Annotated in this window: 43 protein-coding genes and 1 pseudogene; 38 read left to right on the top strand and 6 right to left on the bottom strand. The window is 49.2% G+C overall.

From position 1 onward, the window contains the following. Window positions 1-638 precede the first annotated feature (638 nt). The 3 genes from ACFQNG_RS17030 (at window position 639) to ACFQNG_RS17020 (ending at window position 3,918) form a co-directional block, all read left to right on the top strand. Entirely contained in the window at window positions 639-2,291 is a 1,653-nt protein-coding gene (locus tag ACFQNG_RS17030; RefSeq protein ID WP_379866883.1) for a cellulase family glycosylhydrolase, read from the top strand. A 251-nt stretch (window positions 2,292-2,542) separates the two neighbouring features. Next, complete coding sequence (locus tag ACFQNG_RS17025; RefSeq protein ID WP_379866881.1) at window positions 2,543-3,517, top strand: LacI family DNA-binding transcriptional regulator; 975 nt, start codon at window positions 2,543-2,545, stop codon at window positions 3,515-3,517. Window positions 3,518-3,672: 155 nt separating this feature from the next. After that, window positions 3,673-3,918, top strand: coding sequence for a hypothetical protein (locus tag ACFQNG_RS17020; RefSeq protein ID WP_379866879.1), 246 nt, complete (start codon window positions 3,673-3,675; stop codon window positions 3,916-3,918). Here the strand turns inward: ACFQNG_RS17020 and ACFQNG_RS17015 are convergent. Then, window positions 3,908-6,298 (bottom strand): penicillin acylase family protein, encoded by a 2,391-nt coding sequence (locus tag ACFQNG_RS17015; protein WP_379866877.1) that lies wholly within the window; start codon window positions 6,296-6,298, stop codon window positions 3,908-3,910. The two genes, ACFQNG_RS17020 and ACFQNG_RS17015, sit on opposite strands and share 11 nt — an antisense overlap. 311 nt (window positions 6,299-6,609) lie before the next feature. On the opposite strand from ACFQNG_RS17015, the pseudogene msrB reads away from it, so the two are divergent. Next, window positions 6,610-7,029 (top strand): annotated as a pseudogene (gene msrB / locus ACFQNG_RS17010) (peptide-methionine (R)-S-oxide reductase MsrB); the annotation flags it as partial. Window positions 7,030-7,079: 50 nt separating this feature from the next. Here msrB and pepF read toward each other — a convergent pair. After that, complete coding sequence (pepF, locus tag ACFQNG_RS17005) at window positions 7,080-8,897, bottom strand: oligoendopeptidase F (RefSeq protein ID WP_379866875.1); 1,818 nt, start codon at window positions 8,895-8,897, stop codon at window positions 7,080-7,082. Between the two features lie 225 nt (window positions 8,898-9,122). After that, entirely contained in the window at window positions 9,123-10,031 is a 909-nt protein-coding gene (locus ACFQNG_RS17000) for an EamA family transporter (protein ID WP_379866873.1), read from the bottom strand. 407 nt (window positions 10,032-10,438) lie between these two features. Between ACFQNG_RS17000 and rimP the strand changes: the two genes are divergently transcribed. The 27 genes from rimP (at window position 10,439) to ACFQNG_RS16865 (ending at window position 34,172) form a co-directional block, all read left to right on the top strand. After that, window positions 10,439-10,900, top strand: a complete 462-nt coding sequence (gene rimP / locus ACFQNG_RS16995) for a ribosome maturation factor RimP (protein ID WP_379866871.1) — start codon at window positions 10,439-10,441, stop codon at window positions 10,898-10,900. Window positions 10,901-10,923: 23 nt separating this feature from the next. Further along, window positions 10,924-12,048 (top strand): transcription termination factor NusA, encoded by a 1,125-nt coding sequence (gene nusA / locus ACFQNG_RS16990; RefSeq protein WP_379866869.1) that lies wholly within the window; start codon window positions 10,924-10,926, stop codon window positions 12,046-12,048. Window positions 12,049-12,069: 21 nt separating this feature from the next. Continuing rightward, window positions 12,070-12,348 (top strand): RNase P modulator RnpM, encoded by a 279-nt coding sequence (rnpM, locus tag ACFQNG_RS16985; protein WP_379866868.1) that lies wholly within the window; start codon window positions 12,070-12,072, stop codon window positions 12,346-12,348. Continuing rightward, complete coding sequence (locus tag ACFQNG_RS16980) at window positions 12,341-12,640, top strand: YlxQ family RNA-binding protein (protein ID WP_379866867.1); 300 nt, start codon at window positions 12,341-12,343, stop codon at window positions 12,638-12,640. The genes rnpM and ACFQNG_RS16980 overlap by 8 nt, the downstream gene beginning before the upstream one ends. 50 nt (window positions 12,641-12,690) lie before the next feature. Further along, a complete protein-coding gene (gene infB / locus ACFQNG_RS16975; protein ID WP_379866886.1) occupies window positions 12,691-14,949 on the top strand; it encodes a translation initiation factor IF-2 in 2,259 nt (752 codons plus the stop codon). A gap of 1 nt (window position 14,950) precedes the next feature. After that, window positions 14,951-15,232, top strand: coding sequence for a DUF503 domain-containing protein (locus tag ACFQNG_RS16970; RefSeq protein ID WP_379866866.1), 282 nt, complete (start codon window positions 14,951-14,953; stop codon window positions 15,230-15,232). A gap of 28 nt (window positions 15,233-15,260) precedes the next feature. Beyond that, complete coding sequence (rbfA, locus tag ACFQNG_RS16965; protein ID WP_379866864.1) at window positions 15,261-15,614, top strand: 30S ribosome-binding factor RbfA; 354 nt, start codon at window positions 15,261-15,263, stop codon at window positions 15,612-15,614. A 1-nt stretch (window position 15,615) separates the two neighbouring features. Continuing rightward, window positions 15,616-16,590, top strand: a complete 975-nt coding sequence (locus tag ACFQNG_RS16960) for a DHH family phosphoesterase (RefSeq protein WP_379866863.1) — start codon at window positions 15,616-15,618, stop codon at window positions 16,588-16,590. Then, complete coding sequence (gene truB / locus ACFQNG_RS16955; RefSeq protein ID WP_379866862.1) at window positions 16,587-17,498, top strand: tRNA pseudouridine(55) synthase TruB; 912 nt, start codon at window positions 16,587-16,589, stop codon at window positions 17,496-17,498. The genes ACFQNG_RS16960 and truB overlap by 4 nt, the downstream gene beginning before the upstream one ends. Further along, the gene (locus ACFQNG_RS16950; protein ID WP_379866861.1) at window positions 17,498-18,439 is read left to right on the top strand and encodes a bifunctional riboflavin kinase/FAD synthetase; all 942 of its coding nucleotides are present in this window, start codon (window positions 17,498-17,500) and stop codon (window positions 18,437-18,439) included. Before truB ends, ACFQNG_RS16950 begins: the two co-directional genes overlap by 1 nt. A gap of 142 nt (window positions 18,440-18,581) precedes the next feature. Continuing rightward, complete coding sequence (gene rpsO, locus ACFQNG_RS16945; RefSeq protein ID WP_379866859.1) at window positions 18,582-18,851, top strand: 30S ribosomal protein S15; 270 nt, start codon at window positions 18,582-18,584, stop codon at window positions 18,849-18,851. 137 nt (window positions 18,852-18,988) lie between these two features. After that, window positions 18,989-21,115, top strand: coding sequence for a polyribonucleotide nucleotidyltransferase (gene pnp / locus ACFQNG_RS16940; RefSeq protein WP_379866858.1), 2,127 nt, complete (start codon window positions 18,989-18,991; stop codon window positions 21,113-21,115). Between the two features lie 113 nt (window positions 21,116-21,228). After that, window positions 21,229-22,206: a polysaccharide deacetylase family protein gene (locus ACFQNG_RS16935; protein WP_379866856.1), complete on the top strand. Its 978-nt coding sequence runs from the start codon at window positions 21,229-21,231 to the stop codon at window positions 22,204-22,206. A 55-nt stretch (window positions 22,207-22,261) separates the two neighbouring features. Further along, window positions 22,262-23,506, top strand: coding sequence for a M16 family metallopeptidase (locus ACFQNG_RS16930; protein WP_379866855.1), 1,245 nt, complete (start codon window positions 22,262-22,264; stop codon window positions 23,504-23,506). Window position 23,507: 1 nt separating this feature from the next. Next, window positions 23,508-23,951 (top strand): dUTP diphosphatase, encoded by a 444-nt coding sequence (gene dut / locus ACFQNG_RS16925; protein ID WP_379866854.1) that lies wholly within the window; start codon window positions 23,508-23,510, stop codon window positions 23,949-23,951. A 17-nt stretch (window positions 23,952-23,968) separates the two neighbouring features. Beyond that, window positions 23,969-24,148, top strand: coding sequence for an aspartyl-phosphate phosphatase Spo0E family protein (locus ACFQNG_RS16920; RefSeq protein WP_379866852.1), 180 nt, complete (start codon window positions 23,969-23,971; stop codon window positions 24,146-24,148). A gap of 112 nt (window positions 24,149-24,260) precedes the next feature. Further along, entirely contained in the window at window positions 24,261-24,506 is a 246-nt protein-coding gene (locus ACFQNG_RS16915; RefSeq protein ID WP_379866851.1) for a YlmC/YmxH family sporulation protein, read from the top strand. A 100-nt stretch (window positions 24,507-24,606) separates the two neighbouring features. Beyond that, window positions 24,607-25,506: a dipicolinate synthase subunit DpsA gene (gene dpsA / locus ACFQNG_RS16910; RefSeq protein ID WP_379866850.1), complete on the top strand. Its 900-nt coding sequence runs from the start codon at window positions 24,607-24,609 to the stop codon at window positions 25,504-25,506. Continuing rightward, the gene (locus ACFQNG_RS16905) at window positions 25,506-26,108 is read left to right on the top strand and encodes a dipicolinate synthase subunit B (RefSeq protein ID WP_379866849.1); all 603 of its coding nucleotides are present in this window, start codon (window positions 25,506-25,508) and stop codon (window positions 26,106-26,108) included. Before dpsA ends, ACFQNG_RS16905 begins: the two co-directional genes overlap by 1 nt. A gap of 103 nt (window positions 26,109-26,211) precedes the next feature. Next, entirely contained in the window at window positions 26,212-27,246 is a 1,035-nt protein-coding gene (locus ACFQNG_RS16900; RefSeq protein ID WP_379866848.1) for an aspartate-semialdehyde dehydrogenase, read from the top strand. Between the two features lie 20 nt (window positions 27,247-27,266). Beyond that, window positions 27,267-28,496: an aspartate kinase gene (dapG, locus tag ACFQNG_RS16895; RefSeq protein WP_379866847.1), complete on the top strand. Its 1,230-nt coding sequence runs from the start codon at window positions 27,267-27,269 to the stop codon at window positions 28,494-28,496. 20 nt (window positions 28,497-28,516) lie between these two features. Further along, complete coding sequence (gene dapA / locus ACFQNG_RS16890) at window positions 28,517-29,395, top strand: 4-hydroxy-tetrahydrodipicolinate synthase (protein WP_379866846.1); 879 nt, start codon at window positions 28,517-28,519, stop codon at window positions 29,393-29,395. A gap of 244 nt (window positions 29,396-29,639) precedes the next feature. Beyond that, complete coding sequence (locus tag ACFQNG_RS16885; RefSeq protein ID WP_379866845.1) at window positions 29,640-31,316, top strand: ribonuclease J; 1,677 nt, start codon at window positions 29,640-29,642, stop codon at window positions 31,314-31,316. Between the two features lie 130 nt (window positions 31,317-31,446). Continuing rightward, window positions 31,447-31,968: a hypothetical protein gene (locus tag ACFQNG_RS16880; protein ID WP_379866843.1), complete on the top strand. Its 522-nt coding sequence runs from the start codon at window positions 31,447-31,449 to the stop codon at window positions 31,966-31,968. A gap of 858 nt (window positions 31,969-32,826) precedes the next feature. Beyond that, a complete protein-coding gene (locus ACFQNG_RS16875) occupies window positions 32,827-33,144 on the top strand; it encodes a luciferase domain-containing protein (protein WP_379866841.1) in 318 nt (105 codons plus the stop codon). A gap of 213 nt (window positions 33,145-33,357) precedes the next feature. After that, window positions 33,358-33,792 carry an SRPBCC family protein gene (locus ACFQNG_RS16870; RefSeq protein WP_379866884.1) on the top strand — a complete coding sequence of 145 codons (435 nt, stop codon included), beginning with the start codon at window positions 33,358-33,360 and terminating at the stop codon, window positions 33,790-33,792. A 2-nt stretch (window positions 33,793-33,794) separates the two neighbouring features. Continuing rightward, on the top strand, window positions 33,795-34,172 hold the full coding sequence (locus ACFQNG_RS16865; RefSeq protein WP_379866840.1) for an ArsR/SmtB family transcription factor: 378 nt from the start codon (window positions 33,795-33,797) through the stop codon (window positions 34,170-34,172). Between the two features lie 353 nt (window positions 34,173-34,525). Here the strand turns inward: ACFQNG_RS16865 and ACFQNG_RS16860 are convergent, their stop codons facing one another. Beyond that, window positions 34,526-34,711 carry a hypothetical protein gene (locus ACFQNG_RS16860; protein WP_379866838.1) on the bottom strand — a complete coding sequence of 62 codons (186 nt, stop codon included), beginning with the start codon at window positions 34,709-34,711 and terminating at the stop codon, window positions 34,526-34,528. A gap of 320 nt (window positions 34,712-35,031) precedes the next feature. Between ACFQNG_RS16860 and lepB the strand changes: the two genes are divergently transcribed. The 4 genes from lepB to ACFQNG_RS16840 all read left to right on the top strand — a co-directional run bounded on the left by lepB (window position 35,032) and on the right by ACFQNG_RS16840 (window position 37,698). Then, window positions 35,032-35,490 carry a signal peptidase I gene (gene lepB, locus ACFQNG_RS16855; protein ID WP_379866837.1) on the top strand — a complete coding sequence of 153 codons (459 nt, stop codon included), beginning with the start codon at window positions 35,032-35,034 and terminating at the stop codon, window positions 35,488-35,490. A 59-nt stretch (window positions 35,491-35,549) separates the two neighbouring features. After that, entirely contained in the window at window positions 35,550-35,696 is a 147-nt protein-coding gene (locus ACFQNG_RS16850; RefSeq protein WP_379866834.1) for a hypothetical protein, read from the top strand. Between the two features lie 24 nt (window positions 35,697-35,720). Next, complete coding sequence (locus tag ACFQNG_RS16845) at window positions 35,721-36,539, top strand: ABC transporter ATP-binding protein (RefSeq protein ID WP_379866832.1); 819 nt, start codon at window positions 35,721-35,723, stop codon at window positions 36,537-36,539. 226 nt (window positions 36,540-36,765) lie between these two features. Further along, on the top strand, window positions 36,766-37,698 hold the full coding sequence (locus ACFQNG_RS16840) for a S66 peptidase family protein (RefSeq protein ID WP_379866830.1): 933 nt from the start codon (window positions 36,766-36,768) through the stop codon (window positions 37,696-37,698). A gap of 67 nt (window positions 37,699-37,765) precedes the next feature. Here the strand turns inward: ACFQNG_RS16840 and aceA are convergent, their stop codons facing one another. Beyond that, window positions 37,766-39,046, bottom strand: coding sequence for an isocitrate lyase (aceA, locus tag ACFQNG_RS16835; protein WP_379866828.1), 1,281 nt, complete (start codon window positions 39,044-39,046; stop codon window positions 37,766-37,768). Window positions 39,047-39,071: 25 nt separating this feature from the next. After that, entirely contained in the window at window positions 39,072-40,661 is a 1,590-nt protein-coding gene (aceB, locus tag ACFQNG_RS16830; RefSeq protein ID WP_379866826.1) for a malate synthase A, read from the bottom strand. Between the two features lie 403 nt (window positions 40,662-41,064). Here aceB and ACFQNG_RS16825 point away from each other — a divergent pair, with 403 nt between their 5' ends. Genes ACFQNG_RS16825 through ACFQNG_RS16815 form a run of 3 tightly spaced genes read left to right on the top strand, consistent with a single transcriptional unit; the run spans window position 41,065 to window position 44,695 of the window. Then, the gene (locus tag ACFQNG_RS16825; RefSeq protein ID WP_379866824.1) at window positions 41,065-43,134 is read left to right on the top strand and encodes a BglG family transcription antiterminator; all 2,070 of its coding nucleotides are present in this window, start codon (window positions 41,065-41,067) and stop codon (window positions 43,132-43,134) included. Then, the gene (locus ACFQNG_RS16820) at window positions 43,131-43,397 is read left to right on the top strand and encodes a PTS sugar transporter subunit IIB (RefSeq protein WP_379866822.1); all 267 of its coding nucleotides are present in this window, start codon (window positions 43,131-43,133) and stop codon (window positions 43,395-43,397) included. The genes ACFQNG_RS16825 and ACFQNG_RS16820 overlap by 4 nt, the downstream gene beginning before the upstream one ends. 32 nt (window positions 43,398-43,429) lie before the next feature. Next, window positions 43,430-44,695 (top strand): PTS ascorbate transporter subunit IIC, encoded by a 1,266-nt coding sequence (locus ACFQNG_RS16815; protein ID WP_379866821.1) that lies wholly within the window; start codon window positions 43,430-43,432, stop codon window positions 44,693-44,695. Window positions 44,696-44,870 lie beyond the last annotated feature (175 nt).

Genomic DNA, 44,870 nt, shown 5'->3' with positions numbered 1-44,870 from the left:
AGGAGCTCTTACGAGCTAAATGAACGAACACTTTCTCAGGTCACGCTTACTCACTCTTTAGTTTTCAGGGAATGCCAGTCAGGGCATTGATCCGATATGCGGACAATGCTCTTTTTTGATTGTTTCAGAATTTCAATATGGATAATTTATAATCTTCTATATATAATCAATATAAAGACAAGGATGATAACAATGATAACGTAAATATATGAAAGAAGTTTTGATTTGTAACGGCCTGATTAAAAATGATAACGTTTCCATTTTCCCTGTGGTTTATTTTTCCCATAAGATGCTTAATCGCAGAGAAGAAGCAGATAACCATAAAAGCGGGTGGGGCCAAGTTGGCGGCGTTGATTTCCGACAATTGTCAATGATTCGATTTTAGGGGCGGCTTGCTGCGGGATTGGCGGATAGCGGAGTTTAGTTGAGTTCTGAAATCCGAAATCCAGATGAGCGGACAAGCAGCATTCGACTCGCAATAGGGAGTAACCATAGGGAGGGTCTTATGGTGTAGGGACGATAATCATGTCATTACGCTGCATAAGTAGTCATCATGGAAAGGGGGTGAATGGAGGAGGCAAGACCGAGCAAAATGAAGGCTCTTCAAATCAATTAAATCCTAACGGGAGGGATGACAGTTGTTGAAGAAATCCCTATTAAGCGCTCTTTGTTTTGTGTTATTGATTGGATTGTTCCTTGGCCTGCCCTCTGCATCCAAAGTAAACGCCGCAATCAATTCCGATGACTTCTTGAAAACAAATGGTAAAGTGATTCGAGACCATTTCGGTACGGGTGCAATTGTCAATCTTCGGGGGACAAATCTTGGAGGCTGGTTGCTCCAGGAAAATTGGATGTCTCCTGCGGGCGCGGCTGACGAGTATACAGTGCGGCAGACGTTAACCAGCCGATTCGGCGAGTCTGGCGCTCAATCGCTGTTAAACAGCTACCAAGATACATGGATACAGGCCAGCGATCTTGACAATATCAAAAACTTGGGAATGAATGCCGTTCGCGTGCCGTTGTATTGGGAAGATTTCATGTATTCGAACGGTACAATGAAGCCGGATAACATTACATTCAGAAAACTTGACTGGCTTGTTGCCGAAGCTGGCAGTCGTGACATTTATGTCATATTAGACCTTCATGGCGCACCCGGTGCCGCGTGTCCATGGCAATCTTGTGGTCGTGAAAACTTCAACCAGCTATGGACGAATGCGACTTATCAGAACTGGACCGTTCAAATTTGGGAACGTCTTGCAACGCACTATAAAGGCAATCCAACGGTTGCCGCTTATGATTTGCTCAACGAACCCCTGGTTACGATGGGCGGCGCAGAGAACGCGGCACAAATTCAACAGAAAATGCAATTCTATAACCGCATGTATCAAGCTGTTCGTGCCAAAGACCCTGATCACATCATCATAATTGCCGCATTCTTCGATTGGTATGCGGCTTATCCGCCATCTACCTACGGCTGGACCAATGTGGTATACCAGACGCATCACTATAACTTCACAGATTATGACAACTGGGATTTAACCAATTCTGAAATTAACAGATGGTTAGCGGACTTGTCCAATTTTCAACTGAAATGGAATGTTCCAGTATATGCGGGTGAATTCTCTTTTGGTCAAAATGACTTGTATGAGAAGTGGCTTGCTGGTTTGAATGCTCTCAATGCTTCTTGGACGAATTGGAGTTATAAAGTGAAGGGTGGAGGAAACTGGGGTTATTATCACAATAACAACAACCCGACTCCCAATCTGAGCAGCGATAGCGCAGCCGTGATATTGGACAAATGGAGCAAATTCAGCACAGCCTTTTTCACTCCCAATACGACGTTCCAGAACTTAGTTAAGAAGCATACGAACACCCCTCCCGTCACAGACACATGGTATAGTATCAAAGCAAGTGCAAACAATCAGTATGTAAGCGCCGACAATTACGGGAACAATCCGCTGACCGCGAATCGGAATTCAGTGCAGGCATGGGAGAAATTCAAGATCATCAACAATTCGGATGGTACAATCTCCCTTCTGTCAATGGCCAATAATAAATATGTGAAAGCAGATTTGAATCAGCAAGGCAAGCTGATCGTATCCGCGACCGATATTCAACAGTGGGAAAAATTCAATTTAGTGGATCTGGGCAACGGTACCTTTGCACTTCGGGCATTAGCTAATAATTTGTATGTGTGTGTGGACTTAAACGCAGGATCACCGGAATTAATCGCCAATCGGACTTCGGTCGGGGGAGCTTGGGAAGCGTTCACGATAGCGGTAGCGCCGTAAGCCACTGATAACAAATAATCCAAATCATCCTCATAAGGTATAAAGAGACGTCACTCTCTCTTTCTACGATGAGGAATGATCCTCAGGCCCGGTTTTGTCTTGTTGACAAAATATATTTATATAATGACCTGTGTTTGAATAGATGATTGATTGGGAATGTTGATTCAATTAGAAGAGAACGTCAACACCGCGGTTGCCGATGAAAGTGACCGAGGGTCAAGCGGGGACAGCGCATTTAAAGGAGCATGGCAATGGCAACGATGAAAGATGTGGCCAAGTTGGCTGGGGTATCCATAATTACTGTATCGCGGGTGATCAACTCGCCCCAACTAGTGAAAGAGTCAACTCGGCAAAAAGTGAAGCGAGTGATGGAAGAAACGGGGTTTATCCCCAATCAGACAGCAAAAGCGCTGGTGAGTAACCAGACGAGAACGATCCATATCATGATCCCCGAAAGCCATGATATTTCGGATCCGTTCATCATGACGTTGGTGTCGGGTGTTGCCAGTCAGTTGAGCAAGGAGTACTATTCATTTTTAATCCGCAGGGATTGGGAATTCCCATATCGATGTGATGGCGTGATCATCATGGGCCTAAATCTGGGACAGGAACAAGAGATCAAACAAAAGTTGCCTCACACCCCTTGTGTTCTGTTTGGACAGACGGAGGCCGAATTGGATTGGGTGGATATTGATAACCGGAAGGGCGGATATCTGGCAACCAAGCATCTGATTGAACAGGGACATCGTGAGATCGGGTTTTTGAAAATTGATGAACCGAAGCGTTTTCCCATCGACCGTTATCAAGGGTATCTCGATGCGTTGACTGAAGCGGGCATCCCATTGGATGAGTCACTTGTCTGCACAGTGAAGAATTCAGAGGAGGACGGATTTCAGAAGTCGCTTGCGTTTATAGAGCAGCGACGGATGACCGCCATCTTCGCGTCAAACGATGCCACCGCCTTGGGTGTGTTGCGGGCGGCGCGGAAATGTAACCGCAAGGTGCCGGAAGAGTTGTCTGTCGTCGGGTTTGACGGATTATTCCTTGATCAAATCGCCGATCCCCGCTTAACCACGATTCATCAGCCCATTTTTGAAGTGGGCGAGCATTTGGCGGCACAGATGGTGAGACGAATTGAACTACCCGATCATGAATTGCTTCAGCGATTGGTAGAACCGAAGTTGGTAGAAAGAGAAACGGTGCAGAAAAAGAATGTCGGCCAATAAACTTATTTTTTTATCAGAAAGCCGGACACATTGGATGACATCATCGTGAGATATGAAAAAGAGAAAGGCATCGATGTCAAAGTTACCTATGTTCGCCCCACTGATTATGAAGCGAAGCTGAACAGTGCGGTCTCCCTAAACGTGATTTCATAGACTTGCCGGCGATAGGGTGTGCGATCGTCACCTTGGAAGGGGATCAGATTCACTCTTGTCTGGTGAAAGGCGTAAATGATTACGACCGTTCCACAGTTGTGCCGTATGTGCAAGTGTGCGGCTCGGTTGTCCGGGGCGATCAGCCGGGGGACCTGTATAATTCCCAAGGGAAGATGCCTATGAATGAAAAAGAAGCTGCTGGAGAGGAACAATGGTTCTCCGGCAGCTTTTCTTTGTTTAAGGAATAAGCTGCAAACGATGGTTGGCGCCGGCTTCGGATGGGGCTTGCAACATGGTGCGGTGATAACGGTTCGTCGCCCAGCTTTCCGCTTGGTCATCATACCAGTCGCTGCTGAACTGTCCCGATTGGCCGGGTCCCAATAGGTGTTCCGCTTGGCGCAAGTTGCCCACATCGATGACGATACGCCATGGCGCGCCGTGATCCACTTTTCCCGTCTCTTTGTCCCAACCCATGGCACGAACGGTATGTTCACTGCCGCCAACGGGATAAGAAGAAGAATTGAGCAATAAATCAAGCGGTTTCTTCACACTGAGCGGGTGGGTGAATTCGATTTGATGGAACTCGCCCCAACGCCAGGAGGCTGGATGGGCTCCCTGCAAATCACTGGCTCGTTTGACCGCTCGTTTGAATGCGTCTGTGCTCAGTTTTTTGATGCCTCCCGCCCGGTTGATCCACGTGCCCGCTTCGCCACGGGCCGCTTGGGATAACAAAGTATCAGTGACGATGTCCTTTTCTTCGAACAATTCGGCCGTCTTTTTGTTTAACGGCCGGTATAATTGTTGTTTGATTTCTTCCATCCACAAATGGTACACCAAGGGCGCTCCCGCATCGGCATGATCATAGTGATTCCACTTTTCCAGCAAACGGACGGCTTCCCGCTCAGTGGCCGTTAATTTGGCTTTGTCCAATTGATGCAGGAGCGGTTGGGTCATTCTTGCCGCTTGCAGGTTTTTCTCGTCGCTTTGCAAGTTCTTCATGTCAGCGACCGTCAGTCCGTTTTTGCTTGACAGCACTTCATGAATCCGTTTGGTCCGATAAGGGGGGGCCCAAGTGCTGGCAATATGGTGGGGATAGGTTTGGGCGAAAACGCGATGGTTCGCTGTGGCGATAAACCCGGATGGCGGGTTGATGATCGTCGGCAATTCTTCCCACGGGATGTAGTTCTTCCACTCATATTTATCGGTCCAACCGGGAACAGGCAAGGCGCGGTTTCCTTTGCGCACCGGAATCTTGCCGTTGGCGCGATAGGCGATGGTGCCATCGAGGCTCGCAAAGACGAAATTTTGGGCGGGGGCGTTAAAATGGGTTAGCGCCTGCTTAAATTCATCCCAATTGCGTGATTGATTTAACCGCAACACCGCTTCCAGTTCGGTGGTCGCGTCCAAAGCGGTCCAACGCAAAGCGAATGCGGTATCTGCTTGCAGCTTTTTGTCTGGATCAGCCCATTCGGAAATCACCGGACCATGACGGGTGATCAGAACTTGGTGTTGAAGGGGCTTTTCCCCTTTCACAAGGATGGTTTCCATTATCACTTGCGCCTTTTCCCATTTGCCCTTGTACAAGAATCGGGTGGGTTGCTCTGGATTCCGTTTTTCAATATAGAGATCTTCCACATCCGGCCCCAAGTTGGTCACACCCCAGGCGATGGTTTCGTTGTGTCCCAGGATAATGCCAGGGATCCCGGCAAAAATGACGCCGCTTACATGGGTGTCGGGGCTGGTCAATGTGGTTTGGTACCAAATGGCGGGCAGATTGATGCCCAAGTGGGGGTCGTTGGCCAAAAGGGGTTTGCCCGTGGCCGTTTTGCTGCCGGAGACGACCCAGTTGTTGCTGCCGTTATGTTCAGAGGGAAAAGGGACTTTCGCCAAGCTGTCGGCCAATTGGGAGAGAGCGGTTTTCGATGGGAATCCCAATTGACGGGGATCGATGGCGCGGTCCGCTTCCGGCGGAAACAATTCCAACGCTTCCGCTTGCGGCAGTTGTTGCAGCGCCAGGTAGCGAAACGCTTGTCCCTTCCATTTGCCACCCAAGTCATAAGCCATATATTTGCCGATGGTTAAGGAATCGATGGGCGTCCATGGACGCGGTTCATAACCGATGAAGGTAAACTCGATCGGCAATCGATGATGCTGTTTGGCTTCGTTCATATAGGCGTTGACCCCTTTGGCATAGGCGGACAACACATGTTTGGCTTCAGGGGAGTAGGCGTTATAAGAGAGTTCGGCCGCCCGTCGCAGCCCCAATGTTCGGAAGAATCTGTCCTTTTTCAAGGCCGCTTTTCCCAATACTTCACTTAATTGGCCTGATGCCATGCGCCGGGACAAATCCATTTGAAAGAGGCGATCTTGCGCGGTGACATAGCCTTGCGCCATATACAAGTCATGTTGGTTGGTCGCTTCAATATGCGGAACCCCTTGTGAATCGCGGGTCACAGTGACAGGGAACCGCAGTCCCGGCAACTTCACTTCTCCCTGGGTCAGCGGGAGCGGATAGTGAATCCATACATGACCGATACTAACCAATAACAGGAGGAAAAAAAGGAGTGAGATGAGAAGGGTGCGCCAGATCGCAAAACGGGCCTTTTTTTTTACGGCGGGTGCTGTCATGGCATGATCAGCTCCTTTGAATGGGATTGATAATGTTATTATTACAATAATAAATGTTTTTGTAAAATAAAAAAATTTGCATAACTGAGAGCCCGTCTGGGTTCTAGGTTGCCGTGATTGGCTCATCGCTTATTGGGGACAGGGGGTGCAGATGGCAGTTTAAAAGAGTTAAGATGGGAGGGGGAATCATTTCAAATCCCCATCCAGCGCATCATTTCAAAAGTGAGACTTACCGATGGGAATCCGCTGAACCGATGAAGGAGGAGAACAACATGCAAAAGAAACGAGCGCGTCACCCGATTCCGACACAAGCGGAGTTGAAAAAACGTTTAACCCCCATGCAGTATCGGGTGACACAAGAAAATGGAACAGAGCCCCCGTTTCGCAATGAGTTTTGGGATCATGAAGAAGAGGGGCTTTATGTAGATATTGTGTCTGGTGAACCGCTGTTCAGTTCGCTGGATAAGTTTGATGCCGGTTGTGGTTGGCCCAGTTTCACCAAGCCGGTGGTTGAAGGGCATATCGTTGAGAAGTTGGATACCAGCCATGGGATGATACGCACTGAAGTCAGAAGCAAGGAAGGAGATTCGCACTTGGGCCATGTATTTGACGATGGTCCCGGTCCGACTCGCCTTCGCTATTGCATTAATTCCGCGGCGTTGCGCTTTATTCCAAAACACGAGTTGGAGAAAGAGGGATATGGCGAGTTCTTGCAGTTATTTGAAAAATAGGATGGCAGGCATACAAACCTGGCGCACAAAGATCGCGCCAGGTTTGTTCATCAGGAAAAGAGAAGTTGTTCCAATTCATTTAGCTTCTCTTCAAAGTCTTTTAAGGCCAAACGAATGGGTTCGGCGGTAGTCATGTCAACGCCCGCTTTCTTCAGCACTTCAATTGGATAATCGGAGTTGCCCGCTTTGAGGAAATGGGTATAGCGTTCCACGGCGGGTTTGCCCTCGCTTAGGATCTGTTTGGACAATGCCGTTGCGGCACTGAAGCCGGTGGCGTACTGGTAGACGTAGTAGTTGTAATAGAAATGCGGAATGCGGGACCACTCCAAGCCGATCTCCTTATCGCTGACCATCGTTTCCCCATAGTATTTTTTGTTGAGCCCATAGTAGAGCGATGTGAGCAGATCAGGCGTTAACGCTTCACCCGCTTGGGCTTTTTGGTAGATGGCATGCTCAAATTCGGCAAACATCGTCTGTCTGAAGACGGTGGCCCGGAACGAGTCGACATAATGGTTAAGGAGATAGAGCTTTTGTTGCCTGTCGGTGGTTTGTTTCATCAAGTAATCATTTAATAAGGCTTCATTGCAGGTCGAAGCGACTTCAGCGACAAAGATGGTGTAATCGCCATACACATAAGGTTGGTGTTTGCGGCTGTAGTAACTGTGCACGGAGTGGCCAAACTCATGCGCCAAGGTGAACAAGTTGTCAATGGTGTCTTGCCAGTTCATCAAGATATACGGATTGGTGCTGTAAGAGCCGGAAGAGTATGCGCCGCTCCGTTTTCCTTTGTTTTCCATCACGTCGACCCAGCGGTTTTTATAGGCTTCCTTGAGGATGGAGACATACTCATCCCCCAAGACTGCCAAGCCTTCCAACAATTTTTGCTGCGCCTCGGGATAGGTGATTTTCATCTTCGCATCGGGTACCAGCGGATTGTAGATGTCATACATGTGAAGCTCTTCATATCCCAAGGCGCGTTTGCGAATATCCACATAGCGGTGCAAGAGCGGCAAGTGTTCATTCACGGTGTTGACGAGTTGGTCATACACGGCTTCCGGAATGTGATTGCTGCTCAGGGCCGCGTGGCGGGCCGAGTCATAACCGCGAACCTTGGCATAGAAGTTGTTTTTCTTTACAGACCCGCTCAATGTGCTGGCAAAGGTGTTTTTATATTTGTCATAGGTGCGGTACACGCCTTCAAACGCTTCTTTGCGAATGCGACGGTCACTGCTCTCCATCAATTTGATGTAACGACCATGCGTGATTTGAACGGTGTCGCCGTCCTCATCCACGATGGTTGGAAACTCAAGATCGGCGTTGTTAAGCATGCCGAAGGTGGTGCTGGAAGCGTTTAACGCGTCAGCCGCTTGGGCCAAAATTGCTTCTTCTTTTTCAGATAAAACGTGCGGGCGTTTTTTATTCAATCTCTCCAAGGCATGGCCATAGAGACGCAGCTCTTCGTTTTCAGCGAGAAACTTTTCAATGGTTTCCTCGCTGATGGAGAGAAGTTCGGGCGTGATAAATGAAAGCGCACTGCTCGCTTCTGCGTACAAGCTTTTCGCGCGCGCGTCCAGCGCTTGATAGAATGAATTGCCGGTATCTTGGTCGTAACGCATGTGAGCGTATGTATACAGTTGTTCGAGGCGCAAGTACAATTCATCTTTAAACCGCAGTGCGCGCAGAAGAGACTGTGCGGATTGCCCCAAGGTTCCTTTTAAGCCGGCCGCTTTGGGGATCAAGGCTTTCACTTTGTCGAATTCTTCGTTCCATAGGTCGTCATTGGCGAAAATATCTTCCAATCGCCAGGTGTATTCCACCGGCACTTCGGAGCGATGTGGCAGTTGCTTGCTGTTTTGTTGCTTGGACATAATAAGCCCCCTTATCTCTTTTTTATCATTATACTCGAAGCGGTTATAAAATTCGATCAACGAACGATTCATGGGCCCTGTTTGGACATGGATCAAGGACGCAAAGACGCTCCTTCCCCGGTTTCAGGGCCTTTGTTTTTTTAATCGCCAGAATGGAATCCCTTTTTGCTGCCAGCCCATTGGAACAGAATCGAAAAAAGGCTTCAGATGCCCTGGGAGCCTTTTTCACCGCGGCGATGACTCTTCTTTGAACGGCCGCCGTTGAAAGATCGTTTTGTTCTCGGAGAGAAAAATGCCGATTAAGATGAGCCATACCCCGGTCCATTGGAGCGTTGTTGTCCGTTCGTGCAAAAAGACCGCTGCCGCGACAATCACGACCGGCAACTCGACAGAACCCAAAATGGAGGCCAAGCCTGTGCCGATATGAGGAATTCCCTTCATGAATAAGACGGTGGGGATGATGGATCCGAACAAAGCGATCAAAAGTCCCCAAAACCATAAGCCATCCAAAAGCTTTCCCTCGATGAGAAAGGCGGGGGAGAAGATGATGAGATTGGTGAACAATCCACCGGTAACAAAGCTGGCGCTTCGGATCAGCGAATGGATTTCCGTGGCGACCCTGCCGCTAAAATGGATGAACAACGCATAAGTGAGTGCGGAGAGCAAGCCGAAGACCAATCCCATGAGATGGAGGGAATCGCCTTCCAACTGGGTGGCGCTGGCCAATAAAGAGCCGCACAAGATGATGAGGGTGGCCATCCAGTGATTCCATTTGGGCTTGTTTCGCGTTTGCCGCCACTCCAATAAGAGACCAATCCAAGTGAACTGAAACATAAGAATGATGGCGAGAGAAGCGGACAAGGTTTTGAGGGACAAATAATAGAAAATTCCCGTCAAGCCGGATACCATCCCACATAAAAGCAGGGAAATGAGATGTTTGCGTGAAATGGTTTTTTTCTTGAAACAGGATGGCAAGGCGATCAACCACAAGAAGAGGCTTCCGAACAAAACTTGGCTTCCCGTGATTTCTTGGGTGGCAAACCCATGTTGATAAGCCATTTTGATCAAAGTGGATACCACACCATAAGATGCCGCGCCTAGTAACACATATATGCTCGCTTTCATGCGATTCATCGGGCATATCTCCTCATTTGATTATAAGTGGATAAAAAAATAGAAAAACACATGGCCTGGTCAGGTGGTTTCGCTGAAGAACCAAGTGATTTCAGCGCATGTTCTGTTTATCATGATGAATAATATAATCATAGATTTTTATATTCTCATTGGATTTTAACATGTATAAGCGTTTAGGACATCGATTCATGTCATTTGTTTTTTTGCACATGATAAATAGAAACAAAAGCTCCCACCCCATGCTTTTCCGTGAAAGGAATTGCACGCATTTTGATGATTGTGTTATAATCACGTTGGCTATACTTAGTGTAGATACATCTGTTGGCAATAAAGAGTGGGTGCTGACCCACTCTTTCCGTTTTGCTGGGGGATGTTATCGAATTGGCTCGCAATAAGGAGGGTTGGCCTTGAGCCGACAAGTAACAGAAGCTGTGGAGAAGATCGCGCTTCCAATCGTAGAAGCGGAAGGACTGGAATTGGTCGACGTTGAGTATAAAAAAGAAGGGACAAACTGGTTTTTGCGCGTATTCATTGACCGCGAAGAAAATCCGGTGGACTTGGATGATTGCAGTCGCGTCAGTGAGCGACTAAGCGAAGCGCTCGACAAGACGGATCCGATTCCAGGGGCTTATATACTGGAAGTTTCTTCTCCTGGAGCTGAAAGACCACTTAAAAAAGAAAACGATTTCCACAAAGCTATCGGCAAACATGTGCACGTGACGACCTATGAGCCGATTGAAGGGCAAAAAGTATTTGAAGGTCTATTAAAAGAGGTTGACGGTACTTTTTTGACGGTAGAGGAGAAAAAGAAAACGGTGCAAATCCCACGGGAAAAAGTGGCGAAAGCGCGTTTAGCAATCGTTTTTTAAAAACGAAGGGAGGATGTTGACCGATGAATGCTGAGTTCATCGAGGCCCTCGGTCAATTAGAGAAAGAAAAAGGGATTAGTAAAGACATATTGATCGAAGCAATCGAAGCAGCCTTGATCTCCGGTTATAAGCGCAATTTCCATTCCGCACAAAATGTGAGGGTCGATATTAACCGCCATAGCGGAGAAGTACGTGTCTTTGCCCGCAAAACAGTGGTTGAAGACGTGTTGGATACGCGTTTGGAGATTAGCCTTCCAGCCGCGCGTGAGTTTGACCCAAACTATCAGCTGGGGGATATCGTGGAGATTGAAGTGACTCCGGCTGATTTTGGCCGCATCGCAGCGCAAACCGCGAAACAAGTGGTGACACAACGCATTCGTGAAGCGGAACGCACAGCGATCTTCAAAGACTTCATCGATCGTGAAGAGGACATCATCACAGGGATTGTACAACGGGCTGACAATCGCTACTATTATGTGGATCTGGGCAGAGTGGAGGCTCTCTTGCCTCATACGGAAGTGATTCCGGGTGAGCGCTTCAAACACGGAGATCGTGTCAAGACATACATCACCAAGGTAGAAAAGTCGACGAAAGGCCCGCAAATTTTCCTTTCTCGTACCCATCCTGGTTTGTTGAAAAGATTGTTTGAACTGGAAGTGCCGGAAATCTACGAAGGTGTAGTCGAAATCCGCGCGATTGCCCGTGAAGCGGGACAGCGTTCCAAAGTGGCTGTCTCTTCGCGCAATGAAGATGTGGACCCCGTGGGAGCTTGCGTGGGTCATCGTGGGCAACGAGTGCAAACCGTGGTGAATGAATTAAAAGGTGAAAAAATCGATATCGTTCGTTGGTCTGAAGATATCGGGGAATGGATCGCCAATGCGCTAAGTCCTTCCAAAGTGGTGACGGTCACCATCTACGAGGAAGAAAAAATGGCGCGTGTCATCGTTCCGGATCACCAATTGTCGCTGGCCATCGGTAAAGAGGGGCAAAATGCCCGGCTCGCGGCGAAACTGACCAACTGGAAAATCGATATCAAGAGCGAATCGGAAGCGCAAGAAGCCGGCGAGCCAGTTGTTAAAGAGCCAGCGCTCTCCGATCAAGAAGCAGAACATGCCGAACCTGCACATGAAGCAGATGAAACGTTATAAAATGGGGAGGTTGCTTGAAGGATGAAGCAACGAAAGGTTCCCATGCGCAAATGCGTTGCATCCCAAGAAATGTTCCCAAAAAAGCACTTAATTCGTATTGTTCGCACACCGGAGAACGATATTGTCATTGATCCGACAGGGAAGAAATCGGGGCGTGGGGCATACTTATGCGCCAAATTGGAATACATTGACTTGGCGCAAAAGAAAAAAGCGCTGGATCGGGCTCTTAAAGTGCAAGTTCCGACAGAAATTTACGATGAACTTCGAGAAGTGGTCAAGGGAATGAATCTTGATGAATAAGATTCTACAGTTGTTGGGTCTTGCCACAAGGGCGGGAAAAGTGATTTCAGGTGAAGAGCTAGTCATTCAAGAGATTCGATCGGGCAGGGCGCGGCTGGTTTTTCTGGCGACAGACGCCGCGAAGAATGCGGAAAAGAAAGTAACGGACAAATGCTCCTCCTATGGTGTGCCGCTCATTCGCTATGGTACACGCGGGGAGCTCGGAGCTGCGATCGGAAAAGAAGAACGGGTGGTGATCGCTATACTCGATGAGGGATTTGCCCGTTCGTTTCGCAAGCTTTTGAGTAACTGACGGGGGTGAATGGATTGGCCAAAATCCGAGTATATGAGTACGCCAAACAAATGAAGATGAGCAGCAAGGAAGTGCTTAACATTTTGGAACGTATGGATATGAAATTAAATAACCATATGAGCGTGATGAATGAAGGAATGATCCAAAAAGTGGAACAGTATATAAACGATGTGAAGAAGTCTTCAAACAGTAGAGAAGAGAAGCCGCAGGGAGACAAGAAGCCGAAGCATAACCCAAAAGCCCAGAAGAATCACGGGCAAAACAAAGGGGCTCGTCCGAACAACCGGCCAAACCAACAATCACCAAAACAAACGAACAAGCGTTCAGAAAACAAAATGGAAGTGGCGAACAATGTGGCTCCTGCGGCCAATGTTGCCACTGATTCAGGCGCTTCAGGCGGCAAAAAAGCGGATAACAACAACCGCAAAGGGAAGTTCAACAAATCGAATGAGAACAGAGGAGGCGCTTCTGCTGGACGCGGTGGCAAAGGCGGCCGCCATCGTCGCAAGGGAGACAAACGGGGTCCCGAGCCGCGCGAAAAACAAGCGCCTGTATTGCCAAAAGAAATTACGGTTTCCGGCCCGCTATCCGTTGGGGAGTTTGCCAAACTCTTGCGCCGTGAAGCTTCAGCCGTCATCAAGAAACTGATTTCGCTTGGCGTCATTGCCACGATCAACCAAGAGATCGATGTTGAGACGATGAGCGTCCTTGGGGAAGAATTTGATGTGGCCGTGAAGTATGTCGAAGAAGTGGATGAAAGCAACTTTGAAGAACTGGTGGAGGAAGATAAGCCGGAAGATCTGGTGGAGCGTCCCCCAGTGGTTACGATCATGGGTCACGTTGACCATGGGAAAACCACGTTGCTCGATAAAATTCGCCATACCAATGTCACTGCCGGAGAAGCGGGCGGGATCACCCAGCATATCGGCGCGTACCAAGTGGAAATCTCCGGTAAAAAGATCACCTTCCTCGATACCCCCGGTCACGCCGCCTTTACGACGATGCGGGCACGCGGGGCGCAAGTGACGGATATCACCATTTTGGTGGTCGCGGCGGATGACGGCGTCATGCCACAGACGATCGAGGCGATCAACCACGCCAAAGCGGCGGAAGTGCCGATCATCGTGGCTGTAAATAAGATAGATAAACCAGATTCCAATCCGGATCGTGTCAAACAACAATTGACGGAGTACGGTCTGGTGCCAGAAGAATGGGGTGGCGACACGATTTTCGTTCCGGTCTCCGCAATCCAGGGAACGGGCATCGATGAGCTGTTGGAGATGATTCTTCTGGTTGCGGAAGTGCAAGAGCTGAAGGCGAATCCAAACAAGCGCGCGCGCGGTGTGGTGATTGAAGCCGAATTGGATAAAGGGCGCGGGGCGGTTGCGACCGTATTGGTGCAGAACGGTACCTTGAAAGTGGGCGACGGCATCGTTGCCGGTAACTTCTTCGGGAAAATTCGTGCGATGGTGAACGATCGTGGACGCCGTGTGAAAGTGGCTCCGCCTTCTACTCCTGTTGAGATTTTGGGTTTGCCGGATGTGCCAAATGCCGGTGATCAGTTCATGGTGTTTGAAGATGAGAAGAAAGCACGGGCGATTGCCGATAAGCGCCTGCAAAAACAACGGGAAGAAGAACTGGGCGCGAACAGCCGCGTTTCCCTGGATGATCTGTTTAAGCAGATCCAACAAGGGGAAGTGAAAGATCTGAACGTCATCATCAAAGCAGACGTCCAAGGGACAGCTGAAGCGCTGCGTGGTTCCCTGGAGAAAATCGACGTGGAAGGCGCCCGGGTCAAGATCATCCATCAGGGGGTTGGTGCGATCACCGAATCGGATATCATTCTCGCTTCGGCCTCCAACGCAATCGTAATCGGCTTTAACGTACGCCCGGAGCCCAACGCCAGAGCGACGGCGGAACAAGAGAAAGTGGACATCCGTCTGCATCGCATCATCTACAAGGTGATGGAAGAAATCGAAGCGGCGATGAAGGGTCTCTTGGATCCGGAATATGAAGAGCGTGTGGTGGGTACCGCGGAAGTGCGCCAGATCTTTAAAGTGTCCAAAGTGGGCACCATTGCCGGATGTTATGTAACAGAAGGAAAAGTTGTGCGTGATGGCCACATCCGCTTAATCCGTGATGGAATCGTTATCCATGAAGGAAAGTTGGATACCCTGAAGCGTTTCAAAGATGACGCCAAAGAAGTGGCGCAAGGGTATGAATGTGGTCTGACGGTGCAAAACTACAATGACATTAAAGAAGGCGATGTCATCGAAGTTTATGTGATTGAAGAAGTGGAGCGAGCCTAACGTGCATATTGGATTGTTGGAAGTGGAGGGGCGCGTGTTCGCCTCTACTTCCTTAAAGGACAAGCGTCGCGTGATCCAAAGTGTGCAGGTGAAAATACGCAATAAGTTCAATTTGTCTGTAGCGGAAGTTGAGTTCCAAGATGACCGGCAGTTTACCGCCTTGGCCGTTGTTGGCGTGGGCAGTCATGCGAAGGTTGTGGAACAGGAGTTGCTACAAGCTCTGCGTCTCATAGAAAACGCGGAGGGATTGGAAGTGACTCATACCTCTATCACCTTTATGTGAATATGTGTGCAAGTAGGAGGGGTAGATCATGGCGCGCATTCGTGTTAGCCGTGTTGGTGAGCAAGTGAAGAAAGAACTGAGCCAGATTATCCAGCAGGAAATCAAAGATCCTCGCATCGGCTTTGTGACGGTGACGGCTGTGGACATGAGCGGTGACTTGCAGCTGGCTAAAGTCTTTATCAGTGTGTTGGGCAGTGCGGACCAAAAATCGCAAACCCTGGCCGGTTTAGAAAAAGCAAAAGGATACATGCGCTCAGAAATCGGTCGTCGCATCAAATTGCGCCATGTTCCAGATCTCGTCTTTGTTATGGATACTTCTTTAGACCGGGGAGAGCATATTTCCCGTTTGTTATCTGAAGTCAATCCACAGGAGAAAGAATAAGATGAACTGGATTCAGGCTTTTGAACAATGGATTAAAGAAGCAGATCAAGTGCTGGTTGTGTCTCATATCCATCCGGACGGGGACGCGATCAGCTCTACTCTTGCCATGGGAATGGTGTTAAAAGCCATGGGAAAACAGGTGACTATGGTGAATGAATCACCCATTCCAAAGAAATTCGCTTTTCTTCCAGGCATGGAGGAAGTCAAGCAGGCGCATGAAGTGACGGGAACGTTTAACCATGTTGTGGCCTTGGATTGTGCCGATCGCGCACGCATGGGAACCTGTTGCGAGCTGATCGCGCCCGTCGCCGCCCTTGTCAACATTGACCATCATGCCACCAATGACGGATACGGAACGATGAATGTCATCTTTCCGCAAGCGGCGGCAACGGTGGAGATTCTTTATGATTGGATTGACCAAAGCGATGTCGGTTGGGATGTGCCCTTGGCCACCTGCATTTATACGGGATTGTTGACCGACACCGGCGGATTTCGTTACTCCAACACTTCACCCAAAGTGTTGCGCCAAGCAGCCAAGCTGGTTGAACTGGGCATCCCTTCTCATCAAATCGCCGATCAAGTGCTTGAAACAGTGACATTGGAACAATTGAAATTGTTGCAAACGGCACTCGGCACGCTCAAGCAATCGGAGGATGGGTTAGTCGCTTGGATGAAACTGGATGAAACGGATTTGGCGAGGCTGAAGGCTTCCCATGATGATTTGGATGGGATCGTCAACTACGCCCGTAATATCTTGGGCGTGGATGTCGGGGTGTTGTTTAGAGAGACGGAGCCCCAAGGTGTCAAAGTCAGCTTGCGTTCGCGCGAGCGCGTCGATGTGGGACAAGTGGCCAAGCAGTTTGGTGGCGGAGGCCATTCCCGGGCGGCTGGCTGCACGATTCGAGGAACGATCGAAGAAGCGGAAGAGAGCGTATTGGCTGAGATCCGTTCGCAACTCAGGAGTGGAACCAGATGACATTGCATGGGATTATGCCGGTTTTCAAACCAAAAGGACGCACTTCCCACGACATGGTGGCGCTGATACGTCGTTTAGCCAAACAAAAACGGGTTGGACATACGGGCACGTTAGACCCTGAGGTGGAGGGTGTCTTGCCCATTTGCTTAGGCCAAGCGACTCGTGTGGTAGAGTATGTGCAGGAGTTGCCCAAGCGTTACCGCGGGTCGCTCATGCTTGGCATGGCCACGGATACGGAAGATCAAACCGGACAAGTGATAGAACGAGTCGAGGCGGTGCCTGAAATCACACGGGAAGAGGTTGAATCGATTATTCAGCGCTTTGTGGGTGAGATTGAACAGGTACCGCCCATGTATTCTGCGGTGAAAATGCAAGGCAAGCGATTGTATGAATTGGCTCGTGAAGGCAAAGTGGTGGAACGACCCAGCCGCAAAGTGACCATATATGAACTGACCCTGTTGGATCTGGAACCGGGGAGATATCCCGTGCTTCATTTTGATGTGCTCTGTTCCAAAGGGACTTACGTGCGGACCTTATGCGTGGACTTGGGCAAGGCGCTAGGATATCCCGCGCATATGACTTCCCTGGTTCGGATGCAAAGCGGCCCATTTCACCTGGAGGATTGTTATACCGTAGCGGAGTTGGAAACACTTGCGGCCAAAGAGGAGTGGCAAGGCGCGTTGACCGCGATCGATGGTGGGCTGGGCCATTTTCCCGCGGTCATCGTCAGTGAAGACGAAGGGAAAAAAGTGCTGGATGGAGTCGAGTTAGCTCTTGACGAAAGCGGAATAGAAGCGGGACAATTGTTTCGGGTATATGTGGAATCAGGTGGATTTTTAGCCTTATACCGCATGGACTCGGCTGGACGAGCCAAGCCGGAAAAAGTATTTCGGGATGTGGAACGCTGATGGAAATCATTCATGTGACTTACCCGTTTATTCCGCAGACACCTGATGCCGATTGGGTGTTGGCGATCGGTTATTTTGATGGAGTGCATCGGGGTCATCAAGCGGTGATTCAGGAAGCGATACAATTGGCGAAGGAGCTTGATGCCCGACCCGCAGTGATGACGTTTGACCCCCATCCGCGAGAAGTATTGGGGCAAGCCAAGATCACCCGTTATTTGACACCGCTCAACGAGAAGCTGGAGCAGTTTGCCAAGCTTGGTGTCGAACGGACGATTGTGATGAAGTTTGACCTGACCTTTGCCGCCCTTTCGAAAGAATCATTTATTGAGGAAGTGCTGCTTCCATTGGGGATCAAAGGGGTTGTGACCGGTTTTAATTTCACTTTTGGCCGGAAGGCGGCTGGCAAAGCGGCCGATTTGGCCACTCTGTCGCAGGGCCGTTTTGCCACCCGCGTGGTGAAGCGGATTGAGTTGGAAGAAGGGACGGTCAGCAGTACCCGACTGCGTCAAGCGTTGGCGGAAGGGGATTTGAAACTGGTTACGCGCATTTTGGGGCGACCTTATTCATTTGAAGGATTGGTTGTGGATGGCGATAAACGGGGACGGCAGATCGGCTTTCCGACTGCCAATCTGCAATTGACCGCCCCATATCTGATCCCGCGCCGCGGCGTCTATGTCGTGCATGTGACCTATGATCATGAGTCGGCTTACGGACTGATGAACATAGGGGTGCGTCCGACTTTCTCCGACCCCACGCTCCGGGAACAGTTGGAAGTGCATTTGCTCGACAAACATGTGGATTTGTATGGAAAGATTTTACGGGTGTCGTGTTTGTCTTTCGTTCGTGAAGAGAAAAAGTTCGCATCCGTTGACGACTTAATTGAACAGATTGGGCAGGACAAACGGCATGCTGAAGAATGGCTTGAAATCTATGTGAAGTAAGCGCCAGCTTCTTGCGCTTCCAATCGCCGTGTGCTATACTATTCCGGTGGCTACGATGTCACGGACACAACCCTAGCTCGGATGATCGAGGCCTCGACGATGGTCTGGGTTAAGGGGGATCAGAATAAGGAGGATACTCATCATGGCATTAACCAACGAAGTAAAAAAAGACATTATCAACCAGTTTAAAAAACATGAAGGCGATACGGGATCTCCAGAAGTGCAAATCGCGATTTTGACTCATCGCATCAACGAGCTGAACGCTCACTTGAAAGACCACAAGAAAGATCATCATTCTCGTCGCGGTCTTCTGAAAATGGTTGGTCAGCGCCGTAACCTGCTCAACTACCTGAAGAACAAAGACATCACCCGTTATCGCGAACTCATTGAAAAACTCGGTCTGCGTCGATAAGAACACAAGCGGGGCATTTTTGCCCCGCTTTTTATCTTACCTTCCTTTTAAAATATTGGGAGAAGGAACATACTGTACATATGAAGAAGTATGGAATGTTTGTGTGTGTTTTCTTGAGAGGGGGAAATACTTGTACCATGGAACCAGCACTATTTGAAACGGAGCTAGCAGGACGTAAACTTGTACTTGAAATCGGGAAATTCGCAGGGTTAGCTAATGGATCCGTCATGGTTCGTTATGGTGATACAGCCGTACTGGCGACGGTGGTCGCTTCCAAAGAACCGCGTGATACAGACTTCTTTCCACTGACTGTGAACTATGAAGAACGCTTATATGCCGTTGGAAAAATCCCTGGAGGCTTCATTAAGCGGGAAGGACGTCCGAGTGATAAAGCCATTTTGGCCAGCCGCTTGATCGACAGGCCGATTCGCCCGTTGTTTGATGAGGGATTTCGACATGAAGTGCAAGTGGTAACAACCGTGATGTCCGTCGATCAAGATTGCTCTTCGGAAATTGCGGCGCTTATCGGGGCATCCGCCGCCTTGTCCATCTCCGACATTCCATTCCGAGGACCCATCGGCGGTGTGATTGTCGGCCGGGTGGATGGTAAACTTGTCATCAATCCCACGGTCGAACAACAAGAACGGTCTGACCTGCATCTGGTTGTCGCCGGAACGAAGGACGGCATAAACATGGTGGAAGCGGGATCGGCACAGATTCCGGAAGAGACCATCTTAGAAGCGATTCTCCTCGGTCATGACGTGATCAAACAAATCGTCGCCTTCCAAGAGGGAATCGTAGCGCAAGTGGGCAAACCGAAAATGGAAGCCCAGTTGTATCAGGTAGATGAGCAAATTGACGGGCGGGTGCGGGCATTGGCGACCGAATCCCTGCTAGCGGCTGTGCAAGTGACGGAAAAGCAATCTCGGCAAGAAGCCATTGATGAAGCAAAAAAACAAGTGCTTGAGCAAATGGCAGAAGAGTTGGGCGAAGAGGCGTTTGCCGATAAAGAAAAAGAAATCAATATCGTTCTGGACAAGATCGTCAAAGAAGAAGTGCGTCGCTTGATCGTGGAAGAAGGGAAGCGTCCGGACGGTCGGAATCCGGAAGAGATCCGTCCGCTCACCAGTGAGATTGGCATATTGCCGCGTACGCATGGATCAGGTTTGTTCCGGCGTGGTCAAACCCAAGTTTTAAGCATTTGTACACTGGGCGCGCTTGGCGATGTGCAAATCTTGGACGGCTTGGATCTGGAAGAATCCAAGCGGTTTATGCACCATTACAACTTCCCTCCATACAGCGTGGGTGAAGCGAGACCGATTCGGGCACCGGGCCGTCGTGAAATTGGTCATGGAGCTTTGGGTGAGCGCGCATTGGAACAGGTGATTCCGTCTGAAGATGAATTCCCTTATACGATACGTCTTGTGTCCGAAGTGTTGGAGTCAAACGGTTCCACTTCGCAAGCCAGCATTTGCGCTTCCACCTTGGCCTTGATGCATGCGGGCGTGCCAATCAAGGCACCAGTAGCCGGTATCGCGATGGGCTTGGTGAAAGAAAACGACCAAGTGGTGGTATTGACCGATATTCAAGGCATGGAAGACCATTTGGGCGATATGGACTTTAAGGTTGCCGGAACTCGCCATGGGGTAACGGCGTTGCAAATGGATATCAAGATTTCCGGCATCGATCGTTCGATTCTGGAACGGGCGCTGGAACAGGCCAAAAAAGCGCGGATGATCCTGTTGGACAACATGGAAGCGACGATCAGCGAACCCAACAAAGAGTTGTCTCCATATGCGCCAAAAATCCTCACCATGCGCATTCATCCGGATAAGATCCGTGACGTCATTGGGCCAAGCGGTCGCGTGATCAACAAGATCATCGAAGAGACCGGTGTGAAAATCGATATTGAGCAAGACGGCCGCATTTACATCGCTTCCCCGGATGCAGGGCAAAATGAGCGGGCCAAGAAAATTATCGAAGACTTGGTTCGTGAAGTGGTTGTTGGCGAAACCTATCTGGGCACAGTGAAGCGGGTAGAGAAATACGGCGCCTTTGTTGAGTTGTTCCCAGGCAAAGAAGGGCTTGTTCACATTTCGCAACTCGATGTGAATCGTGTGGCCAAAGTGCAAGATGTGGTCAATGTTGGCGATTCCATCATGGTCAAAGTAACTGAAATCGATGATCAGGGCCGAATCAATCTCTCGCGTAAAGTGCTTCTTAAACAAGAAGATAAAAACGCTGAGAAAAAAGAAGGAAAGTAAAGCAAGAGAGGCAAAAAGAGTCAGAGCGATCTGCCTCTTTTTTTACGTTTGGGACACCGCCAGAATAGAGAGTTGTCTACCGGCATATGGTAGGAATAAAGGAGGTGGACACCTTGTTTTTTCCTGCACGAGTGACAGCCCTTATCCTTATTGTCCTGTTACTTTTTTTCATGGCGGATACCCCACTCATACAAGCTTATGTCGTCGCTGTAAAACAAGGGAAAGAAATCCCAGTTTTGTCTTATGTGGATGAAGAGGATTTGCTGCGCAAAAAAATAGAAGCGGAAGCGTCCAAGCATGCCATCCCGCCGATCGATGCGCGCGTCGATCGGGTGTGGAAGCTCGTGCCAGGGTTAAACGGAAGAGAAGTGGACATTGAGGCCACAATCAAACGGACGCGAAAACAGAAACGGAATCATCCCATTCAATGGGTCTACCGGCAAGTGAAGCCTGCGGTATCCATGGATGAGTTGGGGGCGCATCCTATTTACCGGGGTAATGAACAAAAACGGGCCGTCGCTTTAATGGTGAACGTGGCTTGGGGAACCGAGCACTTGCCGGGAATGTTGAAAATATTGCGGCAGGAGAAAGTAAAGGCGACGTTCTTCTTGGATGGCTCGTGGTTAAAAAAGAATCCGGACATGGCGCGAACCATTGCCAAAGAAGGACATGAGATCGGTAATCACGCTTATTCCCATCCCATGATGAGTCAGTTGAGCCAAGCGCGGATGAATGAAGAGATCGGCAAAACGAATCGCCTGATTGAAGAGATTCTCGGTGTAAAGAGTCGATGGTTTGGCCCCCCTGCGGGTGACTTTGACCAACGGGTGGTTTCCGTTGCCGCCGCTCATCATATGAAAACGGTATTGTGGACAGTGGATACGGTCGATTGGCGCAAGTCCGTCTCTCCCGCCATGATGGTGAATAAAGTGAAAACGGCGATGGGTCCCGGTCATTTGCTGTTAACCCATCCGACGGATCGCACGGTCAAGGCGTTGCCGCAAATTTTGCGCACGATGAAGGAGAAAGGGTACAGATGGGAGCCGGTAGGGCGTGTGCTCTCTTCTGAACGATTGGAGCCAATTGAGTGAGCTGGCGAGTTTTGATATAGTAGGGATATTGTTTTTATGAGAAGGAGGATCCTATGTGATCGTTAAACATACGCTTCCAAATGGTGTACGTATCGTTGCTGAAAAAATTCCCCATGTACGCTCGATCGCTTTTGGGATCTGGGTCGGAACGGGCTCTGAGCGTGAAACCTTGCAAGATAACGGCATTTCCCATTTTATTGAGCACATGATGTTCAAAGGCACGAAAAAGCGCTCCGCCCGCCAGTTGGCGGAAGCGTTCGATGAAATCGGCGGCCAAGTGAATGCATTTACGTCTAAAGAAATGACTTGTTACTATGCCAAAGTGTTGGACCAACATTTTACGACGGCATTAGATGTCCTATCGGATATGTTTTTTGAATCGGTGTTTGCTGAAGACGAGATTGAGAAAGAAAAAAAGGTGATTGTTGAAGAGATTCGCATGGTGGAAGATACACCGGATGACATGGTGCATGATTTGTTGTCTGAGGCGTCTCTCGGCCAGCACGCTTTGGGCTATTCCGTGCTGGGGAGCGTTGAAACGGTTGAGAGTTTTACGCGGCAAGACTTGATGCGGTACCGTGAGCGGAGTTATGCGCCCCAACATGTGGTCGTCGCGTTGGCGGGCAATCTGCCGGATGATTACCTTGAGCGGTTAGAAGAAGTGTTCGGTGCGTATCAAGGCGAGGCTGCAATCCGGACAAATGACGTTCCCGTCTTCACTCCGGGATTGAAACTGAAGCAAAAAGCGACGGAGCAAACCCACCTGTGCATTGGGTTGCCGGGGTTGGCAATCAAAGATTCACGGATTTATACATTGGTGTTATTAAATAATATCTTGGGTGGCAACATGAGCTCCCGCTTGTTCCAAGAAATTCGGGAAGAGCGTGGTTTGGCTTATTCCGTTTATTCTTATCATTCGGCCCATCGTGATGTGGGGATCTTTGCCATTTATGCCGGAACCAAACATGGCCAGGAAGAAGAAGTGGTCGACTGCATTCAACATACATTGACACAAGTGAAAGAAAAAGGGGTTGCCGATACGGAATTGGCGAAGGCAAAAGAGCAATTGAAAAGTAGCCTCATGCTTGGGCTGGAGAGCACAAACAATCGGATGAGCCGACTCGGAAGAAATGAACTGTTGTTAGGCAAGCATTATACATTGGATGAAATCGTGGAAAGCGTTGAGAACATCTCGTTGGATCATGTCAATGAGTTAGCTCGGGAAATCATTGATTCCCCCATGTCGCTTGCGCTCATCTCGCCGGATGCCAAAGTGCCCGGTAGCTTTAGGAGGAACTAAGTTGATCGATGTCAAACTAATTCAATTACCAGGAAACGAAGATCTGCCTCTTCCAGTAAAAATGTCCAGGGGTTCTAGCGGTTTTGATTTGCATGCTGCGATTCATGGAGAAGTGCATATCGAACCAGGAAAGTGGAAATTAATCAAAACGGGCATTGCGATTTCGATGCCGAACGGGCTTGAAGCGCAAGTGCGCCCACGTAGTGGTTTGGCTTTGAAGCATGGGATTACGGTGTTGAATACGCCTGGTACCATCGATGCCGATTACCGCGGGGAAATTGGAGTGATCGTGCTCAATTTGGGAGAAGAGGCATTTGTGGTCCGACGCGGAGAACGGATCGCCCAGCTGGTGTTCATGTCGGTTCCGCAAGTGGAGATTCAAGTGGTGGAACAATTGGATGATACCGCACGCGGATCAGGTGGATTTGGTCATACGGGCAGATAAGGAAGAGGGGATCTCGCATGACCGAAGTGTCGTTGCGACATCTGGAAAAAGAGGTTGAACGCCTGCGTTCAGAGCTGTACCAATCAGTGGCGGGTGAACCGTCACGACTTTCTGCAGATCATGTGCTTCCGCTTTCCAAACGACTGGACGTATTGATCGTTGAAATGCAAAAAGCCAAACAGATTTGTTGTCAATAACGGCATGTGTTGATGAGACCCGGGAATTTCCCGGGTTTATTTTGTTCCTGAGTCATATGTTCCATTGTCGGCCATACATTCAATAACAACAGCATATGAAAGGGGATGGATTATGCGTTGGAGTGAATTCGCCGTCAAAGAATGCGTCGATGTGGGCAGCGGGGAAAAACTGGGGAACTTTGCCGCAGCGGATATGGAGTTTAATCCGGCGACAGGAAAAATCGAAGGAATTCTCCTTGAAACGGCAAAAAGCACTTGGTTTAAGAAAAATGCTCGTTATCTTGCCTTATCTTGGCCAATGATTAAAAAAATCGGTCCGGAAATGGTCATTGTGGATACCCTTTCAGAAAAAAGGTAACCCAAATCCCATGTGTTACATATGATGCAAGCAAGGATTGAACGTTGGAATGTGCTCTTATTCAATCAATTATTCTTCCGGGGAAAGGGGTCATGAGCAAATGCTGACTAGCAAGCATGTAGTCTTCCTCGGTGGGGATGCAAGGCAGTTGGAAGTGATCAAAAGCTGCATTCAGATGAATGCCCGTGTCAGTCTCATCGGTTATGACAATCTGCAAAGCCCTTTAAGCGGGGCATCGCTTAAAGAGTTGACGACCGAAGTTTTAAGCAAAGCCGACGTTCTCGTTTTGCCGATTGTGGGGACGGATGAACAAGGGAATGTCAGCAGTGTGTTCACTTCCAAGACGCTCGTCCTGACAGAAGAGCATCTCGCCTCTCTGCCTAAGCATTGCATCGTATTCGTGGGGATTGCCAAACCCCATCTAAAAGAGTTGTGTGAACGGTACGAGATTGAACTGATCGAACTGATGGAGCGGGATGATGTGGCGATCTACAATTCCATTCCCACTGTGGAAGGTGCTTTGATGATGGCCATTCAAAACACAGACATCACGATACATGGCTCAGTCTGTCTGGTGTTGGGGATGGGAAGGTGCGGGTTGTCCCTCGCGCGAACCTTGCATGCGATCGGCGCCAAAGTGAAAGTGGGTGTGCGCGGTTCCGCCCATCAAGCACGCGCGTTTGAAATGGGACTCACGGCGTTTGACACAGCGGAACTCAACTTGCATGTGAAAGAAGCGGACCTGATCTTTAACACGATCCCCGCACCCGTCATCACTTCCAAGGTGCTTAGCCATTGCCCTCATGACGTGGTCATCATCGATTTGGCCTCCAAACCGGGCGGGGTCGATTATGCCTTCGCTGAAAAAAGGGGGATCAAAGCGATCCTGGCCCCCAGCTTGCCGGGCATTGTGGCGCCTAAGACGGCCGGGCAGATATTGGCTCGCACCATCACGCAACTGTTGAAACCTGCGGAACTACAGAAGGAGGGAGCCGTTTAATGAACTTCCAAGGGGTTACCATCGGATTTGGGTTGACGGGGTCCCATTGCACGCATGATGAAGTGTTGCCGCAAATGCAGCGTTTGGTGGATTTGGGAGCCAAGGTGATCCCCATCATTTCCCACACGGTGGCCACAGTGGATAGCCGGTTTGGGACAGCGGAAGACTGGAAGCGGAGAATCGAGGAAATAACTGGAATGGCGCCGCTCATGACGGTTCCGGAAGTGGAACCCTTTGGCCCCAAACAAACCTTGGATTGCATGTTAATCGCCCCATGCACGGGCAACACGTTATCCCGTTTGGCCAATGCCATGACGGACGGCCCGATTTTGATGGCGGCGAAAGCGCAAATGCGCAACCACCGGCCAGTGGTACTTGCCATTTCCACTAATGACGCGTTAGGATTAAATGCGATGAACCTGGCGCGCCTTTTATCAGCCAAGGATATTTATTTTGTTCCTTTCGGGCAAGACGCACCGGTAAAAAAGCCCAAATCCATGGTCGCTCGCATGGAATTGATCCCAGAAGCATGCCTTTCTGCCATAGAAGGAAAACAACTCCAACCATTAATAGTTGAAAAATATCGTGATTTAGCTAAATAATATAGTATGCTTTAAGAAGCTAAAGATGTCCCCCAAGCGGAGAGGGATGTGGGGGACATCTTTGACAAAGAAAAGCGTGCAGCTTGGGAGGGAATATAAAACCATGACAATTCAAGGATATACAGTAGCGGTTGTAGGGGCAACAGGTGCTGTAGGACAACAGATGCTAAAATACCTGGAAGAACGGAAGTTTCCAGTGAAAGAATTAAGACCGCTCGCTTCCAAGCGTTCTGCGGGAGGCACGATTTCTTTCAACGGGCAAGAGGTCACGATTCAGGAAGCGACACCGGAAGCTTTTGAGGGTGTGGAGATTGCCCTTTTCAGCGCGGGCGGCAATGTGAGCAAAGCCTTGGCTCCAGAAGCCGTAAAACGGGGTGCGGTGGTGATCGACAATACGAGCGCTTATCGAATGGATCCCAATGTGCCTCTGATCGTGCCCGAGGTGAATGCGGATAAGATCAGGGAACATCAAGGAATTATCGCCAATCCAAACTGCTCAACGATCCAAATGGTTGTCGCATTGAAACCTCTGTTGGACCGTTATGGCATTGAGCGCATTATCGTATCAACCTACCAAGCGGTATCCGGTGCCGGATGGCAAGCAGTCACTGAGCTGGAAGAGCAAAGTAAAGCCGCTTTGAAAGGCGAAGAAGTGACCCCTTCCGTTTTGCCGGTGGGCAAATTGGATAAACATTATCAAATCGCCTTTAATGTGATTCCCCAAATTGATGTGGGGCTGGAGAATGGATTTACTTTTGAAGAGATGAAAATGGTCAATGAAACGAAAAAAATCTTTGGCAACGACGAGATTGGCGTAACGGCCACATGTGTGCGCGTTCCGGTTATGCGTGGCCATAGCGAATCTGTGTATGTTGAGTTAAAATCAGATTTTGAGCTGGAAGAAGTTCGTCAGTTGTTGAGTGATGCTCCTGGCGTGGTTGTGCAAGACGATATTCAAGAGCAAGTGTATCCGATGCCGCTTCAGGCGACGGACCGCACGGAAACCTTTGTCGGCCGTCTGCGTCGTGATCTGACTCATCCACGCGGGCTCAACATGTGGGTGGTTTCCGATAACCTTCTAAAAGGAGCAGCGACCAACGCGATCCAGATCGCCGAAGCGCTCATCGCATCAAGATAGACGAAGAGAAGGGATATGTCATGGGGATTTTAGTGCAAAAGTTCGGCGGAACCTCCGTTGCCACATCTGAGCAACGGAACCGGGTTCTCCACCATATCAGAAAAGCGTTGGCAGAAGAGTACCGATTGGTTGTCGTCGTATCGGCAATGGGCAGAAAAGGGGAGCCCTATGCGACTGATACGCTGTTAAGTTTGCCAAAACAGTATGGCGACCAGATTACGCCGCGAGAAAAAGACTTGTTGATGAGTTGTGGTGAAATCATTTCCGCCACCACGATTTCGAGCATGCTGACCAAGCACGAAATCAAAAATGTTGTGCTTACCGGTGGACAAGCGGGAATCATTACAAATGATCATCATACCAATGCCCAGATCCTTACCGTTAACCCCAAGCGAATCTTACGGGAACTAGACGAGAATCAGGTCGTCGTCGTGGCCGGTTTCCAAGGGCAGACCACCGATGGCGAGATTACCACCCTCGGCCGCGGAGGAAGCGATACGACCGCGACGGCATTAGGTGTGGCCCTGCGCGCGGATTACGTTGACATCTTCACCGATGTGGAGGGGATCATGACAGCGGACCCACGCATTGTGGATGATGCTTCCTATTTGGAGAAGGTCACATATACGGAAATGTGCAATCTGGCTTTCCAGGGGGCCAAGGTGATTCATCCGCGTGCGGTGGAGATCGCGATGCAGACCAACACCCCGATTCGGGTAAGATCCACGATGTCGGACCATCCAGGGACATTGGTGACCAATTGGACGGAAACGGATCGTCTTGCCGGGGAAGTTCGCGACTTGACGATTATTGGGATCACCCAAATGGACAATGTCACCCAAATTAAAATTCGTTTGGAACAAGGTCAATACGACTCACAGCTGAAAGTGTTTAAAGCGATGGCGGACCATGGGATCAGCGTGGACTTCATCAGTGTCAACCCAAGCGAAATCGCTTATACCGTGTATGATGACCTGGCGGAACGAGCGGCAGAGTTGCTGCGCGGCCTGGGCCTCAAACCGGAGCTGACTGGCGGATGCGCCAAAGTATCCGTTGTCGGAGCGGGAATTGCGGGTGTACCAGGGGTGATGGCGAAGATTTCCGAAGCTCTTACGGAAGACGATATCCAAATTCTTCAGTCGGCGGACTCCCACACGACGATTTGGGTATTGGTCCGCGGGGATGACATGGCGAAAGCCGTACGCGCCCTTCATAGAAAATTCGACTTACATCGCATACACTTTTCTTAAATGAATGGAGGAATACCATCATGCTGTTCGGTCGGTTGATTACGGCGATGTTCACGCCGTTTACCCAAGAGAATCGCATTGATTGGGGTAAATTGGAAGAATGCATTGAGCGCTTGATTGAAACAGGCAGCGATGCCATTGTTGTGGCGGGAACCACAGCGGAGTCCCCCACATTATCCCATGAAGAGAAAGTGGAGTTGTTCCGCTTTGCCAAGCTTAAAGCGGGCAACCGTGCCAAAATCATCGCGGGCACGGGCAGCAACCACACGGAGCAAACGATCCTGTTGACGAAAGAGGCGGAGGACATCGGGGTGGACGGCGTGATGTTGGTGGCCCCTTATTACAATAAGCCGTCGCAAGAAGGATTGTTTCAACACTTTAAAACGGTGGTGGGCGCCACCCGACTGCCGGTCATGCTTTACAATGTGCCAGGCCGCACCAGTGTGAACATGACAGCGGATACCATGGCCCGGCTGGCTCAATTGGAAAATGTGGTGGCCATCAAAGAGGCGAGCGGAGACCTGAATCAGATTTCCCAATTGGTGAAGCAGATTCCGAGCGATGTGGAGGTCTATAGCGGAGATGACAGCTTAACCTTGCCGATTCTCGCGGTGGGGGGCGTCGGGGTCGTCAGTGTGGCGAGCCACTTGGTCGGGCGTGAGATCAAGGAGATGATCAACGCCTTCTATGAGGGGGATCATGTTAGAGCGCTCTCCCTCCATCAGAAGTTGCTCCCTGTTTTTAATGGACTCTTTATGACATCAAGCCCAGTGCCGCTTAAATACGCCATGTCCTTAAATGGCTGGTGCGAGCCGCGCGTTCGCCTGCCTTTGGTGGAGATGAATGAGCAAGAAAAAGCGCAAGCGGAGAACTGGCTAAAAGTGCTGAAAATGAAATAAGCCAAAGATCAAAGGCTGATCTCCTGTGGGATCAGCCTTTTTCGTCGCTTTTTTGTCCGCGATGATGTGGGGATGACGACCAATCGGGCAGATGGATGGATCGATACCTTAGCGCGGATACGCCAACCATTCCAATATTCCGACAAAAGAATTTGTTGCATACTCATTTTTTGATCGTATATAATGAGAACAAGTGAGAATTGTGCGGTTTACGGGTGACGACAACTGAATATAGGAGGTTACTTTGTTGACAAAAAACCAACGAGGCAAATTACACATTTTTGCGCTCGGTGGGTTGGACGAAATCGGAAAAAACATGTATGTGGTGCAGTATGAGAATGACATCGTGGTGATCGATGCGGGTTTGATGTTTCCAGAAGAAGATATGTTGGGAATCGACATCGTCATTCCAGACATCACATACCTGGTTGAGAATAAGGAAAAAGTTCGTGGGATCATCTTAACACATGGTCATGAAGACCATATCGGGGGGCTTCCATACATTCTGCGTCAATTGAATGTTCCCATCTATGCGACGAAGCTGACGATGGGACTGGTTGAGCATAAATTGCGGGAAGCGCACATCTTAAACGACACCAAGCGTTACATCATTAACAACCAATCGGAAATCAAGCTGGGTTCTACCTTGAAAGCGACCTTTTTTAACACAAATCACAGTATTCCTGATTCTGTGGGTGTCTGCATCGATACGCCAGAAGGTGCGGTTGTTCATACAGGGGACTTTAAGTTTGACATGACCCCGGTTAATGAACAGTTAGCTGACATGCATAAAATGGCGGAAATTGGTAAAAAAGGTGTTTTGTGTCTCTTGTCCGATAGTACAAACGCTGAACGGGCTGGATTTACAGGATCTGAGCGTACAGTAGGAGAAGGGATTAATGAAGTTTTCCGGAAGGCGAAGCAACGGGTCATCGTAGCGACGTTCGCATCCAATATTCACCGCATTCAACAAGTAGTGGATGCTTGTCATCTTTATGGAAGAAAGCTTGCTGTCGTGGGTCGAAGCATGGTGAATGTGGTGAATATCGCTTCAGATTTGGGTTATTTACATATCCCATCTGACCTGATCATCGATCCGGATGAGATCAACCGATTACCGGCGAACCGGGTGGCCGTGATCTCAACAGGAAGCCAAGGGGAATCCATGTCCGCATTGACTCGGATGGCCAATGCTTCTCACCGCAAGATAGAAATCTTGCCAGGAGATACGGTGATTATCGCGGCCACACCGATCCCTGGCAACGAAAAGTTGATCGGACGCACAGTAGACCAGTTATTCCGAATCGGCGCAGATGTCGTCTATAGTACCACTTCCCACGTGCATGTCTCCGGACACGGTTCTCAAGAAGATCTCAAATTGATGCTGAGCTTGATCAAACCCAAATACTTTATTCCGATTCACGGTGAGTACCGCATGTTGCGTGCTCACGCCCAACTTGCCGAATCTGTAGGCGTTCGTCCTGAAAATATCTTTATCTGCGACAATGGAGATACAGTCGAAATCTCCGGCGGCAAAGCAAGATACGGTCCAAAAATTACAACAGGCAAAGTTCTCATCGACGGTTTAGGAGTCGGCGATGTTGGAAATATTGTACTTAGAGACCGCAAACTCTTATCACAAGATGGTATCTTAGTCGTTGTTGTCACCCTCAGCAAGGCAAACGGAGCCATCCTTTCCGGTCCGGATATCATTTCCCGTGGCTTCGTTTATGTTCGAGAGTCCGAACAGCTCTTGGACGAAGCAAATCGCATTGTAAGCTTAACCATGGAAAAATGCATGAAAGACCAAGTAAGCGAGTGGGCATCCCTCAAAACAAGCATTCGCGATGCGCTAAGCAAATTCTTATTTGAGCGGACACGCCGTCGCCCCATGATCCTTCCAATCATCATGGAAGTATAGTCAGAACGTAACCGCACATAAAGTCACAACCCCTGAGACGTCAGGGGTTGTGACTTTTCAATTTAATCTGTGAAAATCATAGAGAGAAAGCATTTTTACCATAAGTTCGAATAAAAGGAGATGTTTGCGATTGCTAGTGAAAATTAACCGTAGCAAGTTTGATGAATTGGACGACTTTTCTCTCGGCTCGGCGTGTTTCGATCCAATGATTCAAACGTATAAGGAAACACGTATGTTTGGTGGGGACGTCATTCAGTTTTACCATGACTTGACGGTCGGACAACAAGCATTATTCATGTTTCGAATATACTATGATCATGTCCATAAATCTCTGGAAGACCTCTACTGGTGGAGTGCCTATTTTATGGCCCAAGGAAGATGGGCAGCCTTGAAAAAAGGACTTATTCATTTAGAGGATCAAGACGCATTGAAGCTCTTTGAAGATATAGATGCGTTTCTCTCAAAAAGAAATCATCCAAGAGGCTTAGAAAACTTCGATGTTTCCTCTCGTGATCTTGAAAGTGATCCGGAACTGTTTTCAACCTTTAAAACTTTCTACGAACGGTATCAAGAAAATACCCCGAAAACTATAGAACGGATCGGGATCTACATTCGTAGCCATTCCAGTGAATTCATAGAAATAATAAATTGATAATTTGAAATCGTTAGAAGAGGGCGGCGTATACCGCGATAATCTGGAGTCACAAGACAAAAGCCCATTGGATGCAACCATTTTTGTTTCCCTTCCGTCTTATACGCCATTCAACGATTGATGGCCGCAAATATCATCAGAAACGGCAAGAGTATGATCGTCGGCGTGATGCGTATATGAAAAAAACTTGGCTGGAAAGTGATGCGCTTTGATTATATGGATGTAATCAAGGCCGCGGCGAAGAAAAGCAAATTTGATGATGAAATTCAAACGGCGTTAAACGGACCTCCCTGGCAGATTTGGGGCCAGGTTGGATCGTCAACGCTGTTTATTCTCTCCTTTTTTAAGAAAATATGTAGAAGACAACGATATTGATCCATACCTTAAAAATTGTTGAAGTCATACACCGTCCAGTTATGATGAGATAAAGTTTGGGGAACGAATATCAACAAACTGGATCTATGGGACAAAAAAGGCATTTCAAGTTATGGGACGGCTTCGCTGGACCGATTACAGAAGCCTTATCATATCCAAAAGCTATTAAATAAAAAAGAGGGCACATAAGCACCCCCCATGGTTGCGTGAACAGCCTCTTAACAAGGCTATTTATATTGTAGGCCATATTAAGGGAATACGCGATATGGAATCATTACCAGATAAAAAGAATTTGCTGCAACGGGGCGGGATAGAACAAGCTCAAACGATGCAACAAGCGAAAGCGAATGATTGTAAGATCATACTTTATCAATAGGGCCAAGGATAATCCATAATAAATATTTAAAAATAATTTCATTTAGAAAGTTTATTAATGGATCGGTGGGGAAAATCATATATCTTCACTTCAAGGAGGCGAGAGAAATGGTTTTGGAATTATTAAGAAAGGAACTCCTCAGTTGGGATGGCGTCACCGAACATCCTCACAGATTTGGAGGCGTTGAATTCCGCTTTAAGAAGAAAGAGTTGGGCCATGTACATGGAGAGCAATTGGCTGATTTTCCTTTCCCAAAATCAATCAGGGATCAAATTATTGAAGAAGGATTGGCAGAGCCGCATCATGTCTTACCCAACTCGGGTTGGGTGAGTTATTGGATAAAAGGGCCACAAGACGTTCCGAATCTATGTAAGTTATTTAAAATGCAATATGACAGGATGAATGGAAAATCAGATAATAAATGATGAATCGTTTCTCACGTGAGCATCCATGGTGTGTGCGAATCGGCTGATAATGTGGATGCAAGCATAGTTTTTCGGGACTTGGATCGGGAATGAAAGTGAATGGAATGGACAGCTTAATGAAAAAGAATGATTGACATGAAACCGAATGGTTTCATATAATAAAAAACGAAACCAAATGGTTACGTGTTAACTTGGGATGGAGGCATGAAAAAAATGAAAGGAAATAAGCAAGGGACGCTACCGGATATCCGTCACACAACCATATTTAACGCACCGATTCAAAAAGTTTGGGAGGCTGTTTCCACTTCAGAAGGCATCGCCGCATGGTTTATGCCAAATGATTTTCAGCCCAAACTGGAGCATGAATTCACTTTGCACTCACCTTACGGCCCCTCGCGTTGCAAAGTGACGGAACTGGATCCCCCTCACCGCCTTGCCTTTGCCTGGGGCGAAGAGGGATGGCTGGTTACATTCGAATTAAAGGAACTGGAAGACAAAACGCAGTTCACGCTCATTCATTCCGGTTGGGGTGAACCGGAAGAAATCATTGCGGGTACGGGAGAAAAACATTCGGTGGTTCGCAACAAAATGGACCATGGCTGGGAAGCGGCGGTTATACCGAGACTCGGCAAATATGTGGGGGCTTAAACATGGGGGCAGCCTTGCAAAAGCATGACGTCTTTCAGGCAATCGCCGATCCCACCCGCCGTAAGCTGCTAAGACTGCTTGCCGATAAGGAGATGCCCGTTACCGTAATAAGCAGGCACTTTCCCATGAGCCGCACGGCCGTTTCCAAACATCTGCGCATTCTGTCGGAGGCTGGACTTGTCAGGGAGCAGAAAGTGGGGCGGGAGAAGCGGTACAGGCTCCAACCTGAGCCGCTGCTCGAACTGAAGCAGTGGCTATCCTTTTACGAACGGTTCTGGGACAACAAGATCGCTATGCTTAAAAATTTCGTGGAGAATGAGGAGATAAACGCTCTCAGTCTCGTGGTGCCGGAACGCGACGAGCGGAAATCGACGGAATAGTGGTCACTGAAGGCGATGAGTTTGATAAGCCCACGCGGAAAAACCAGGTGGCACCATCTGGGCATGTTGATAAACCTAGCTCTGTGCAATGGTACAGCAGCTAGGTTTTTACATGAGGATTTTGTATTGAATGCTTTTCCACCTGTCTGCTTCAAATGGGTTATTTATGTTGGGATTCTTAATCATACTATTTTGATATAAAATGATAGCACCATTTCACAGAACATGGGATGAAGATGAGCTTCCCCCGGTTGTTTGTTTGCGGCCCATATGTAAAACTGGCCGACTCGCCAGGTAAAAGGGCGAAGTCGGCAACTCGGCTACCTTGCCATTAAGATAGGTGGTGGAGCTGATTAATGTTTCTCAGCCCTGTTGATATTTCTCAATGCCCGACCTAAATTCTTAAGCGCATCAGCGATGTTGTTTTCTGCGTTTTCAAATTTGCGGTCTTCCAAATCCCGAATGGCTCTTTGTAGTTCCCTGATGGCATCCTCCAGATTTCTAATGGCGCGGCGTCTAGGAGACAAACGTTTAGACATGATAGAAACCCTCCTTTTTTGGTTTGATTCAGTTGGTACACGATAATATATGGATTTCATCTATAAGGTGACTGTACGCTTGCCTCATATTCTTTAATTGTGTGAATGTTATAGAAGAAGGGGGGAACCGGTGTGAGTCAAGTGAAGAAGCCGGGCGGGAGGCTGTGGCTTTCATCGTAGGTGGGTCAGCTGCTATGAAAGTTAGTTACAATGAATATCAAAATCATATCGAATAAACAGCATTCAATAAATTTTCTTTCTTATATATGTGAATTTCATATAAAATAATGCTTATTACATAATTGAGAGGTGGAGTTGCTGTGATATATGTCCTACTCATTCTGCTCGTTTTCACTCCTCTTGGGCTATCGCGACTCATTCGTAAATTTGGCTTGATTCAGATCGCGGGTGGTGACGGGATGCCCCAGCTTACAAAAGGGAAGACCTACTTGTTGTGGAAGGGTTCCGCTTTGCCAAAGCGGGGGCAGATTATTTTGTTCGATGATCAGGAAAGCGAATATACTTGGTTTCGGCGCGTGATCGCTCTTCCCGGCGAAGAAGTGGCGATACGTGATAGCCGGGTCTATGTGAACGGGAAGCGTTTGGATGAACCCTATCTGGTTCAGGATCAAGAGGAGATTGTGGATGAAGAACCGGTTCGCATTCCGCCGGGACATGTGTTTGTCCTTAGCGATAATCGTGTCAATGGATATGATAGCCGCAAATTGGGTCCGATCCCGGTGGAGAAAATCATCGGAAAACTATTGTTTGTCAAGTGAGTCGAGCCTTCCCCTTTGTAGGGGGGGCCGCTTGCTTTCATGGCGAGAGGGATTTGCAGATGGCAGACGAAATTTTATTTAAAATATTTAAAAAATGGCGAATTGGCCTATGGCTGTGTTTTGGAGCGAATTCCACACCTGATCCTAATCCCCTCCGGGCTGAAAAGCAGGATTCATGCGGAAAACAGCTAACTTCATTAAAATGAACCATAGAGAAAGGAAGGCAAACCATGGTGATCGAGTTAAGTCATGTATCGTGGAAGCGGGAAGAACAATGGATTTTGCAAGATGTGTCTTGGCGGGTTAAAGCGGGGGAGCATTGGTGTCTGGTGGGGCTGAATGGATCGGGGAAAACGACGCTGTTGCGGCTGGTCAATGGGTACATTTGGCCGACGTCGGGAAGTGTTCGGGTGTTGGGCAGACTTTTTGGTGAGACAGATGTGCGCGCGTTGCGCAAGGAGATTGGCTGGGTCAGTTCATCATTGCTGCAACAGCTGCATGGGCATGAAACGGCTGAGCGGATTGTGCTCAGCGGCAAATATGCTTCGATTGGCCTGTATGATCAGCCGACACCGGCGGAGTGGGAGAAAGCGAGATCTTTGCTGGAGATGTTCGGCTGTGGAAATCTGATTCAACGGAAATACGATACGCTTTCGCAAGGTGAGCGCCAGAGAGTGTTGATTGCCCGCGCGTTAATGGCTGATCCTGCATTATTAATATTGGATGAGCCCTGTGTCGGCTTGGATTTGCTTGCAAGGGAGCAAGTGCTGCGGATGATTGAGGGGATCGCCACCCAACCTGATGCGCCCACATTGATTTATGTCACTCATTATATAGAAGAAGTGATGCCCTGTTTTTCTAAGACGTTGCTCTTAAAACAAGGGTGCGTGCACACACAAGGTCAGACATCCGAGGTATTGACCTCCTCCGGGCTCAGCCGTTTCTTCGGCGTGCCGCTGGAAGTGAGCAGACGCCAAGGACGCTACTGGCTTGATCACATGTCACTGGAACCGTTCGCGACCGGCAATGGCATGGGTGAGAAGCGATAATTGTTTCTGCTAAAGGATAAAGTGGGGCCTGCTTTATTGAAAAGGGACGTTTCTGACAAGCGGAGGGAAGCCATTTAAGATCGAAGGAATGCCGGAAGCTTTTGCGCAACATATCACGCCGGGAAAATTTCAAGTAATATGAAAGGTATCTGGACTACTGGATGATTTTGTTTAGTAGTCTTTTCTTAAGAAGGTGAAGTCACACCCATAAGAGGGGGAACTGTGGATGAAGAAGCCGCCAGCTCTGAAACCGGGGGACACGATCGGGGTCATTGCCCCCGCCAGTCCCATGCCTGAACAAGAGCGGGAAAGGGCCTTGCAAATGTTTCGGCAATTTGGATATCGGATGAAAGTGGGGCCATCCGTCTATGAAGACAAGGGATATCTGTCGGGAACGGATGAAGTGAGGGCACGTGATGTGAATGACATGTTTGCCGATCCGGAGGTGCGGGCGATTATTTGCATGCGGGGAGGCTACGGCTCGCCACGCATATTGGATCGGATCGATTTTGCGCTGATCAGGCATCATCCCAAGATTTTTGTGGGATATAGCGATATAACGGCATTGCACTTGGCGATACAGAAACAGGCGGGACTGGTTACATTTCATGGTCCGATGGTGGGAGAATTGGCCCGTGTGACAGAGGAAGAAGAGTACGCTTGGTCCATGCTGTTCCGTCATCTGACCGATCCCACCCCGCTCGGGTTTTATCCGGATGCTGAGGAGATGTTTCGTTATCCGCTCACGCCGGGGACGGCGACGGGTACACTCATCGGGGGGAATCTTTGTCTCCTTGTGTTTTCGTTAGGGACGCCATATGAACTTGATACGACCGGCAAGATTTTGTTTGTCGAAGAGATAGGGGAAGAACCTTATCGCATTGATCGGATGTTGACCCAGTTGCGGTTAGCGGGGAAATTGGAGCGGGCTGAGGGGATTGTCTTTACCGACTTCCACGATTGTGAACCGGCCAATCCGGACAGAAGCTTAACACTGCGCGAAGTATTGGAAGGAGTCATCCAGCCGCTGGGCATCCCGGCATACTTTGGCTTTAAAGCGGGACATACCAAACCGAATTTGACCTTGCCGCAAGGGATTCGCGTAAGGATGAATGCAAATCAGGGGACGTTGGAATTGTTGGAAGGCAGTGTTGTGTGAAAAGAACGCACATATGAAGCCCACCCGACTGATATGACCAGTCAGACGGGTGGGGCTTTTGCGTGGATCAGGATGTGAATTGCTCGTGTTCTGTTGAATCCTTCAAGGCGGTGGTGGAGGAGGTGCCACCAGTGATGACGAGTGAGACTTGGTCGAAGTAACCCGTGCCCACTTCGCGTTGGTGACGGGTTGCGGTGTAACCTGCCGGTTCAAGGGCGAACTCGTCTTGCTGAAGCTTGGAATAAGCGGTCATCCCTTCGGCAGCGTACTCTTTGGCTAACCGGAACATACCGTAATTGAGTGAATGGAAGCCGGCCAGCGTAATGAATTGAAACTTGTAACCCATCTTGCCGAGTTCATCTTGGAACTGGGCGATCGTGCGGTCATCCAATTTCTTTTTCCAGTTGAAGGAGGGGGAGCAGTTGTACGCAAGCAATTTACCGGGGTATTGCGCGTGAATCGCTTCGGCAAAGCGGCGCGCTTCATCAAGATTGGGTTCTGACGTTTCGCACCAGATGAGGTCGGCATAAGGCGCGTAGGCCAGACCGCGGGCGATGGCAGTATCCAACCCGTTGTTGATCCGGTAAAAGCCTTCGGGAGTCCGCTCACCTGTAAGGAAAGGCTGATCCGCGGGATCGATGTCACTGGTTATCAATTGGGCGGCATTGGCATCGGTGCGGGCGATAAGGATCGTCGGCACCCCCATGACGTCAGCGGCGAGACGGGCAGAGATGAGATTGCGGACCGCGTGCGATGTTGGAATCAGCACTTTGCCACCCAAATGACCGCATTTCTTTTCCGAAGCCAGTTGGTCTTCAAAATGAACGCCGGAGGCCCCCGCTTCGATCATGCCCTTCATCAATTCAAATACGTTAAGCGGACCACCGAAACCCGCTTCCGCATCGGCAACGATCGGTACAAACCAATCCCGTTCCGCTTTGCCTTCGGCCCATTCGATCTGGTCAGCCCGTTGCAATGCTTGATTGATCCGTTTGACCACATGCGGGACACTGTTGGCCGGGTATAAGCTTTGATCGGGGTACATCTGGCCAGCCAGGTTGGCGTCAGCGGCCACTTGCCAACCGCTTAAGTAGATGGCTTTTAAGCCGGCTTTCACTTGTTGCATCGCTTGGTTGCCAGTGAGCGCGCCCAAGGCTTTGATATGAGGCTCCGTATGCAACAATTCCCACAACCGCTTCGCTCCGCGCGATGCGAGCGTATATTCAATCATGAGCGATCCGCGCAGTTTAAGCACATCCGCTGCGGAATAAGGGCGCTTGATTCCTTGCCAACGGGGGTTTGTGTTCCAATCTTGTTCCAAAGCGGCAATTTCATGTTGTTTAATCATGTTTGTCATCCTTTCGGAGGTTGTTTTAATCTAACAGCGCATAGCCAGGCAGGGTGAGAAACTCAACAAATTCATCACTTAACACCAATTCGGAAAAGAGGGGAATCGCCACATCCAAGCGGTGGGATGATCCCAGCTTTTGGTGTAGACGAGCCGCTTCTTCTTGAAGTAGTTGTTGGTATAACTCCTTGGTAATGGGACGGCCATCTTCCAATTGGGCCTCTGGATGACGTAACCATTGCCAGACTTGCGCACGAGAGATCTCAGCAGTGGCTGCATCCTCCATCAGGTTATCAATGGCAACGGCTCCGGAACCATTTAACCAGGCGGCCATATAGTGGATGCCGACGCGGATGTTGGTACGTAATCCGTCCTCTGTGATCGGACCCGTTGGGACGCGCAATAAATCGGCTTGGGTGATAGTCACTTCCTCTAATGGTCGGTCAATTTGGTTTGCTTGTGGCATCAGTCGGTCAAATACATCACGGGCAATCTGGACCAGACCGGGATGAGCCACCCAAGTGCCATCATGGCCTGCTTTGGCTTCTCTTTCCTTATCTGCCTGAACCAAGGCGAATGCCCGTTCAGTGGCTTCGGGGTTTTGCCTGCTCGGAATATGGGCGGCCATTCCCCCGATGCAGGGCGCCTTGCGTTTATGGCATGTTTGAATCGCCAACTGGGTGTAGGCTTTCATGAATGGTGTCGTCATCGTGACGAGCGAACGGTCAGGCAACAGAATCGCACGATGGTTTTGCAAGTGTTTCATGTAACTGAAGATGTAATCCCAGCGACCGCAGTTTAACCCGGCCGAGTGATCCTTTAACTCATATAAAATCTCTTCCATCTCAAAGGCGGCCAAAATCGTTTCGATCAATACCGTCGCTTTGATTGTGCCAGGTTTCAAGCCTTTAACTTCTTGGGCATATAGGAATACCTCATTCCATAGGCGCGCTTCTAGATGGCTTTCCAGTTTGGGAAGGTAAAAGTAGGGACCCGTGCCTTGGGCCACCAAAGCCTTCGCGTTATGGTAGAAATACAGCCCGAAGTCAAACAGGCTGGCGGGAACGGGTTTTCCGTCGACCAATATGTGTTTTTCATCCAGATGCCAACCGCGGGGCCGGACATGGAGAACGGCGGGATCCGATTTGACTTTGTACCACTTTCCTTGTGGGCTCATATAGGTGAGCGTCCCGCGGATCGCGTCTCGGAGATTGATTTGCCCTTGAATGGTATTGTGCCAAGTAGGTGAGTTGGCATCTTCAAAGTCAGCCATAAATCCCTGGGCACCGGAGTTGAGCGCATTGATAACCATTTTGCGGTCACCGGCCGGCCCGGTTATTTCCACCCGTCGATCCAGCAAATCTTGGGGCAGGGGTGCGATCGACCAGTCCCCTTCCCGGATGGACTGTGTATCAGACAAGAAATTGGGGAGTTCTTTGGCCAGCTTTACCAATCGCTCTTTTCTGTTATGCAACAGTTGTTCGCGATGGTGGCGAAAGCGCCGTGTGAGATCAGCGATAAATTGCAGGGCTGGAACGGTGAGTACTTCTGCATAAGCATCCGTGATGGGACCCTTGATTTCCACGTTGGGCGGGCATGAGATATTTCGCAACAAACGGCATCTCCTCCTTTATTTGAATATGTTATATAACAGATTTCCTTTTCGCTTTCTATACTAACACAGCTTCTGTTATAGTACAATTACTATTTTTCTGAATATATATTTTTTCATTTAATTAAGAAATGATTTATCGGCGATGACTTATGGAAGTGTTCGCAAGGGTTGAAGCCGGCGGTCAGTCCATCCGCGGTCTGGCTGCCCGCGACGGGGTCCCTGAAAAAAGGGGATTTTTGTTTGGAGTTCCCGTCACTGCCTCAAGCGGTTTTTGTTCATCTGATTCTGAATTTCACCGCAGATTCATCCCAATGTTGTACAATATCATTTACAACATTTGCAGTGAAAACGTTTTCCGAACAGAAGAGAATCTCACTATAATGAAGGCAAGAGGGGATATTCGATGCAACTGGATGAGAGAAGCTTGAGTTTGCTGAAAGAAATCATTTCCCAACCGCATAGCACGATGAGGCAATTGGAACAACGACTCCTCCTGTCGCGCAGGCAAATCAATTACGACCTGGAGAAAATCAACGCGTGGTTGGCCAGCCAACACTTGGGGACGGTGAAATACCAACGCCAAGCGGGATTCACTTGCCCGCCCGGCATCAGGGAGAAGTTGGCACACCTTCCTTTGGCCAAGGGCAAACAGCAATATGTCTGGTCGGCGGAGGAAAGGGTCCGCTTGATTCTCATGTCCCTTCTTGGCGTGACAGAATATTGGTCGCTCGTCCACGCCTGCAGCTTGCTTCAGGTAAGCCGCAATACGGCATTGGCCGATTTGAAAGAGGCTAACGCGCTTGCCGGCGAATATGGCGTACGGCTCAAATATTCACGGGACAACGGCTATCATTTGGTGGGAAAAGAATGGAATCTCCGTTGCCTGTTGCATCGGTTGGTCTTTTCCGCCTTGGAGCAAGAAAATGGGGAGATGGTGTTAAGGGAAGCGATACAGCAAATGCAAACCATTCCGTTCGATTCGTTGTACCGTCGGTTGGAAGCCGTCGAACGGCAACTGGGGGTCCGTTACACGGATGAACGCTTGGTGCAACTCACCTACGAGTGCCTCCTGATCGGACAACGGATCAAACAGGCAAAGTGGATCGGCATGAAGGAAGACGATTTGCGTGAAATCGTCCATACGCCCGAGTATGGGGCGAGCGAAACGGTGTTGGATGAGTTGGGGGAAGGCTTGACTCCGGAACACCGTCGCCGCGAACAGGCTTACTTGGCCCTGTTGCTTCTCGCCACCAACGTGTCCACCCCGGAAAAAGGAGGAATGATGCGGGAGGTGGCCTTATCGATGGTCGATCGGTTTGAAAAGGTGGCCTGTGTCAACCTCGCCGAAAAGGAACTCTTGACCGATATGTTGGCCATGCACTTAGTCCCGGCTTATTACCGGATCAAGTATGGGCTGGAATTGAAAAATCCCCTTGCCGCCACCATTTTGCGGGAACATCCGGAACTGCACCATCTCGTCAAAAAATGCGTCTCCCCCTTTGCCCGGCGGGTGGGCGTCGACATTCCGGAAGAAGAAACGGCTTATTTGACCATCCATTTTGGCGCTTGTTTGCGGCGCCAAGGGGTGGAGCTTGCCCAACGTCCGAAAGCCGTTGTCGTTTGCCCAAAGGGGATTGCCGTCTCCCATCTGCTCATACGGACGTTGCGTGAACTGTTTCCGGACATTTTGTTTTTGGATGCATTGACGGTTCGGGAATTTTCTTCTTATCCCATGACCCATGAATTGGTTTTCTCCACGGTCTTCCTGAGGACAGACAGAAAGCTGTTCGTGGTGAAACCGATTTTGTCCCATGAGGAGAAAGCGCGCCTGCGTTACGATGTGTCGAAAGAACTGTACGGCATCGCCGATCATGCGGCCAATGTGCCATTTTTGTTGCAGGTGATCGAACAATATGCGGATATTCATGACCGTAAAGGGCTTACTCAAGCGTTATCGGGATTTTTGAAGTCCCTTCAATCGCCCCTTCCAGTTAGAAAAGAGGATGAAAAACCCGTGTTAAATGAACTGATCACGCGTGATACCGTCCAATTGCGGAAAAAGGTGAGAAATTGGGAAGAGGCGATTCGGTTGGCAACTAAACCGTTGGTGGACAACGGTTCTGTCGAACCGGATTATGCGGAGGCAATGATTGCCTCGATTCATGAGTTAGGGCCTTATGTGGTGATCACGCCTAAGGTGGCGATCCCCCACGCGCGCCCCGAACAAGGAGTCAACCAATTATCGATGAGCTTTCTGCAGTTGGAAGAAGAAGTTTCCTTTCCGCAAAACAAACCCGTACGACTCTTGTTTGTGCTTGCCGCCTCGGACAACGAATCCCATTTGCGGGCGCTGGCCCAATTGTCCGAATTACTGGCGCGGCCCGAGGAAATCCAATCCCTCATCGACGCGGAAACGAAGGAAAACGTGTTGGACTTGATGGAAAAGTATTCGAAAGGAGAAATGGAAGCATGAAAATCCTGGTCGTTTGTGGAAATGGGTTGGGGAGCAGTTTCATCATGGAGCTAAATGTGAAAAAAGCCCTGAAAGAGTTGAACAAGGAAGCCGAAGTGGAACACACTGACTTGACGACAGCCCTCACTGAAAGCGCGGATCTTTATCTGGGGGCCAATGATATCATCGACCAACTGGATAACGGCGTGCGGAAGATCGTCGGCTTGGAAAACATCATGGATCTGGAAGAAATCAAAACCAAGTTATCTCAGCATTTGCAATAACCTAACAGTATCTGGGGAAAGTAGGGAAGCCAATGCGCATCTTGCAAATCATGATGAATGATATTTTAGGGACCCCTGCGATCTTGATTGGGATTTTTGCCCTGATCGGCCTTTTGTTGCAGAAGAAGGGGATTGGGGAGATTGTGTCCGGTACCTTGAAAACGGTGTTGGGGTTCATTCTCGTCAGCGCCGGAGCGGAGATCATCGTGCGGTCGCTCGATGTGTTCGGGAAAATGTTCAACCAGGCGTTTGCCATCAATGGGGTGATTCCCAACAATGAAGCGATTGTCGCCGTTGCGCAAAACAAATTCGGCGCGGCGACGGCCTTGATCATGGTGTTCGGCATGGTGGTAAACTTGATTTTGGCGCGTTTCACGCCATTGAAATACATCTTTTTGACGGGGCACCACACGTTGTTCATGGCTTGTCTCATTGCGGTGATTTTAACGACCAACGGGTTGGGTGGAGTGACGTTGGTCTTGACCGGGTCAATCATTTTGGGGGCGCTCATGGTCCTGTCCCCCGCGATATTGCAACCGTTTGTCCGCCAGATCACGGGTTCCGACCAGTTTGCGGTCGGACACTTCGGTTCGATCGGCTATTTCGTTTCGGGATGGGTGGGCAAATGGTTGGGAAACAAGGAGAAGTCCACGGAAACAATCAAAGTCCCGAAACAATTAAGTTTTCTCCGTGACACCTCCGTAGCCGTTTCCTTGACCATGGCCATCCTGTTCGTCATCGTGGCTTGCTTTGCCGGACCGGCCTATATTCAGGCGAAATTGTCCGGTGGCCAAAACTATCTGGTTTATTCCATCATTCAAGCCATCACGTTTGCGGCCGGCGTCTACGTGGTGTTAAACGGAGTGCGCATGCTCATCGCGGAAATTGTGCCGGCGTTCAAGGGAATCGCCGAAAAGATCGTACCCCAAGCCAAACCGGCGCTTGATTGCCCGACCGTGTTCCCGTTTTCTCCGAATGCCGTGATCATTGGGTTCTTGTCCAGCTTTTTGGCCGGGTTGACCAGCATGTTTCTTCTTCCGATGATCGGTTTGAAAGTGATCGTGCCCGGACTTGTGCCCCACTTTTTCACGGGAGCCACTGCGGGCGTGTTCGGGAATGCGACTGGCGGTAGTCGCGGCGCGTTTTTCGGTTCGTTCGCCAATGGATTGATCATCAGTTTTTTGCCGGCGTTGCTTCTTCCGGCATTGGGATCGTTGGGATTCGAAGGCACGACATTCGGTGACGCCGACTTTGGCGTGGTGGGGCTTATTCTCAGCTACTTGTTGCAATGGTTTTAAGCCCGCGTGCAGGGATTGCGCCAAAAAATTGGCGCTCATGCGCCCATGTTTTTGTCGAATTCGAAGCTACCCGTTTGGGGTAGCTTTTCTACAACAAACGACTCCATCAAGAGACTGATGCAGAAAGATTACTTAAAAATGATTATTCTACAGTTTCTGGAACCAAAACGGCTCA

This window comes from Laceyella putida, assembly GCF_042665195.1.
GTDB lineage: Bacteria > Bacillota > Bacilli > Thermoactinomycetales > Thermoactinomycetaceae > Laceyella > Laceyella putida.
This window is presented reverse-complemented; position numbering and strand designations above follow the sequence as displayed.

Coding starts and splice junctions, on each gene's coding strand:
- ACFQNG_RS16840 (WP_379866830.1), top strand. CDS start 36,766: ATGAAGAAGCCGCCAGCTCTGAAACCGGGGGACACGATCGGGGTCATT.
- ACFQNG_RS16875 (WP_379866841.1), top strand. CDS start 32,827: ATGGTTTTGGAATTATTAAGAAAGGAACTCCTCAGTTGGGATGGCGTC.
- ACFQNG_RS16920 (WP_379866852.1), top strand. CDS start 23,969: ATGACCGAAGTGTCGTTGCGACATCTGGAAAAAGAGGTTGAACGCCTG.
- ACFQNG_RS16845 (WP_379866832.1), top strand. CDS start 35,721: ATGGTGATCGAGTTAAGTCATGTATCGTGGAAGCGGGAAGAACAATGG.
- rnpM (WP_379866868.1), top strand. CDS start 12,070: ATGAAGCAACGAAAGGTTCCCATGCGCAAATGCGTTGCATCCCAAGAA.
- ACFQNG_RS16980 (WP_379866867.1), top strand. CDS start 12,341: ATGAATAAGATTCTACAGTTGTTGGGTCTTGCCACAAGGGCGGGAAAA.
- dapA (WP_379866846.1), top strand. CDS start 28,517: ATGCTGTTCGGTCGGTTGATTACGGCGATGTTCACGCCGTTTACCCAA.
- ACFQNG_RS16905 (WP_379866849.1), top strand. CDS start 25,506: ATGAACTTCCAAGGGGTTACCATCGGATTTGGGTTGACGGGGTCCCAT.
- pnp (WP_379866858.1), top strand. CDS start 18,989: ATGGAACCAGCACTATTTGAAACGGAGCTAGCAGGACGTAAACTTGTA.
- ACFQNG_RS16825 (WP_379866824.1), top strand. CDS start 41,065: ATGCAACTGGATGAGAGAAGCTTGAGTTTGCTGAAAGAAATCATTTCC.
- ACFQNG_RS16860 (WP_379866838.1), bottom strand. CDS start 34,711: ATGTCTAAACGTTTGTCTCCTAGACGCCGCGCCATTAGAAATCTGGAG.
- ACFQNG_RS16815 (WP_379866821.1), top strand. CDS start 43,430: ATGCGCATCTTGCAAATCATGATGAATGATATTTTAGGGACCCCTGCG.
- pepF (WP_379866875.1), bottom strand. CDS start 8,897: ATGTCCAAGCAACAAAACAGCAAGCAACTGCCACATCGCTCCGAAGTG.
- infB (WP_379866886.1), top strand. CDS start 12,691: ATGAAGATGAGCAGCAAGGAAGTGCTTAACATTTTGGAACGTATGGAT.
- ACFQNG_RS17025 (WP_379866881.1), top strand. CDS start 2,543: ATGGCAACGATGAAAGATGTGGCCAAGTTGGCTGGGGTATCCATAATT.
- ACFQNG_RS16820 (WP_379866822.1), top strand. CDS start 43,131: ATGAAAATCCTGGTCGTTTGTGGAAATGGGTTGGGGAGCAGTTTCATC.
- rbfA (WP_379866864.1), top strand. CDS start 15,261: ATGGCGCGCATTCGTGTTAGCCGTGTTGGTGAGCAAGTGAAGAAAGAA.
- aceA (WP_379866828.1), bottom strand. CDS start 39,046: ATGATTAAACAACATGAAATTGCCGCTTTGGAACAAGATTGGAACACA.
- ACFQNG_RS17015 (WP_379866877.1), bottom strand. CDS start 6,298: ATGACAGCACCCGCCGTAAAAAAAAAGGCCCGTTTTGCGATCTGGCGC.
- ACFQNG_RS16900 (WP_379866848.1), top strand. CDS start 26,212: ATGACAATTCAAGGATATACAGTAGCGGTTGTAGGGGCAACAGGTGCT.
- nusA (WP_379866869.1), top strand. CDS start 10,924: ATGAATGCTGAGTTCATCGAGGCCCTCGGTCAATTAGAGAAAGAAAAA.
- ACFQNG_RS16915 (WP_379866851.1), top strand. CDS start 24,261: ATGCGTTGGAGTGAATTCGCCGTCAAAGAATGCGTCGATGTGGGCAGC.
- dpsA (WP_379866850.1), top strand. CDS start 24,607: ATGCTGACTAGCAAGCATGTAGTCTTCCTCGGTGGGGATGCAAGGCAG.
- ACFQNG_RS16850 (WP_379866834.1), top strand. CDS start 35,550: ATGGCAGACGAAATTTTATTTAAAATATTTAAAAAATGGCGAATTGGC.
- ACFQNG_RS16865 (WP_379866840.1), top strand. CDS start 33,795: ATGGGGGCAGCCTTGCAAAAGCATGACGTCTTTCAGGCAATCGCCGAT.
- ACFQNG_RS16950 (WP_379866861.1), top strand. CDS start 17,498: ATGGAAATCATTCATGTGACTTACCCGTTTATTCCGCAGACACCTGAT.
- rpsO (WP_379866859.1), top strand. CDS start 18,582: ATGGCATTAACCAACGAAGTAAAAAAAGACATTATCAACCAGTTTAAA.
- ACFQNG_RS16960 (WP_379866863.1), top strand. CDS start 15,616: ATGAACTGGATTCAGGCTTTTGAACAATGGATTAAAGAAGCAGATCAA.
- ACFQNG_RS17000 (WP_379866873.1), bottom strand. CDS start 10,031: ATGAATCGCATGAAAGCGAGCATATATGTGTTACTAGGCGCGGCATCT.
- truB (WP_379866862.1), top strand. CDS start 16,587: ATGACATTGCATGGGATTATGCCGGTTTTCAAACCAAAAGGACGCACT.
- dapG (WP_379866847.1), top strand. CDS start 27,267: ATGGGGATTTTAGTGCAAAAGTTCGGCGGAACCTCCGTTGCCACATCT.
- ACFQNG_RS16870 (WP_379866884.1), top strand. CDS start 33,358: ATGAAAGGAAATAAGCAAGGGACGCTACCGGATATCCGTCACACAACC.